Here is a 42,453-nt window from a genome sequence, read left to right on the forward strand (position 1 = left end):
GTTAAAGATGCTGAGTGCAACTGACCGCACTCACTAAGAAATACAGGCATCACTCCGATTCAGGCTGAGACAACACACTTGCATTCCCACTTGAAGTATCGGAAGGGGGCCATTTCAACGTCACCACATTCAAGGGCAGCGTCCTAGCCTTCTTAGTTTCTCCAGCTTTCATTGCGCCATTAACTTCCAGGAGTCGAATATGATCGGAATCGAAGTCAACTTCTGCCAGCGTGCTGCCAAGCATCAACAAACGAATATCGTTCTCGGACTGATTGAGAACCCTCGCCTCGAACTCTTTCGGACCCCACCACAAGATCGTCAAAATTGCAACCAGCAGGAGAGCTGCAAACATCCAAATCACAACATTGCTTCTCGCACTTCCGATGTGCTCCATGGGCATAGTCCTCACTATTTCTCTCGACCATAAACAACGCAAGTGTTCTCTTGCGGGCGCGAGCGCTCAAACTAACACCAATAATAGTCACCCGCTTTTTAGCAGTCTGGACATGCCTTCTTCCAGCACTTGGAAAAAAGATCCATGCATCGATTTGTTCGTTGTAAAAACTTCAGTTGAGCTTTCGCTACTTTTTCGGCAAAAAGCGCTGTCGCGGCAGCAGTGCCAGCCACAATACAACGCTTTGTGCAAATCGGGCGCCCCTTACACGCGGCAAAACAGCCAACAATTATTGCGAGCTCCTCGGCGACATGTTCAATCCATATGTTCTGCATGTCGGCAGAGAAAATTAGCTTTTCTCGCAACATGCAATCATCAAGGAATTCCAGGCATTTGGAACGGCACAATTTGAGTCCGAGAAGGTCTCGGAAACGCATTGGATTGTAGTTGACATAGCCATACAAATTCGGACCATCCACCATCCCCAGAGGATCGCGGATGGTCCACCGCGCCATATCCGGGCTATAATCCCGATAGGGAAAGTGAAACAACCGCGACATCTCGTCCCAAGGCTTTCCCGTGTATGCACCAGCGAGCGAGGCCAGGGTCGAACCCTTGCGAGCGTACTGGCCTCCGTAGGGGTCGAACTCATACGTTCCGATAGAATCCTTGGAGACATTCCATGCGCTTCGCGTGCTTCCAAGGTGATCCGTGACATACCATCGCGCATTACCGCTCGCTGGCGTTGTGCCCGCAAGATCACCGAGAGTCGCGGATACCTTAGCTGTGGGCGCGACAACTACATTCGTCATAGTAAGCGCCCCCGTACTCCCATCCGCGTCACCCTCGGTACTCAAGACATCGAAACCTACGGTGTAGTTATACCACGCCTCCTCCACGCCCGTTACGCGGCTTCGGCGCTTGCCATCACCACCGGTCTCGTAGGTGACATTCCCCTCGCCGGGGAAGTCACTAGCGACGCTGTAGAGCTTGCTGCCATAGCGATAGGCATACGTCGCCTCGTGCGTACCGTCATCTCGGGTTGCCAGGCGGCCCCAGTCGTCGTAGGTCATGGTCGTGGTGACACCATTCTTCGCGTGGGTAATCTGTTCGTTGGCGTTGTTGTAGGTGAAGGTTTCCGTGGTGCTGCGGGTGCCCGCGATGAGTTGAATGTTGTCAAAGCCATGCTCGGAGTTTGCCTGGGCCTTGATGTAGGCGGCACGGCCCGTAGTGGTTTCCATAGTCGTGGCGGAAATGACTTCGTTGAAGTCAGCACCTTGCGCGCCCCAATAGACCTTGACCGAGGTGCCGTCCAAGATGGCGCGGAACTGATACCAGGCATCCTCGGCCACGGTCGTATTGTAGGTGGCTAACGTGGACAAGGTGCCGCCGTCCACCTGGCGCAGCCGGAGATTGGTGGGGTTTATCTCCAGGTAGAGTTGGTCATTCCCGCCGACGGTGCGGAGCACCACATCCGCTTTGCCCGTGCTGCTGTAGCGGACATAGTCGAAGCTCAGATCGTGATCCGCATCGGTTTCGGTCAGGTAAAGCTCCCGCACCGAAGCATCCGAAGTGTTTTTTATCACACCGCCCGTCACGGAGTAGTAGGTCGTGTGCCCCGACCAGCCGGTGATGTTCCCATCCTCGAAGTCGTCGTACCAGGGCACCTGCTTCGTCAGCATGTTGTCCGCGTCGTCATAGGTGTAGGCATAGGTCGCCTCGATGGTGGGCGAGGCATGGTTGCCCCGGATGGCTTCGATCAAACGCATCGACGGGACCGTCCTGAACGCACGAGAACCCCACCAACTGAAAGAACACCCCGTGTCCAGCCCATAATTCCTGACGCGCCGAAGCCCGCCACGCGTTCGGGTCATTGATGCGCCGTGGCGGAACCGTCCCGCGTTTTCAAGAGCGGGGGACAGTCCTGTGCTCGCGTCGTTCTTTCTACACATCGAGTCGATCGCCGTCACGTCACCCTGGCAAGTCCGTGCATCAACGCCGGACAGTCCCCTCGTGGCCCCGTCGTTGGGCTGGGTGGCGTCGCGGCGAACGGAGGCGTAGGAGCAATCCCATGCCTCGGGCACGGTGAGTGTATACCAATGCTCGACGTCCTTGTTTGCGAGCCGCCGTGCTCCTGCCACCTTTTCGCCCTCCGATCAGTGCGCCCGTGTTTGGATAGGAATCTGTGAAGCAATCTGCATGGACAGTCTAACAAAGATGACAGGAATGGTCAACCGTTGTCTCGGCGCTGTGCGTAGCCGGTTGCCCGTGTTTTCCCGCGATATTCCAACGAAGGAACGATAGCCGAAAGTGGACTGCAAGTTCGCCGGAGGCGAATTAACCCTCCGGGTTAATGCAAAACATACGTTGATTGAAATGGGCCCGGCGATGGTGCGTCGCGTCTTTTGTCGGGTGCCTGAGGCCAATCTCCCGGCACGGCGAAACCTTTCGTCACCACAGCGGCCCTTGTCTCAACCTGAAAGGTTAAGCCACTTTCGGCGCGCTTCCCGGTTCAAAAGGGCGACCTTAGAACTGGTTTCCAGAGCGAACTCGTAGCGGCGGTCAGGGAGTCCTCTTTTATAGGTGGCTGTCCCCATGTTGTGTTTTTGCGATGTCAGATGCGCCTCTTATCCAAGGCTGAGGATATGGCGAATACTTACCATAACGGGAATGTGGACCTCCATACTCTATTGCTCATTATCGATATCGGGACTCACCTTGCCGTCACGCCAGAGGCGATTCAGCATCGGCCCGGCGGCTTCCACGAGTTTGTAGCCCGCGTAGGGCTCCAGGCGTGTCCAACTGATGGGCTGGCCGGAGTAGCCGCCGCCGAGGATCCCGGCGATGGTTGGGCAGTAGCCGCAATAGCCGTCGGCGAGGCCGACCACGGCGGTGAACGGCGTGGGGCTACGGCGCTTGATGTCGATTCCGAACTGGCAGTAGAGCTCGCAGGGCTGGGTCAGGAGCGCCACGTCGCCGATGCGCAGGGCGTGAACCGGCATGGTGTCGACGGGATTCGCCCCGTAGGTTTCCTGGAGGTGGACCGTGCCGAAGGCGAGGATGCCGGGCATGCCGAGGATCATCTCCCCCGCTTCCATGCGCGCGACCACCTGCTTTGCTTCCTCCAGCGTCGCCGGATCAGGCATGCGGACCGCGAGCTCGAGATCGTTCACTTCATGGCCCAAGGTGACCCGTTCATGAAACTCCGCCTGGCGATAGAGGCGCAGAGTTTCGTCGGCCAGCACTTTTCCGACACGGGCCATGCGCGCTTCGGGATCCTCCTGCTCGGCTTCGAGGAGGTTGGCCATGTTGATGTCGCCCTGGGCGCCATTGAGGTAGAGAACGGGAATGGCGCCCAACTCGTTTCTAAGCAGGGTCCGCGCTGCGCCGGGATAATCCGCGGAGAAAAGACCCGCGCCGTAGAAGTTCGTGGGGTGCGACGTGTTGTTGTAGAGGACAGCTACAGGCCGGCCTTCGAGGTCCAGGGCAAAGACCGCGAGGTGGTCGGGATCATCCGGCCCTTCCAGGCCGGCGAAGTCGGGGCGCTTCGTGTCGCCATGCATGGTGTGGGAGCCATCCTCCCAGCAAACGCGGCGGTTGTAGCCTATCTGGGCGCGGCCTTTCCCCCAGCCGAGTTTTGCGGGTTTCGCGGAGGCCACGGCCGCCTTCGAGATCTGGACAAGCTTCGGCCCGAGGGAAGCGATGTAGGCATCGTCCACGGGCATGTAGAAGTTGGTTTTCACGAGCGACGGACCGGAGTGGTTGTGGGTGCAGGTTATGATGACCTGGCGCTCGGGCACGGGGGTCTCCGCGGCGATTGCCTGGCGGATGGGCGTTACCGTGGCCAGATCGAGGCCGACCAGATCGCAACTGAGCAAGAGCAATGGGGTGACGCCATCGTTGAGGTAGAGGGCGTTTGCTTCCAACTCATCGAGGATGCGTTCGCCCTTTTTCGTAACGCCGGCGCCCTGTTGCCAGCTTCCCACGGGCGGTGTGATGATGATGGATGCGCCCCCGGCCTGGATGTCTGTCGCGGCTTCCGCCGAAGTGCCTGTTGTCAGCAGCGAGCCGACAAGCAGCAACAATGACCGAAGGAAAATTAAGCGGACAATTCCCAGCATAGTCGAATTCCCAAGGGTGACAGCCTCACAAGCGTTCGCGTGACTGGACGACACACGGCTCCCTCATGGTACGACGGTCTCCCTGGAATTCACAACGAAATTCCCCAATGGCTCTTCCATCGCCGACAAGCCTCAGGCGTCGAGATGATCCCGTACGCTGGACAGCAGTGTCGATAGACGAAACGGCTTCTGGACGAAGTTTCCGGCGTCGCTCTGGGCCGCGTCCAGGCCCAGGGAATGCCCTTCATAGCCGCTTACAAAGATAATCTTTAGCCGCGGGTCGCGTCGCAGGAGGACGACGGCAAGTTCTCTACCCCCCATCCCCGGCATCACCAGATCCGTGAGCACCAGATGAATCTGACCATCGTACTCGTCGAAAGTCTTGAGGGCCTCGGGGCCGTTGGTGGCGGAGACGACGGTGTATCCATGCATCACGAGGGCTTTGTGGGTGACCTCGCGCACGGAATCCTCGTCTTCTACGAGCAAAATCGTCTCCTTACCGCCCAAACGGCGCTCTGGAGTCGCTCCCTCTCCGGACACTGTCTCGGAGGGAAGGGCCTCCGGAAGGTATACATTGAAGCAGGTACCGCAGCCCGGGGAACTCTGGACGCCGATGGCGCCACCGCACTGCTGCACGACGCCGTAAACAGTGGCGAGGCCCAGGCCGGTGCCCTTGCCCACGGACTTGGTGGTAAAGAAGGGCTCGAAAAGACGGGCCAGATGTTCGGGTGGAATACCGCAGCCCGTGTCGCGGATGGAGAGGCAGGCATAGACGCCAGGGGGACATTCCGCATCGGTACAGGGGTTCGTTTCGTCGAACACGCATTCGCGGGAAGCGATCGTGAGGGTTCCGCCCTCTTCCATGGCATCCCGGGCGTTGAGGGCCAGATTCATGACGAGCTGCTCCAACTGGGTTCGGTCCGCGGTCGCACACAGTGCCGCGGGCGAGAGCTCGAAGGAAATGTGAATGCTTTCAGGGATCAGACGGCTCAACAGGGCTCCCGATTCCTGGGCGAGTTGATTCAAGTCTACGATCTCGGGCTTCAAGGGAGCCTTGCGGCTGAACACGAGCAACTGCTGGGTCAGCAGGGCGGCGCGCTCCCCCGCTTTGTGAATGGCCTCGATTTGTGCCCGGACCGTCGGGTCACCGCCGAGCTCATCCAGCAGGAGCACTTCACAGTATCCGTTGATTACCGTAAGAAGATTGTTGAAGTCATGAGCGACGCCGCCCGCGAGTTGTCCCACGGCTTCCATTTTCTGGGCATGGCGCAACTGCTCTTCGAGCTTTCGCTGGACGGTAACGTCGTAGCAGACACCCACCACACGCTCGGTCTCGCGGGACTCGTTGAGAATCATGCGCCCGTAGGACTTGATGTGTCGCACTTCTCCGTTGGGCCAGAGAATTCGATATTCGGACTGATAGTGACGGCCCTGCGCCGCGGCGGAAAGGCCTTCATGGTTTACCCGATCCAGATCTTCGGGATGCACGCGGGCCTGGAAATCCCCCACCACCACCGATGGCGTTGCCGGATCCAACTGGAAGATTCGGTACATGTTCTCGTCCCATTCCAGGCGGTCCTCTTGGATGACGTATCCCCAGACCCCGATGCCGGCCGATTCGGCGGCGAGGGCAAAGCGCTCGTTGAGGTGGCGCTCTTTCGCCTCGCTTTCCCGCAGGGCTGTCTCGGTCTTGTGCGCCGCGGTAATATCGATCAGCGTAACAAGGGTATGGAGAAGGCGGCCCGTGGCATCGAACCGGGGCGTGGCCGAAATCTGGAGCCAGCGGCGCTCGCCCGTGGCGATGTTGCTCGAACCCAGGATCGCATTCTTTACGGGCTGTCCGGTTCGCGCCGCGATCACGGAAGGCACATCTTCGGGCATCAGCGGTGACCCGTCGGCATTCACCAGTTGCCAGCGGGGATCGCGCGAGCTGATACCTTCCATGGCGGGATTCTCGATACCCAGAATGCGCCCCGCGGCCTCGTTGGACAGCAGGATCTGGTCGTTCGGATCCTGAAGCACGACGCCCACGTCGAGATCTTCGATCAGCGCCCGGAAGCGGCTCTCGCTCTCCTGGAGTGCATGGAGCGTCTCTTTGATGCCGGTGATATCGGTGTGTGTGCCGAGCATGCGAACGGGGCGGTCGCTCTCGGTTCCGTCAAGGGCTTTGCCCCGGGCGAGGATCCACTTGTAGTTTCCGTCTTTGCAGCGCAGCCTGTGCTCGACGGTGTAATAGGGCTCCAGTCCATCAAGATAGGCCCGTATGGTCCTTCTGACCCGTTCGAGATCCTCGGGGTGGATGCGGTCTTCCCACGTTTTGTAGTCGTTTTCGAGTTCGGAGTCGCTGTATCCAAGCATCTCCTTCCATTGCCTGCTGAAATAGACCTTGCCCGACTCTGTGTTCCAGTCCCAGAGGCCGTCGCAAGCGCCCTCCAGGGCGAACTGCCATCGAGTCTCGCTCTCGCGGAGCGATTCTTCCATAATTTTCCGCTGGGTGATGTCACGCCCGACGAGCAGAATTCTCGACACGGCGCCGTTTGAATCGAGGATGGGCGTGAGTCGATTTTCCCGTACCATGTGGGCGCCGCCCAGTAACGGCAGGCGCTCTTCGTAGTGAAGTGTCTCGCCCGAGCACACCGTTTTTTCGAAACGGGCCAGAATCCGGGTGATGGTGGCCTCGTCCAATCGACAGGAAGTGCGGAGAAAGGATTCCAGATCCAGACCAGGGATGCGTCCGGGCTCCGGAATCAGGCCGTGTTTCCGCATCGCCGAGGCCATGGCGTGATTGATGCGCGCGATGCGGAATCGGCAATTTCCGTACACTTCGAGAAGGGCTATATGATCCTGTGTCGCATTGAAGACCAGACCAAATTCGGACTCGGCCAGCGCGGGGCCGTCCGACAACTCCCGGACGATGTAGAGGATGCGCTGCCCGTCGCTCAACCGCATGCGCTGTGTGGACACCGAAAAGCCCACACCGCCGCGCATGCCGCGGGTGATTTGCTCATCCTCGGTCGGGGATTCGAGCCAGGCGCGGAGGTGAGTTCCCACCATGTCTGAAGCCGCACGCTTGAAAATCCGCTCGGCCGGGGGGTTTACCTGGATTATCGTTTCATCGCCGCTTACGAGGAGCAACGCGTCGGGAATAAGGTCAAACACCTCTTCATATGGAGACACGGGAAAGCTTCCGGATATTTTTGTTCACCCCCTAAGGATTACAGTATATCGAGAATCGTGTGTTTTTACCAGTTTCCGATTCGACACGGCGCTCGGCGGGGATTGCTAAAGCGTCCATCCTCTCTTGCCGATAGATCCGTCACGGCGCGGCATTTTTCCGCCGGGAACGGAGCAAACCTCATGGATACCAACGCTTTTCGCAGGGCCTTCTGGACTGAATTCAATGGTTCCAGGCGCAATCAGCCGGACGATTTCCTGCTGGATGTGAAAGTCCAGATGATGCATGATCTTTGCCCGGATGTGCAGGGGATGCTGTCGCTGAAGAAGCAGCGCCTGCTCAATCTGGCCTTTTCATTGCTCCCCGAGGGGGAGGCCTACCTCGAAGTGGGCACGTATATGGGCAAGAGCCTCCTTTCCGCCATGATTGGTAACCCGGAACGATCGGTCTACGCCGTGGACAACTTTTCCCAGTTTGAGGAGAACTCCTTTCCGGTGCTGAAGGCCAATCTGGAACACTATGGCCTGTATAACCGGGTCAATTTCTGTAACGGCGATTTTCGGGAGATTTTCAATCCGGGAATCATCCGGCAGCCCATCGGCCTCTATTTTTACGATGGCGGACACGACTATGAGAGCCAGTATCTGGCCATGAAGCTCGTGGAGCCTTTTCTGGCGGATGAGGCGCTGATTCTGGTGGACGACTGGCGTCTGGCGCCTGATTCGGGATCTTACGCCAAGGACGGAACCCTTCAGGCCGTGGCGGAGTCGGATAGCCGGATGCGGTTGCTGTATGAGCTTCCCGCGCGCTACAACGGCGACCGGGGACTGTGGTGGAATGGGGTTGGGGTTTTGAGTTACACGCGCGAGCCTGCGATGGAGCTGGCGGTGTAGGGACGCGGCCAGGATTTCAAGGACGAAGGACTTAAGGGACGGAAGGGACTTAAGGGACAAAGGACAAGGTACGCGGCTGCTGGTGTCCTTGGTGTCCTTGGTGTCCTTGGTGTCCTTGGTGTCCTTGGTGTCTCTGGTGTCTCTGGTCTTTTAAGTCCCTTCCGTCCTTTAAGTCCTTCGTCCCTCCTCGCGATCTCGATCTTCCCGCTGTTGCTCCGCGCGGCGCTCCAGGCGTGCCTTGCTCATCCTTTCGCGGACGCCCCCCTGCTCTACGAAGGCTTCCTGCAACTGGGCGATCTGCCGGTTGAGCAAATAGCAGGTAACGCGGATCAGTCCGATGATCACGTTCGCGCTGATCAGTGGATCTTCGTGCTCTATTCCTTTCTTGAAGGTCTCGTAGTCTCCATCGGGCTTCCGACACAGGACGCGCAGGCGTTTCGTGTAAGCGTGGTCGGTGGGCCACTCCCCACTGTTTCGCGCGCGCAGGAAGTCCTGGTAGTCTTCCAGCAGTTCCTCCAGACTCGCCCGCGCCACGTTGGTGAGTTTCAGCTCGGTCTCTTTTGAAGTGCCCGAGGCCATGCTGCCTTCGACGATGTTCTGCTTGCCGGAGCGGGCGGCCTGGATCATCTGATCGAAGGTGCGATCGCGCTTGCTCAGGTAGCGCCCGCAGAAGTAGACGGTGGCGTCGTAGACGATGACGCTTTTCTGGTAGGACCTGAGGTTGCGGTAGCCGCCGTGTTTGGGGAGGAAGCTTTGGGACATGGGGTGCTCCTTTCTTGGTTCAAGGACGAAGGACTTAAAGGACGGAAGGGACTTAAAGGACAAGGGATAGTTGATAGTTGATAGTTGATAAATAGTGTAGTATATAATGGTTTACTTGTCCTTTAAGTCCCTTCTGTCCTTTAGGTCCTTGGTCCTTGTTCGGGGTCTTCAACACGCCAATCAATCTTTTCTTTACAACTGAATTTATTTTCAGTAAAATAAAGAAAAAAGTCAAGCGTGATTTTCACCCCCGAGGAGCCCGCCATGGCCACCGCGACCATCAGTCCTTCATCTTCTAAGATCCTCAGCGCCAGCACGTTGCTGGCCCACCGAAGGCTTGCCGCCCCGCCGAAAATCTGGGGGCTCGACATGATCGCGGGCCGCTTTATTGCCCTTGATCCCGACCCGGAATCGGGCACGGCGGCCCTGAGTCTGCTGGCCGGGCTTATCCGCGAGGTGCAGGCCGCGGAGGGCTATGCCGCGTGGATCGCGGGGCCTCAGCGCATCTTTTTCCCGCCGGATTTCGCGGCGGCGGGCGTGGATCTGGCCGCCCTGCCCATTGTACGCGCGCCGGATGCCACGAAAGCCGCGCGGGCGGCCGATACCCTGCTGCGTTCGGGCAGCTTTGCCCTGATCGTGCTCGATGGCGATGGCCAGGCCCTCCCGCTGGCGCTCCAGACGCGGCTGGCGGGCCTGGCCCATCAGCACCACACGGGGCTGGTGTGCCTGCGCGCACCGGGCGAGACGGCGACGCGGGGCTCCCTGGTTTCGCTGCGCTGCACCACACAAAAACGTCGCACGGGCCACGATTGCTTCTCCTGCGAATTGCGCGCCGTGAAGGACAAACGCCAAACCCCGGGCTGGACCCATCAGGAGCTGCGTCATGGACCGGACGGCCTGTGTTAATTGCCCGGCGCTGCCGCTCCAGTTGCTGGCGGGCAGCCACCCGGACTGGCGGAAGCACCCGATGGTGGTGGTGGATCGGGACAAGCCCAATGGTGTGATCCAGTGGACCAATGCGGCCGCGCGGGAGTTCCGCATCTTCCCCGGTATGCGCTATGCCGCCGGGCTCGCCCTGGCGGCGGAGTTGCGCGGCGGGGAAGTGGACGAGATCGCGGTGAAAGAGGCGGTGGCCGATCTTACGCGGCGCCTGTGGAATTTCAGTCCGCGCATCGAGCCCGCGCCGAACGAGGCGGGTGTCTTCTGGGCCGATGTCTCGGGCATGGGCGTGGTTTATCCGTGTCTGACGGGCTGGGCCGAGGCCGTGCGCGATGATTTTCGTGAGGCGGGGTTTCGCGCGACGGTGGCGGTGGGCTTCACGCGCTTCGGAAGTTATGCGGCGGCCCGTTCGCGGGCGGACAATATCGTCTTCGCAACGCCCGCGGAGGAGCAGGCCCACGTAAACAGCGTGCCCATGAGCCGCCTGCGCCTCCACGCGGACTTGCAGGACACGCTCTACAAGCTGGGCGTCTCCACCATCGGCCAGTTTCTCACCCTGCCGGATCGGGGCCTGCGCAAGCGCTTCGGCGCGGATGCGGAGGCCCTCTATCGCCTGGCGAAGGGCACGGACTGGCGGCCGCTTCAGCCCCTGCCCCCGCGCGATCCCGCGACGTGCACCCTGATGCTGGATTATCCCGAGAGCGACGCGGGGCGGCTGCTGGCCTATCTGGCGGATCTGCTCCGGGCGCTGCTGTCGGAACTGGCGGAGTATCACGAACTGCTGGAGACGTTTTACTGGCGCTTCACGCTGGACAACAACGATGAGGAGCGCGGCGAGATCTCCCCCGCCGCGCCCACGCGCGACGCGAATCAGATTTTGAGTCTGGTGCGGCTGAACCTGGAGCAGCTCCGCCTCCCCTCGGGCGTGGTGGAGCTCTGGGCCAGCGCGGCTGGCAAGCCCATCACGGAGCACCAGGTCGATCTCTTTCAGGAAGCGCCCCGGCGCAACGCGGAGGCGGCCCGCCGGGCCTTCGCCCAGATCCGCGCGGAGCTGGGCAACGACGCCGTGATGGTGGCGCGCCTGGGTGCGGGCCATCTGCCCGAGGCGCAATATCGCTGGGAGAGCCTGAGCGATCTACCCCGTCCCCGGCCCGGCGCGCCCGCCACTTTGCCGCTGGTGCGCCGCATCTACCGGCCCGCCATGCCCCTGCCCCCGCGGGACCGCCACGAGCCCGACGGTTGGCTCATCGCGGGGGTAAGCGAAGGACCGGTGGAAGAGGTGATCGGGCCTCAGCTCATCACGGGCGGCTGGTGGCGCGCGGAGGTGGCGCGGGCCTATTACTATGTGCGGACGCGGAATGGCCGGTGGTTCTGGATCTACCACGATCTGAAACGGAGACGCTGGTTTCTGCAGGGGGAAGTGCAATGAGCGGCGGGTGGAAGCGGGGAGAGACGAAGGACTTAAAGGACTTAAAGGACTTGAAGGACTTGAAGGACTTGAAGGACACAGTGGACACCCGCTCCTCCTCCAGGCTGTCCACTGTCAACTGTCAACTGTCAACTATCCACTATCCACTATCAACTCCCTACGTACCGCTGTGGTGCAAGAGCGTCTACTCCTTCCTCGAAGGGGCGAGTCACCCCGACGAACTCGTGGAGGAGGCCCACCGCCTGGGCCTTCGCTCTCTGGCGCTCACGGATCGCGATGGGGTCTATGGCCTCGTGCGCGCCCACAAGCGCGCGCAGGAGCTGGGCGTCCACCTCATCGCGGGCGCGGAAGTTTCTATCGAGGATGGCTCCCGGATTGTTTTGCTTGCCATGGATCGCGGGGGCTATGCGAATCTCTGCGGGCTCATCTCCACGGGGCGACTCCGCTCACCCAAGGGGCAGAGCCAGGTGACGTGGAGCGAGGTCTGTGAACGTGCCGAGGGGCTCATCGCGTTGTGGGGCGGCGCGGGAAGTCGCATCGTTGCCGAGGCGCCGCCGGGCAGAGAAGCCGACCTCCTGCGGGAGGCTTTTGGCAATCGCCTCTACGCCCTCCTCACGCGCCATCGCGAGGCCGCCGATGGACGCCGGGAGCACCGTCTTCGCGAGCGGGCGAAGGCCCTCGGACTCCCCCTCGTCGCCGGGATGGAAACGCTCTACCATACGCCCACGCGAAGGCCCCTGCAGGATGTCCTCGCGTGCCTCCGGCGCGGCGTTACCCTGGCCACGGCGGGCACGGTGATCCACCCGAACGACGAACACAGCCTCCGCGCGCCGAGGGGCTTTTCCGATCTCTATGCCGACGATCCCGAGGCCGTGGAAATGACCGTCGCCATCGCCGCGCGCTGCACCTTTTCCCTCGGCGAAATCCGCTACCGTTATCCCGTGGAGCGGCTGCCGGGCGACACGGATCTCGCGCAACACCTGAACAACCTGACCTATGCGGGCGCGGCGGGGCGTTACCCCCAGGGCATTCCCGACGATGTGCGCGCGCAGGTGGACAAGGAGCTGGCGCTCATCCACGAACTCCAGTTCGAGGGCTACTTCCTCACCATGTGGGAAATCGTCCAGTTCTGTCGTCGCGAACAGATCCTCTGCCAGGGCCGGGGATCCGCCGCCAACTCCGCCGTGTGCTATTGCCTCGGCATCACGGCGGTCGATCCCGTGCGCATGGGGCTCCTCTTCGAGCGCTTCCTCTCCCGCGAGCGCAACGAACCGCCGGATATCGATCTGGACATTGAGCACAGCCGTCGCGAGGAAGCGATCCAGCACGTCTACCAGCACTATGGCCGCACGCACGCCGCGATGGTGGCCAATTTCATCCGCTACCGCGCGCGCTCCGCGGTGCGCGACGTAGGCAAGGTCCTCGGCCTGCCCGAAACGGCCCTGGAACGCCTCGCGCGGCTCCTCTCGCATCATGACTTCCCCACCGACGACACCCTGCGCACGGCGGGCCTGGATCCGGCCAATCCCGTTCATGGACACCTCCTCCGCCTCACCCAGGAGATCGAGGACGTGCCCCGCCACCTCTCCATCCACCCCGGCGGCTTTCTGCTCGGCCACGAGGCGGTGAGCACGCTGGTGCCCATCGAAAACGGCGCCATGGCGGATCGCACCGTCATCCAGTGGGACAAAGACGACATCGAGGAACTCGGCCTCTTCAAGGTGGACCTCTTGGGCCTCGGCGCGCTCAACGTGGTGCATCGCGCTTTCGATTTGATCGAGCAGCACACGGGCGAGACCTGGACCCTCGCCACGATACCCCCGGAAGACCCGGCCACCTTCGCGCAGATCCAGCAGGGCGACACCGTGGGCGTTTTCCAGATCGAGAGCCGCGCCCAGATGGCCATGCTGCCGCGCCTGCGCCCGAAGAACTACTACGACCTCGTGATCGAAGTCAGCATCGTCCGCCCCGGCCCCATCACCGGCGGCATGGTGCACCCCTACCTGCGGCGGCGCAACGGCGAAGAGCCCGTGACCTATCCCCACGCCTGCCTGGAGCCCGTACTGAAGAAGACGCTGGGCATTCCGCTCTTCCAGGAGCAGGTGATGCAACTCGCCATGGTCGCCGCCGACTATACCCCCGGCGAGGCCGACCAGCTCCGGCGCGATATGGCCGCGTGGAAGAAGAGCGGGCGCATCCTGCGCCACCGCGACCGATTGATCTCGCGCATGATGAAAAAAGGCATTGCCCGGGAGTTTGCCGAGCGCGTCTTCGAGCAGATCCAGGGCTTCGGCGAATACGGCTTTCCCGAGAGCCACGCCGCCAGCTTCGCCCTCATCGCCTACGCCACCGCGTGGCTCAAGCAGCATCACCCGGCGGCCTTCCTCACCGCGCTTCTCAATGCCCAGCCCATGGGTTTCTACAGCCCCGCCACGCTGGTGGAAGACGCCAAGCGCCACGATGTGGAGGTACGCCCGATTGATATTCGCTACAGCGACTGGGACTGCACGCTGGAGGGGGAAAGGACAAAGGACCTAAAGGACGGAAGGGACTTAAAGGACAAAGACAGCGCGGCCTCTTACTCGCTGTCAACTGTCAACTATCAACTGTCAACTCCTCATTTTCAGCTATCAACTATCAACTGTCAACTGTCCACTAGAATGGGCTTCCGCTTCGTCAAGGGCCTTCAGGAATCCGAAGCCCGCCGCATCCTCGCCGCGCGGGCCGAGGCCCCCTTCACCTCCCTCGACGATTTCGCCCGGCGCGCGCGCCTGCCCCACGGCAGCCTCGTGCGTCTCGCCGAGGCCGGGGGTCTCGCGGCCTTCCGCGACGACCGCCGCAGCGCCCTCTGGAGCGCCCTCGGCCTCGACCGCGATCTCCACGCCGACCTCGACCTGGCCACGCCCGAGCCCGAGGCGAACCTCGATCCCCTTACGCGCGCCGAAGCCATCCACTGGGACTACGCCTACACCAGCCACAGCACCCACGGCCACCCCATCGCGCCCTACCGCGAGACGCTCGCGCGACAGGGCCTCCCCGACGCCGCCCGCGTCGCCGCCATGAAAAACGGCACCCGCACCCGCTACGCCGGCCTCGTCATCTGCCGCCAGCGCCCCGGCACGGCCGCCGGCGTCGTCTTCATGACCCTTGAAGACGAGACCGGCCTCGTCAACCTCGTCGTCTGGGAGCGGGTCTACAAACAACACCGCACCCTGGTTAAGACCCAATCCTTCATCGGCGTAACAGGGAAATTACAGGTCCAGTCCGGCGTCACGCATTTGGTGGCGGAGGAATTGTGGATACCCGAGACGAGATTGACGACGGAGGAGACGAAAAGTCGGGATTTTCATTGAGGGGCAGCACAAGAAAACAAAACACTGGTCTGCATGGCAGACAGCGACAACCTGAAGATAGCGGTACGGGTGCAGCGTGAGAAGCCCCTGCAGGCGCAACCGCAGAAAGCCGGGTCAAAACCACGCAGCAAACGAGAACTGGTAGAAAGAACCCTCTGTATCCTACTTGTACTTCCCGTGTCCCGTGGCGGCCAGGAGCACCACCAGGCTCAGGCCCAGCAGAAATATACCCCCCAGATGCTCGCGGAAACCCGTCGCCATTCCGGACCTTGGCCAGGTGCAGCCGGAGGCGCCTCCAGCCACCGCCCTCAACTCAGCCCGGCTCAGTACTTGGTCGTTGCCGCTATCCCACGCGTCGAAGAGAGTTTGCGTCAGCGCCGATTGAAATCCCGATGCCTCGGCGAAACTCAAGACGCCGTCGCCATTGTCATCAGCGGTCGAGAATCCATCGAGCAACGCCTGTATGATCGCATCGGCTTCCTCGCCGCCCGTGCAATTGTCGAGCACGGCCACGGTGCGCGTGGCCGTCGATTCATTTCCGGCGGCGTCGAGCGCAGAATAGGTAATTATGTACTCGCCGGGCGTATTCGAGTCCACGGCCCCAGAAACCGCGATTTCGAGTGCGCCATTCAAGCCATCCGAGGCCGTCGCCCCGGCGTCCGAGTAGACACCGCCACAATCCACCACATTGGCGGGCCCCGTGGCGTCAACGACGGTAATCATCGGTGGCGTGTTGTCGATAAGTACGGCGTCACTGTCGACACGTTCGGACACGAGATTTCCCGCCGCGTCCTGCACATCCGCCACCTCCGAGACCGCCAATGTGAACGACCCGTCACCGGAGATTCCCGAAACAGAAACCGTGTACACGACCGGCCCCCCGGTGATCGCGATTCCCGTGCTGTCCGTACCCGCGTGGGTGACCACCACATCCTCCGGCCCATCGAACAGCAGCACCGCCTCGCTGAAGGTGACCGTAAAGTCGATTGCGCTGGCGTTCGAAGGCCCTTCAATGGCGGGAATGATCGATGCAACTCCGGGGGACGCAGTATCGGGATCAAAACGGACGACGAAAACCTCCGTCGCACTTGCGCTGGCCAGTTCCACCGTGCCAGCGCCTGGATCGAAGTCGACCGATTGCTCAAAGTATCCTGCGCTATAGACATGACCCGCACCGTCGACAGCCACGTGAGTTCCGGAGTCCGCACCCGTCCCCCCGATTGCCTTCGCCCAGACCAATTGGCCCGCCGCATCCAGACGCTGGATAAACGCATCAGTTTCCCCCTGACTCAGGGCTTCGGCTACTCCTTCACCCGGATCAAGATCCACCGTTACTTCAAACCCGCCCGCCAGATAGAGGTCGCCCGCGCCGTCCAACGCGACATCCCGCCCCTGCGCGCTGCGAACCCACACGAAGTCACCTTCGGAATCCAACTTGAGGACATATCCACCCGCACCCTGGAGAGCTTCAGTCTCCACGCCTGGGTCGAAATCGGCCACACCACTCGCAAAACCGGAGACAAATAGGTTCTCACCACTATCTACTACAATCGCCGGGCTCGACTCTGAACCCGCCGCACCCGCACTCCAAATCCATTCAAAGTGACCATCGGCGTTCAGTTTCTGTACGAACACATCGTAGTAACCCTGCGATGTCACATCCGCTCGCCCATCGCCCGGATCGAAGTCCACCGTACCAACAAATTGCCCCGTCGTGTACACGTTTCCGATGCCATCCACCGCAATGCCGCGGCCAACGTCGGGAACGACCTGGTCCCCATCGGGATCCAAAACGCCGCCTTCGCCCATCGCACGCGCCCATGCAAAGTCTCCGTCCGGCGTCAACTTCTGAATGAAAACGCCACCCGACCCGCCGTTAAGATTGAATACCCCGTCTCCAGGGTCAAAATCGGCCAGCCCGTAGAACTGGCCTGTCGTGTACACGTTGCCCAAAGTGTCCGACGCAATGGCGAAGCCGATGTCGGTAAAACAAGCCTCGCTCTTTTCCAGGACAATTTGATGGCTTCCGCCCATGGAACGCGCCCACACGAAGGCCCCGCTGGCGTCCAATTTCAGCACAAAAATATCCGCGCATCCCGCGCTGGTACGCTCGACGACGCCTTCTCCTGGGTCAAAATCGAGCGTGCCCTGAAAATGGCCCGTCGTGTACACGTTGCCATCACCGTCCAACGCAATAGCATTGCCTGATTCCGCGTCCACATCGTTGCTCGTTCCCCCTACCACCTGGCCCCACAAAAAAGCGCCTGACGGGTCCAGTTTCAAGATAAAGACGTCCCGGTAGCCCGCCGCAGTGAATTCCGCCTTCGCCGCACCCGGATCAAAATCCACGGTCCCCCCAAAAACTCCGACCATGTGTACGTTGCCGGCGACATCGACCGCAAAGTCATTCACATATGCCCCGCCTGGTCCACCGAACTTGACCGCATAGCCGAGTGCGACATCTTGCGCATTCGCTCGTAATGAAAGGCCCAGCAGGAGTGCAACGCACCCCAGCGCAATTGCACGATGTCTTTGCGGTGGAAAATTGAGAAAAGTCTGCCGCCACGTCCGACTGATCATTTTGCGTTGCCCCTTTTGTGAAGGATTCGGTTGCAAAATGAGTGTACACGACATTCGGTCTATTCTCAATCGCAAAATCGAGAAACTAACTCCAGCATCCCTCGCTACAGCGCGTCGCGCACCTTCGGAGTACATTACCAAAGTGAACCGTGCTAAAAATCGTGTGACGTACTTTCCTGCTGGATTTCCAACCGACGGCAACCTGAATCAAGTTAACTTTTCGGCAACACTTTAGCCGTATGAAGTGATTGTGTTTTTACCACTCGATTCTGCCCCTGCAATGCACTCGCTGGGTTGGGAGCGCAGGCGTCCTCGACTGCATTATGCGCCACTGGCGCATGGTTTGATTGCAGATTTGTACTGATCTCATGCTGAGCGCAAGTACTCGAAAAGCACCTCGGGCGCACCTTCGGTGCGTTGCAGGCGGGGACGCCTGCGCTCCCAGCCTTGCCGATCCTCTTCGCTGAATCAGGTCACAACGATTAAACAATTGCGTCACTTCATTCGGCTAAAGTGTTACACTTTTTGATTCTTCCTCAGCCACCCGCTTCGCGATCTCGAGTTCGTCTTTCAGGGTGTCGCGGGCCATGGGTGTTGATTCTGTCGGATTGAGGCAGGGGAGCTCGTTCCATTGTTCGCCCCGGTAGCCGGCCTGCCGCACGTACCATTGGCTTGTGCCGGCGCGTTCGACGGGGAAAAGACTGCAAACTCTGGGCTTGTATTGGTGTGGGTCGCCGTCGGTCGCGCCGAGGGTGTGGAGGGCGCAGCCCTGGGAGAAGAAGACGCACCATCCTCCCGTGACGCGGAGCATGGGCGCGCCATCTTTGACGCGATTGGACAGGTAGCCTTCGCGCTCGACCAGGGCCCTGGCCTCGGGCCGCAGGAGCGGCAGGACGCGATCGAGCACGCGGTCGATGCGCTCGGCTTCGTCCGCCCGAACGGGCGGTCGCCCGTTGCGGCAGCAGATGCCTTCGCAGCCGCGGCCGAAGGTGCATTCGAAGCGGGCTTGGTCGAGGTTGAGGAATTTTGTGGGCTCGGTCATGGTGGATGGGTCTTATGGGTCTTATGGGGCGTATGGGGCGTATGGGGCGTATGGGGATTGTGGGGCGAGGGATATTGTCATAGCCGCCGCCAGTAGATTACGCCGTCGTCGCCCGGTTTGTAGAAATCGGGGATTCTGCCTACTTCTTTGTAGTTGTTGCGTTCGTAGAAAGCGCGCTGTCCGGAGTAGTCGGGGCGGCCGCCGGTCTCGATGACGAGCGTTTCGCCGCCTTTGTTTCGGACGAAATCTTCCGCGTGGTTCAGGAGGGCGCGACCGCATCCGTGGCGCTGGGCGCTGGGGTGGACGCAGATCCAGTAGAGGTGCCAGGTGGCGGCGGTCAGGGGGGTGCTGCCAACACATACATAGCCGCAGAGCGCGCCGTCGCGGACGAGACCGAAGTGGGGATAGGGTCCGTCGAGGCCCCCGGCCACACCGTCGTCGAAGACTTCGAGGCCTACCTCCACCTCTTCCTCGCTGAAAGCACCACAGTCGGCGAGCATGCCGCGAATAGCGTCGCGATCTTCCGGGGTGAGTTCGCGTATCATCGGGCCCACTCCAACTGCTTGCGCACGAACTGTTCCCAGGTCCAGCCCGCTTCGGTGACGCCGCGATAGATGCCTACGTCTTCCCCCAGCTCGGGGTTCGGGTTGACGTCCAGCACGCGGGGAACGCCGTCCCCATCCAGGCGGAGGTCGATTCGCATGTAGCCCCGTGCGCCCACGGCCCGCCAGGCCGCCCGGGCGGTGTTTTCCAGAAGGCCGCGAAATTCCGGCGTAAGCTTCAGGTCATAGATCAGACGGGTGCAACCGAAGTCGGGGCTTTCGATGTCCCATTTCGACGCGTAGGTGTTCACGCGAAGGCCGTTTGAAAACTCCATATGGGCGGGCGAGAAGTACTCCGGTTCGTCCTTCCCCCACAGGGAGATGGTGTACTCCGCGCCGGCAAGGTATTCCTCGATCACCACGGGGCCGTTGATCCGCGCGCGGGCGCGGACCAGTTCTTCTTCGTTCTCGCAGATGGACTGTTCGTCGATACCGGCGGAGCCGTCTTCATCCGCGGGCTTTACGATGCAGGGGAACACACCGGTGCGCGGCACCGGGACGCCGGCGGCGGCGAGCACGGCGCTGGTCCGGTCTTTCCGGCGGCATAGGGCGAGGGCGGCGCTGCCCGATCCGGTAAAGGGGATATGTAGCCATTCCAGCAGCGCGGCGACGTGGGCCTCCAGGTCAGGCCGGCCCAGGGGCGCTTCGCAGGCGTTGAACACCACATCAGGCTGGTGCGTGTCGAGCACTTCCATCACTTCGCGAAGTTCGCCGCGCACGCCCGCCACGGCCGCCTCGGGAAGGGCCGCCCTGAGCCCGTTCACAGCGCTGCTCAGATCAAACTCATCGGTCATCCGCCCCGGCTCCGCGCCTTCGGGCGCGAGCGAATGAAGAATCAACACCTTCACGCGAAATTTACTCCTTGTCTCCGCGCTGCATCCACAAGAATGCCCTGGACCAGCGAATCATAGGGCACCGTGTCGCGCGATAGAAAAACGATATCGCTCGACTCGGGGTTCAATCCCGGCAGGGCGTTGCACTCCAGAAAGTGGGGTCGGCCGGAGGCGTCCAAGCGAAAATCCATGCGCGCGAAGTCCAGGCAACCCAGCAGGCGGTAGGCCGTCAGGGCCAGGCGATGCAGTTCGCCCAGCACTTCAGCGTCCAGCCGGGGCGGCACGAAATAACGAACTTCCTCGCGCCAGTTGCGCTTCACCTCGAGGGAATAGACAAAGGGCGCGGTGGCATTTACCGGCGCAATCTCCATGGCGCCCAGACATCGTGCCTCGGGGCCGTTCCCGGTGATGCCGACGGTGACTTCCACGCCGCTGACGAACTCTTCCACGAGAGCGGCGCAGCCATACTGCTCCCGAAGCCATTGGCACCGGGCGATGGCTTCGGCGGCATCATTCGCGATGGGATTGCTTCGAATACCCTTGCTGCTGCCCTCGTCGTTGGGCTTTACCAGCACGGGATAGCGCAGGGCGTCCAAGCGCGCGAAATCTTCATCCCGCTCCACCAGCGCACCTGCCGCCACGGGCACCTCGGGCGAGACCACGCGCCGTGCGGTGGCTTTGTCCAAGGTCACGGCGAGGGTCAGCGCGTCGGAGCCCGTATAGGGAATGCCGAGCAATTCGCACACGGCGGCTGGCACCGCCTCGCGGCAGCGCCGTCCGCTGCCCTCGGCTATATTGAAGACGAATCCAAATCCGCCCTCTTCGAGACGCCGGACCATGGTTTTATCCGCGATGACGGGCTCCGATTCGAGCCCCAATCTCTTCAATGCGCCGGCGATGGCTTGGACTGTTACCTGGCCGTCGTATTCTTCATAGGTATCGTCGGGAACCCCGGCCGGAATCACCTCCGGCCGCGGGTTGTGCAGGATCGCAACCTTCATGAATGATCCGACCGCCCGTTTCCGTTGTGACCGTTGTGGCCATTATTTCCGTTCTTGCCGTTCTTTCCAATCCGACGCTCGTAGTGCTTATTGCCCGCCGGGGAAATCTTGCTGCTGGCGCCGGAGAGGAGATCCGCGACGGACTGAGCGGGTTTGGCGGGGGCCATGTCGTCCGCCACCTCTGGATAGCTGAAGAGGGCCCCTTCAAAATTCCGCAGCACGATCCGGCCGGGCGCGGCGCTGACGACGTAATTGGGCATGACGGGGATCTTGCCGCCGCCATCGGGCGCGTCCATGACAAAACGAGGCACGGCGAGTCCGGTGATGTGGCCGATCATGGATTCCATGATCTCCATGCCCTTCCAGAGACTGGTGCGGAGGTGTCCCGCGCCCACGACGGGATCGGCGTGGTAGAGGTAGTAGGGACGCACGCGGATCCGGAGCAGTCCCTTTACCAGGGCGCGCATGGTCTCCACGCTGTCGTTTACGCCCGCGAGCAGCACGGACTGGTTGTTCACGGGAACGCCCGCGCGCACGAGGCGCTCGCAGGCCGCCGCCGACTCTTCGGTAATTTCACGGGGATGGTTGAAGTGGGTATTGAGCCAGATGGGGCCGTTGCGATCAAGCACCCGCAGGAGGTCGTCGCCGATGCGCATGGGCATCATGACCGGTTCGCGGGAGCCGATGCGAACGAACTGCACGTGCTGGATTTCTCGCAGGGACTGGAGGATATACTCCAGCCGCTCCAGGGGCAGGGTCAGGGGGTCGCCTCCGCTGATGAGCACGTCCTCAATTTCTTCATGATCGCGGATATAGGCGAGGGCCTGATCGATCTCCTCCCGGCTGGAGGCTTCCCCGCTTTCTTTCCAGTTGCGCTTGCGAATGCAGAAGCGGCAATAGCTGGAGCAAAAGGACGTCACGACAAAAAGCACCCGGTCCGGATAGCGGTGGGTAAGGCCCGGCGCGGCTTTGTCTTTTTTCTCCGCGAGGGGGTCCAGCACGCCCAGGGGCGCATGCTCCAGCGAACTGGGGACAATCATGCGGCGGATGGGATCGAGGGGATCCTCGGGATCGATCAGAGAGAAATAGTATGGCGAAACCGCAAAGCGAAACCTGGCCTGGAGGGCGCGGATGGATTCGGTCTCCTCCGCCGGCAGATTCAGCAACTCGGAAAGCTGCTCGGGGGTCCGCACCAGATTGCGAAGCTGCCACCGGCAATCGCGCCACTGCTCGTCCGGCACCTCGCTCCAAGGACTGGCCGCCTTCCCCCAGCGCTGTGTGCGCAGGCATTGATCATTCATGGGCCCTACCCTTATCCCTTCCATACCACGAGTGGCACCGACTTTTCCGCGAGAAGCGGGGCAAAGGAGGCCCTCGGCAAAACGATCCACAGGACACATTCAAACCGGCCATGCAATATGCTGTCGAGTCACCCCGGGGTCGCGGATGCAGCGGGCCGCTGTGCGCGGGATGGGTACCGAAGCGCATGATGCTAACACCGAAAGGCGGTATCCCGCAATAGGTTTTTATGGCCTGAAAATTTTCCGCCAGCGCCCCGCGCTTGACTCCCCCGTCCGGGCGTGAAATCATTAGCCAGGCGTCCGGCAATTGCCCGGACAGGACCCTTGGCCAGGCCTCTCCGGGAGCTTCGATGCGATACCTGAAATTGATTCTGCTGACCCTGTCTGGTGCCTGTTCGGGCCTGGCAGCCGTGGCCGACGCGCCGCCCGCTGCGCAGCCCAACATCCTCTTCATCATCGCGGACGACCAGGCCCCCGGCACCCTCCGGGCCTATGGCAACACTATCTGCCAGACCCCCAACCTGGACCGGCTCTCGGCGGAGGGCATGACCTTCGACGGGGCGCACCACATGGGATCCTGGGTCGGGGCCGTATGTCGGCCTTCCCGCACCATGATCATGACGGGTCGCTCCCTCTGGCATATACCGGGAAAGGGCAACCCTTATGAGGGAGATGCATCGCGGATTCCCGCCGATATTGCCGAGCAGACCCTCCCCGCGGTGTTCAACCGGGCGGGCTACGACACTTTTCGCTCCTGCAAGCTGGGCAACAGCTACGACGAGGCGAACAAGCGCTTCAAGACGGTCAAGGACCAGACCTGCCGCGAGGGCAACACCGCAGAGGGCAGCGCGTGGCATGCGGACCAGGTGCTCAACTACCTGGCGGGGCGGGAAGCCGCGAAGCCGAAAGCGCCTTTCCTCATCTACCTTGGTTTTTCTCACCCCCACGACCCGCGCAACGGCACACCGGAACTTCTGGCGAAGTATGGCGCGCGAAACGACTGGGACCCGGCGCAGCCCGGCGAGGCGAATCCCGCCGCGCCGCCCCTGCCGGATTCCTGGCTGCCCGCCCATCCCTTTCCCCACGGTCACCCGGAGCTCCGCGATGAAGTGGCGGTGCAGGGCGTGATGACGGCGCGGGACCCCGCCACGGTGCGCAATGAAACCGGCCGGGAATACGCCTGCATCGAGAACATCGACCAGCAGGTGGGCCGCGTGCTGGCGAAGCTGGAGGCCATGGGCGAGCTGGACAACACGTATATCTTCTACACCTCGGATCACGGCATGTCCGTCGGCCGCCATGGACTCATGGGCAAGCAGAACCTCTACGAACACACCTGGCGCGTGCCTTTCGTCGTGCGCGGACCGGGCATCGAATCGGGAAGCCGCGCCCTGGGCAATATTTATCTCATGGACGTCCTCCCCACGCTCTGCGACCTCGCGGGCGTCGCCGCGCCGCCCACCGTTGAGGGCCAGAGCTTCCGCCCGGTGCTGGAAGGCAAGGCGGGCGCCATCCGAGAGGTTCTCTACGGCGTATACTCGGGCGGCACCCAGCCCGGGATGCGCGCAGTGAAGCAGGGCGACTGGAAGCTCATCAAGTACGACACGATGGAAGGTCAGGTCCGCGAGACGCAGCTTTTCAATCTCAGCGAGAATCCAGAAGAATATTTGCTGGAGCACCACGCCCCCGAGGTCATCGCCGCTACCGGGCACACGCCAAACATGACCCAGGTGGACCTGGCGGAAGATCCGCGCTACGCTGACGACCGCGTACGCATGGAGGCGCTGCTCCAAGCCGAGATGAAACGCTGGGATGATCCCGCGACGCTGTGGAATCAGAAGTAAGCAGGAAGCTTGAGAATGAAAACGTACATCGCACTTCTTCGCGGCATCAATGTGGGCGGTCACAACAAGATGCCCATGAAGGAACTGGCCGCCCTGCTGGAGGGCCTGGGCCCTTCGGGGGTGCGCACCTATATCCAGAGTGGCAATGTGGTATTTCGGGCGACCAAAGGAACGGCGACCCACTGGTCGGCGACGATCCGCACGGCGGTGGAGGGGCGATTTGGCTTTTCTCCGTGGGTGCTGGTGATGGAGGCGGCCGCCCTGGCCAGGGCGGCGGCCGCCAATCCTTATCCGGAGGCGGAAGCGGATCACAAGACGCTCCACCTCTTCTTCCTCGCGGCGAAACCGAAATCGCCCGATCTGGAGGCGATTGAGCGCATCAAATCTCCGACGGAATCCTACGCGCTCCTCGGCACGGTGTTTTACCTTCACGCGCCCGACGGCATCGGGAAATCCAAGCTGGCCGAGCGGGCCGAGCGTCTGCTGGGGGTGGACGCTACCGCCCGCAACTGGCGCACCGTCCGCGAGGTGCTGGCGCTGGCGTCCGGCGCAAATCCGTGACTTAAAGTTTGGGAATATCGGGCAGGCTCTTGGGCTCGTCCGCAAGCGTGGCCGCCTTGTCCGCGGCGGTATCGAGGGTTTTGCAGAGCGTCTTGATCGTGTCCGCCCATGCCTTGATATCCTTCATGTCGCCCCCCGTGCGCTTGAGCTCCTTTTCCATCTCCTGAAGCGCCTTGTATTCCTCCTGCATGGAGCGTCTGAGATTGCCGGCCGTGGTGCCCATTTCGCCCAGCTCCTTCACGATGGGCTTGAGCTTGGCCGCGATCTTTTCGAAGGACTTCTCCTGCTCCTCCATTTCGGTCGCAAGCGCCGAAATCTTCTTGGGGTCCTTCTCTTTCTTAATGGCTTTCTGGTTCTCGGCGATTACGTCCTTGCCCTCCATCAGCGCCCCCCGCAGCGTCTCGAATTCGGCATACTTCTTGTTCTGCATCGTCGCCAGCTTCTTGAGGCCCTTGTCAAGGTCGTCAACACGCTTCTCGGCTTTGGGCAGATCTTTCTCGAAATCGACTTTTGCGGGCATGCCTTAATCTCTCCGTTGGTGCATGGGCGCACATGGTCTCGCGCCCGACAATTCGTGACGTGGCTGCAGGTGACCGTTCCCACCACTCGAGGGGGCGTCCTGCCGCATTTACAGCGATCTGAGACGCTAACACATCGCCGCCGCGAGTTCAATCGCAATCATACGGCGGTGCGGCAACGAAACCCGGTTCCGAAGCGGCGAGCGTCTCCGAGCTGGAACGTTGGCCCAGGCATCTTGCCCGGAGTCCGTTTCTCGACATCCCCTGGGACAGGCCCGCGCGCGGACGTGCACCTCGCCCCGCTGAAGGCACGTAGGGTGGCCACAACCGCCGCAACCCGCCCAAGGGTCCCTGCGCGGGTCCGTCCCCGACGTCCGCCGCTGGAAGTCTGTCCGTATGGGGAGTCCAAGCAGATAGAGCCCTCCTCAATATACTTGCACGACTTCCAAGGGGCTGTTCAGCAAACTCGCGTAAATTAAAAAGTCTACTACTCATTCTGTGCGACTTGACCGGTCGATTCGGATGGCACATAATCAGAAATCCCTGTCGAGACCGGGCGAGAGGCTGTCCGTTTTGGTCGAGCGTTGTGTGACCTTACTGCTGCGCTATCCGCGCCTCCATGCTGGAGAAAACTGAATGTTTCTGTCGAACTGTCTTCGTTCCTCTTGTGGCTTCGCCTCCCGTGCGGTGCTCGCGCTGGTTCTTTTGTGCGGCCTGGCGGGCCCGGCCGTGGCGGCCGACGTATCCTGGGTGGGGCCGGCTACAGGCGCGTGGTTCAGCGAGAGCAACTGGAGCAGTGGCACCCTCCCCCAGTCCGGCGACAATGTTACGATTTCCGGCGCGACGGTCACGGTGTCCGGCAGCGTGGCCCTGAGCGGATCGTTCACGATGGGCGGCAACTCGCGCCTGATCGTGACGGGGCCCGGCTCGGTATTTGTGGCGAATGGCGTTACGAACCTCGATGACGCCCGTGTTGCGGTGAACGGAGAGGGCGTTGCGAGCTTCCCCAACCTGAGCAGCCATGCCTGGAGCATCTGCAGCAGCCAGCCCCTTTTTTCGGTGGACGGCGGCGGTTCCGCGCTCAGCCTGCCGGCCCTGAGCACCATCTCCATTACGGCGGCGAGTTGCGGCGCGGTCCCCTCTGTGGAGGTCAATAACGGCGGCAATCTGGACCTTTCCGCGCTGGAGACGGTCGCCACGGACAGCGTGAACAAGTTTTCGTTCAAGGTGGCGGGCGGCGGAAGTATGGACCTCTCCAACTTTCTATCGGCCACGGACGTGAACGTGTCGGTCGATGGGAATTCGTCGCTGGCCCTGCCCGCACTCGCATCCATGTCAAACGGCACCCTGGCCGTGGCCGATGGCGGCCTGCTGAGCGCGGACAGCCTGACCACGGCAACCCAGGTTAATTTTCAGATCAACCACGTGGGCAGCAACGTCACCCTGAATGGCCTGGCATCGATTGATCGCAGCGCGTTCACGCTGGGAATCGCCGCGGGCTGGTCTCTGCCGGCCCTGACGAGTCTGGCCGACACGCCCCTCACGCTGCCCGATGGCGCGACGTTCGACGCGCCCCTTCTGGCGAGCTACACCGCGACCACATCCACAACGCTCCTCAGCCTGAGCGGGGCGGCCACTTTCACCGCGCCGCTGCTGGCCGACATTACCAATCTCCGGATCGACGTGCAGTCCGGCGGGCAACTTTCCCTGCCTTCCGTGACGGCTTATGCGTGGAATATCTGCTCGAGTTCGACCCTGTTCAACGTCGCGGGCTCGGGCTCTTCGCTGGCCATGGCCGGCATGCTGACGCTGGATATCGGCGCGGCCAGTTGTGGCGCTTCGCCCATGATTGTGGCGGCGGACGGCGGCGCGCTGGGACTGGCTGGTCTGGAAACAATCACGACCCAGAGCGTTAATTCGCTGCAACTCCAGGTGCTCACCGGGGCCACCATGGATCTTTCCAGCCTGCAGACAGCGATTGATACGCGGCTCACGGTGGACGAGACTTCCGCCCTGGACCTGCCCGCGCTGCTGACACTCACCGATTCCACCGTCACGGTGGGGACGGGTGGCTCCCTTTCCGCAGCGAATCTGACCAGCGCCACGGGAATGACCTTTTCCATCGCCAGCATTGGCGGCAACGTGGCCTTCAACGGGCTCCAGAGCATTTCGAGTTCCACCATCACCCTGAGCGCGGGGGGCTCGTGGAGTCTTCCCGCCCTGACCACGCTGCTCGATACTTCCGTGACGGTTCCGGACGCCGCGAGCTTCAGCGCGCCCCAGTTGACCAGCTTCACGTCGAGCGCTTCAAGCCAGATCATGTTGCGGGTTTCGGAAACGGGCTCCTTCCAGGCGCCGCTGCTGGCGGAAGCGACCAATCTCCGAATCAACGTGAGCGCTGGTGCGGAAGTTTCACTTCCGTCCATCGTGGACTACACCTGGAACTATTGCACCGGCACCGACTTTTTCAATGTGGATGGGGCGGGCTCGATACTTACCCTGGGCGGTTTGCAGACCCTCACGCTCGGTGCGCCAAGCTGCGGGGCCAACCCCTATTTTGTGGTCACCAACGGCGGCCACCTTGCCCTCCCCGCGCTGCAACAGATTCTGACGGAGAGCGTCAATCGCCTGAGCATTTTCCTGGCAAGCGGCGGGACCATGGACCTCTCCGGGCTGGAAAGCGCGGTGGACACCACCTTCGATGTGGACGCTACCACTGCCCTCAGTCTTCCCTCGCTGTCCTCCAGCACCGACGGCGCCTTTAATGTTGCAAGCGGGGGCGGACTTACCGCGTCGAGTCTACTCAATGTCGCGCGGATGACCTTTTCCCTCACGGACGTGGGATCGCTCGTCGCCTTCGACGCGCTGGAGAGTATTGACGAATCCACCATCCTCGTTCCGGAGGGCGGCACATGGCAACTGCCGTCGCTGACCTCTATCACGAACTCCGGGGTCACCATATCCAACGCCGCCACGCTGGACGCGCCCGCGCTGCTGACTTTTTCAACCTCCGCCGCCGTGCCCCCGCTGCGTATCTCCGGAACGGGAACCATGACCGCACCCCTGCTGGCGGACATCACCAACCTCCAGTTCGATATTCGCGGCGGTGCGCAAGTGACCTTTCCGGGCGTCACCGGATACGCGTGGAATCTTTGCGCAAGCAGCACCCTGTTCCTGGTCGACGGCGCCGGCTCGGCCCTGCGTCTGCCCGGGCTTCAGCACTTCAATCTGGGCGCGCCCAGTTGTGGGGCGACCCCCACCGTGAACGTCACCAACGGCGGCCATCTGGATTTGGGCGGGTTGACTTCCATCACTACGGAAAGCGTGAATTCGCTCAGCATCGGATTGTCCACCGGCGGCACGATGGATCTCGACTCGCTCTTGACCGCGATGAAGACGACTATCGCGATTGATGACACGTCATCTCTGGATCTCCCGTTGCTCGAGTCCCTGTCTCAGTGCACCATCCAGGTCGCACCCGGCGGCAATCTCTCGGCGAACAACCTCGCCAGCGTAACCGGCATGAACTTCTCTATCGGGAGCGTGGGCGGCGCGGTAACTTTTGACGGGCTGACTTCGATGAGCGATTCCGATATCACCCTCGCCGGGGACGGAAGCTGGAGCTTGCCCGCACTCGTGAACCTGTCCAATACCCAGATTGTGGTTCCCGACGGCACGCGATTCGAGGCCTCTTCCCTGGAGAGTTTCACGGCCTCCAGCCCTTCCGAATTCTCCCTCCAGGTTTTCGGTACCGGAGCGTTCGTGGCCCCGTTGCTCGCGGATATTGCGAACCTGCGCATTCGCGTCGACGCCGGTGCGCAGGTGGTGCTTCCGTCCGTGGCCTCGTACACCTGGGGGCTCTGCGCGAGCAGCGAATTGTTCCTTTCCACGGGCGCGGGATCGAGCTTGAGTCTTCCCGGTCTGACATCGATTACCCTGAACGCGCCGAGTTGCGGCGCTCAACCGGTTATACGCGCGAACACCGGCGGGATGCTCGACCTTACGGGTGTCGAGTCCATCGCGACGGCAAGTGTCAATTCCTTTCTGGTGGATGTGGCCTCGGGCGGCGCCATTGATCTATCGGGACTCGCGAACGCCACCAAGACCACGTTCAACATCAGTGCGGACGCCGGCATGTCCCTGCCGTCGCTGGCTTCGCTGACGAGCAGCCGGATCAGCGTGACCGAGGGTGGTGAGTTCCACGCGGACGGGTTGATCGAGGTCGATGGCGTTACCTTCGCGCTGCCGGATTTCAGCGCACTGATTTCCTTCGACGCCCTCCAGACGGTCACCAATTCAACCATGCAATTGCTTGAAGGTGACACCTGGCGCTTCCCATCACTGGCGACCCTTTCCACCACCACCGTCAGAATTCCCTCCGGCGCCGCGTTGGATGTTCCCCAGCTTCTCACCTTCGACACCACCAATTCCGGTCTGGGCATCCTTTCGGTCGCGGGCGCGGGCCGCTTCGACGCCCCGCTCCTGGCCGATATCTCCAACTTGCAGATGGTAATCACCGCCGGAGCCCAGGTTTCCCTCCCTTCCGTTACGGAACTCGTCCACGAGAGCACCTGCGCGAGCACCGTCTTCCTGGCAGTCGATGGCGCGGACTCCCGGCTCGAGCTTCCGGCCCTGGAGACCATCGCCCTGAACATCCCGAGCTGTGGTGCGACCCTGAGAATCGCCGTTACAAATGGCGGGAAAATCGACCTTTCCGCGCTTCAGAGCGTGTCGCTCGCCAGCGTCTTGAGCTTGACCCTGTCCGCCGACGGACCGTCAAGCACGATTGATGTCAGCAATCTTTCCATATTCGATAGTTTGCGTGTGGTCTTCGTCGCGGCGAATGGAGGAACCATACTCCAGTTCGGTGGCGGTGAAGGCGAGGGCGAGGGCGAGGGCGAGGGCGAGGGCGAGGGTGAAGGTGAAGGTGAAGGCGAGGGTGAAGGTGAAGGTGAAGGTGAAGGTGAAGGCGAAGGTGAAGGCGAGGGCGAAGGTGAAGGCGAAGGTGAAGGCGAAGGCGAAGGCGAAGGTGAGTGCGACAACCCGGAACTCGATACGGATGGTGATGGACTGCACGACTGTGATGAGATCGCTATCGGCACCGATATCACACAGAATGATACGGACGAAGATGGCATGCCGGATGGATTTGAAGTGCTGTACGAGCTGGATCCCCTCGACACCGCCGATGGGGCCCTCGATTTGGATCTCGACGGCTTCAACAATCTAAGGGAATTCCTGGATGGCAGCAGTCCCGTCAATCCCACCGATCCCCTCGCGGTACTTTTTGTCGCCAATGACGGCGCGGATATCGAAGGCGGCGGGAGCATGGAGAATCCCCTGCAGACCATCGAATTCGCGCTGTCGGTCTTTGAGAGCACCAATCTTGAGGCGGTTGCTCTCTTTCTTCAAGAAGGTAACTACCCCGAGGATGTGGCGCTCCTTCCCGGTGTGTCTCTGATCGGAATGGACGGTGCGGAAGCCCGAATCACCGGCACGGTCAGCGGAGCCGGAGGCGCGACACTGGAGAACCTCGAAATTGTCGCACCGGAGGGGAGCGCAACCTTGCTCGATCTCGATGATGCCGCGATGCGCCTGCACAAGGTGCGCTTCGTCGGCTCCGCAGACGACCGCGGCGCAACGGGCATCCTCGCCACCGGCGCAGGTCCCGCGGCCGCTGTGATCAGCGAATGCAGCTTTATTGATCTGGGGGTGGGCATAGATATCGCGGGGGGCATCCCCCTGATACGGCGCTGCGAATTTATCGATCCGGCCATCGCCGGTATTCGCATCCAGGCGGGCGCGCAAGTCGACGAAGACGGCGCTCTGGGGCTGGCGGGCGACGCCGGCAGCGGCTTTAACCGCTTTGTCTTCAACACGGACATCCCCAATCCCATCGAGAATCCGGTCGCAATAATCAACCTGTCCGACACGGAAATCGTCATGGAGAACAACGATTGGGGAACCGACAACGACGACGCCGTGGACGCCCTCATCAGTGGCCCCGGGGATTTCTCCCCGAAACTTGGCGCAGGTTCCGCCATACTCGCGGCAAGCGTCTTTTGTACCATCTGGGACGGCACCGATTTGAAACGCGTTCGCCATGCCTCCGTTACCCTTGAGGGTAGTTCTTTCGACCCGGTGACCAACAATGTGGACGGCGTGTATGCCTTCCCGTCTGTGCTCGAAGGTGAATATAATCTGCTGGCTGTCGCCTCGCCCTATGAAGACGCCCTGACGGGCATTGATGTCGCGGCCGGCGAGATCAAGTCGGTGATTCTCCCCTTGACGCCCGAGCCCGATGGTGGTGAGGGTGAGGGCGAGGGTGAAGGTGGAGTCGATTGCAGCGGCAGGACATCTGGGAGCTTTTCCGGCCTCGCCGGAGACCTGGCCTTGTGCGCCCTGCTTCTTGCGGTACTGCTGCGCCGTTACCGCCGGAGCAACCGTCCACAAGCATAAAGCGCCTCGGAGCCCGTTTCGAGGCCGCGGGTGTTCCTTGAAGCCGAGGGGTGCCGTCTCGGCACGGCACCTTCGGTCTCCTTCCACGGTATTTTCCCCACTTTTCCCGAATTGCCTTCCCGTGCCCACGATTACATTTTTACGGCAATACAAATTTGACTTTTTCCGTATTGCCGTGTACAATTCCTGTGGATAGGCAAGAAATCACCGCCCCTCATGAATCCGGTGGACCGGAGTCGCGGGGCGCGGCACAAACAAAGAAGGGGTCCTGAGATGTTGGACATAAACCTCGGCAACAAGACTTTGATCGTGGGCGTCTTAATCGCCCTGATACTCTCCTACGGCATGGTGAACTTCGACACGGGCTCCCGTGATTCACAGGTGATGCCGGCGCTGAAAGCCGCTATCCAATCCGCTGATCCCGCCGAGGCCGAGAGCGTCGTCGCGGAGGACGAAGCGACGGCCTCGGGCGCGGTTGCCGCGCCGGTGGACGGTGGACGGATGACAGTCGAACAAATGCTTGATGCCCGCGAGAAACGCCACAGCTAAGTTGCGGGTTGTAGCACTGCTTGCGGCCCATACGCGCGGGATTTGCAGGAAGGGCGGTCTGATCTTACAAGGATCAGACCGCTTTTTTGATTTCCAAGGAGGTTCCAAATCCGGCTCCATGTTCTGCGCGGAGGCGTGCTTACCGCCGCCCGTTGGTGCGCTAAGTTCCTTCGTGGCATGGCTTTCTGAAGCCGCTGCCCCGGCGTATGGGCAAAGCGATGGCTGGAAGGACCCTGGAAGGCTCCTTAAGCCATATTGACAATTAACTCCTTCCGTGGTAGCCTCTGGTGGGAGGATTTCCATGAAGTTTCCGCCAATAGCCATTTGGGTTGTACTCTTTGCTTTGCTCGCATGTGCGGCAGAGGGGCGTGGCTTTGGCTGGTTTTCTTCCCCCTGCACCCCGGTCGATGTTTGTGAGGCGCAGGCAAGAATCGCCTCATTTACTTCCCAATCGCCCCAGGCAACGCCGCTGGTATGTGATTTTCAGCGTGCACTGGGCGACATGGAGTCCGGTGGCTCGACCCCTTCCGCCCCGAACGCGCCCGCACTGCTGGTAACGCTGAATCCCGACCGAGTCTTTCTTCCGAGCCCCACCCCGGCGTCTTGGTCCTGCTGGGCACATGAATCCACCGGAATCGGTCTGGAATCGGCGGAAGAAAGTATAACGATCACTCCCGTCCTCACGGGCCCGCCTCCAGGGCTGCGATTTTCCTATCGCCTGGCCCCCCACGCACCGCCCCGGTACGCCTGAGCCCCTTCGCCTCGTGGACTCATGCCTGATCTGAGGTCTTGACCAAGTCCATCTACCTGCGCCATCGGGCTTTTCCCAACAACGTCCCGATTCAGATGACTTATTTTCGCTCCGGCACGGCACCAAACCTCGGTGTCCTGTGTTTCAGGAAGTATGATACTCATGGCGTCTCCATCCACAGGAACACGGCAGCCGCTTCGCGCCCCAGCGCGGCGCGGGCGCAATCTCGCCTTACTGGCGGGAAGTTTCCTGATTTCCTGGATGGCGATGGCCGCCGTGGTCAGCATGCACCCTCCTTCCGGCGGCGGGGAGCTCCGAATTCCCGTGATGCTCTATGGGGACACGGACGAGTCCGTATCTGGGTTGCAGTTTGATCTGGCCTATGACCCCGCGCAGTTTGAACTGGTCGGGATCACCGCGGGCGACGCCGCCACCGGCGCGGGCAAGGAGGTGATCCTTTCAGAGACGACACCCGGCCAGGGACGTGTCCTGATAACGGGGTTCAACAACAACGGGATGGCGGATGGCCAGGTCGCCACGCTGACCCTTCGGCCCCTCAATGGCAGCGCGCCGCAACACGACATTTCTCTGGGGCAGGTCCTCGCGTCGGATCCGGATGGCAACAGTGTGCCAATAGACTACGCGGACCTGTTTCAGTATCCCCCCGCCCCCCCGATGGAGGAGGAAGCGGAGGTGGTGCAGGAGGAGACGGAGGGGGGAGTGATCGACGACTCCCCCGAAGAATCCGAAGATGGAGAAAGTCCCGGCGAATCGGGTTCGCCCGAAGGCGGCGAGGCGACGCCGGAGGCCGTTGACGGCGGAACCACCACGAACTCGGGGTTCTTGGGGAATGGCTTTGTCGGTTCCGGCGATAGCCGACTCGATTCTTCCGCGGGCAAGAAGGACGGGAAATCGAAGGCTTCTGCAACGCGGTCGACGCAATCGGTTCCGACATCCGGCGTATCCGGACGAATGCGGGGTGGGACTTCCCAGTTTGGCGGCGGCGAAGACGGGCGGATCTCCATTGGCGGCGGCGGCCCAACCGGTGGCGGTCCGACCACGGGAAGTGGGACCAGGCCCTCCGCACGGATGGGTGGTGCTACCGCGGGCACCGGTGCGCCGACTGATCGCGGCGACTCTGTCGTCAGGCAGGGCGACTCCACCGAACCCACGGCGTTGGCGCTGTTGCGCCCCGCGAGCGGGCTGGTTGATCCACCCGCCATGGATCCGGCGGCCTATACACTGGCATTGGAGCCCGCGGCGGAAATTGACAAGGTAAGCGGCACGCGCGCGCTCATTGCGGCACTGACCCTCGCGCTCACCCTGGCGCTCCTGGCGATAGCCAACCTGCTCTTCGGTCGCGTGAGTCGTCCACAATGGAGGAAAACCCGATGAACCCATCGCACCTGTTGGCCGCGCTATTTCTGGCCATCGCACCCGTCGCCTTGGCGGAGGAAGTGCGCTTTGGTCTAGGCGGTCAGCCCGAATTCGGTGTGGACGGCGCCTTTCGTCTACCGCTGGAGATTGGGCCGCTCGGTTCGGAAAGCGTCGCCGCGCTTCAATTCGATCTGCATTTTGAAACCAGCCAGTTGCGGTTCGATGCGGTGGAGCCGGGCCAGTCCGCCCTGGACGCCGCCAAATCTTCTCACGCCAACGCTATCCGGCCGGGTGTCACCCGCGTGATCGTCGCCGGTCTGAACCGGAACGCGCTGGCGGATGGTGTGGTGGCCTGGGTCCGCTTTACATCAACGCCGGGCGCCCAGCCCCCCTTCAGTGTACGACTGTCGGATGTCGTATTGAGTGACCCCTTCGGCACGGCCGTTGACGCCCACGCCACGCCGGATACGCTATCGGTCAATCCCGCCACCTCCGCGGCGTCGGCCTCTGAATCCGGAAGCGACTCCGTCGGCGCTTCCGCCGGTGAAGTTCTGGTTCGTTACCGCGCCTTGCTCCTCGCCACCTTGTTTATCGTCGGTGCCGCATTCGTCGCGCGCCGCCCGCCCCGGAAAGGTCGTGCTCGTTGAATCGTTCTGCCTGTTTATTCTGCGCCTGCCTGCTGGCCCTTTTCGCCGCCACCGCTCCCGCGATCACGTTGAGTGTCGGCGACTTCACGGGTGCCCCGGCGGATACGTTTACGTTGCCTGTCGCAATTACCGTAGACGTTGACGAAAACGTGTCGGCGGTCCAGTTCGACCTGCTCTTCGACACCGCCGCGCTGAGCGGAGCTTCGATTGTTGTTGGGCCGGCATCGGTAGCCGCGGCAAAGACCGCGACCGTCACGACCCAGCCCGACGGAAGTATTCGTGTGCTTCTCATTGGGTTCAATCAGAACGTGTTTGCCACGGGAACGATTGCCCTGGCCGATCTGGAGGTGAATAGCGGCGCGGCTGACGGAACCTATGTGGTGACACTGGCGAATGTGCAGTTGTCCGATCCCTTCGGATTTGCCCTTACCGCTCAGGTAACTCCGGGCACGGTGACAGTGGATGCTGGTGCCGGTGAAGGAGAAGGAGAAGGAGAAGGAGAAGGTGAAGGCGAAGGCGAAGGTGAAGGCGAAGGTGAAGGTGAAGGCGAAGGCGAAGGCGAGGGTGAGGGTGAGGGCGAGGGCGAGGGCGAGGGCGAGGGCGAGGGCGAGGGCGAGGGCGAGGGTGAAGGCGAAGGCGAAGGAGAAGGTGAAGGCGAAGGCGAAGGCGAAGGTGAAGGTGAAGGTGAAGGTGAAGGCGAAGGCGAAGGCGAAGAGCCGTTCAACGCCAGCTTCGATTCAAGCGTCACCTCGGGTATCACACCGCTCGTGGTCCAATTTACCGACACCTCGTCTGGAGGAACCGCGGGTATTCGCTCGTGGTTCTGGTCCTTTGGTGATGGGACCTTTGGTAATGTTCCCTCCCCCCAGCACACGTACGGAACACCCGGTGTTTATACGGTAACCCTGAGTATCGTTTCCAACGACAATAAGGGCGACACGGAAACGCACATTGACTTGATTCAAGTGCTGGACGCTGGTGAAGGCGAGGGCGAGGGTGAAGGTGAAGGTGAGGGTGAGGGTGAGGGTGAGGGTGAGGGCGAGGGCGAAGGTGAAGGTGAAGGTGAAGGTGAAGGTGAGGGTGAGGGTGAGGGTGAGGGTGAGGGTGAGGGTGAGGGTGAAGGCGAAGGCGAAGGTGAAGGTGAAGGCGAAGGCGAAGGCGAAGGCGAAGGTGAAGGTGAAGGTGAGCCGAAGCCTGGAGCCGCATACGGCTGCGCCGGACCCGGGACCGAGTTGACGATATACAGTTCCAGGGGCCCGGAGTGGATCATGATGATCGGCATCGCCCTGCTCCTGGGCATTTTCACGCGCCGGACCGCCACGCAATGAGACCATCGTTCCCGATATATAGGATGCTGCGCCCGCTGGACCGGACCGCGCAATTCACGGCCATGTGTATTGCCGCTTCGCTCGTGGTCGCATCCACAGATATCTCTGCCGGGCCCAACCCCGTCAGCACCGCGAATGTCCTTGCCATTCAGTCACTCGTCGCCGAGTTCCTGGAGCCGACGTCCTCGCCGGCATCCTCGGCGTCGACGGCCCCCCTCAATGTGCTCGTAGTTCAGCGTCTATTAAGCGGTGTTTCCGCGCCGGACGAGAGCGAACCGTCGGAAGCGACGCCGACCTCGTGGGCCCTGATCCCCGCTCCTCCGCGGGGACTCTCGATGGAGGCCATCCCCGTCGCACGGCTGCTCGATGTCCCGGGGAGGGCGGATGAGGGCCGCCGAAAGCAAGTACAACCCTTCCCCCCGCCTCCCCTGAGTCGTGTGGTGGAGCGCTATCGGATGATGTTGACGCCCCACGCACCGCCCCGCATCGACATTGCTTCGGAACTCAGATTCGTTTAACAAGAACACTATTTCAACATGGAGAACCAACCATGAAATCGATAAAGCAACTCAAGTACCTCGCGCTCGCCCTGGTGGCCGCGCTTGCCTTTGCACCGGGCGCGATGGCCCAGGAAGACCAGTGGGATATCAACGGCGACGTTGACAACGATGGACAGGTCGGTCCTACGGACATCCAGCACGTGATCAACGACGCCCTCGGCCTCAACGATCAAGGCCCGGATGCGGTGAACCGCCCCCTGCGTCACTACATTGTAGCGAGCCCCCGAATTTCGCTCGCGCCCCGTCCCGGCGTGGAGCCCGGCTCCGAAGAACCCTGCAACATCATCGGTTCCGCCACCAACTTCCAGCGGGACAACGGACGCCTCGTGGTGCGCAAGAACACGGCGATAGCCTTCCGTTTCGACCGCAACATGGAAGGCGTTTGGCATGAAGGCGCCTGTGGATTGCTGCGCACCAGCCTGAAAGTCGAGATTCGACCGGTTGAACCGGAGCCCGCCGGTGGCGCCGTTGAAGGTGAAGGCGAGGGCGAGGGTGAAGGCGAGGGCGAGGGCGAGGGTGTGGAACCGGAATGGCGCCTGGTGGGTATTGACGATGCCGCCGGACGGGTCTGTGGACCCGCCATCGGCACGGCAGACATTGCCGTTCGTACCCATTTCGAGCATCCCGGTCTCTTCCTGGTGCGCTGCACCATCCGGTCGGCCGCGATTCCCGAGGGTGAAATCGCAGAACCCGGCCAGGAGCCGGTGCTTTGCGGCGGCAAGCGCGATATGGACGTCGTGACCACCCTGGTGCGGGTCGTCGATCGGGAAGCCATCGACGAGGACATCGAGTGGCAGATCGAGAACGATCCGCCCTCCGTCGGCAGCCGCTTCGGCAATCCGCTGGACGACGAAGTAGACGAGACCCTTCCGCTCCCGTAGGGGATTGCGTGTGGGATGCCTCCCTCGGATGGAGGAGACCCGGCGGGCAGCCTGTGGACGGCTGCCCGCCTTCCTTTCGTCAATTACTTGTTGACAACAGGCAATTTTCGTGGTACCGTTGCGCCATGCCAAAGTCACTTCAAGAGGAACTCAAGCAGTCCAAGCCCTTCGCCAGCGTGGAGGTTGAGGCGTATGTGAGCCTCATGCGAACCTACGCGGTCCTCTCCCAGCCCGTGAACGATCTTTTCAAATCCTTCGGCATCACCCAGACCATTTACAACCTGATGCGCATAATCCGTGGAGGGCCACCGGAAGGCGTGCCTTGTTCGATTATTGCCGATCGCCTGGTGACCCGTGTTCCCGATGTGACCCGACTGGTGGATCGCGCCGTGGAAGCCGGGCTTGTGGCGCGCAATCGCCCCGAGTCCGACCGGCGCGTGGTCTTGCTCAGCCTGACACCGAAGGGAGCGCAACTATTGAGCGAACTGCAGGAACCGCTGCTGCGGGCTCACAACGCCCAGATGCAGGGCCTGAGCAAGACCGAACTGGCAACGCTGGTGGACCTTCTGGCCCGCCTTCGTTCAGGCGAGCATGCCGGGTAGATTTTTTTGCGGAATTAATTGTTCCCAACAAACAAATGGGCCGATGTGTCGGCCCGGAATACCTGTCCATGATCCGGCTCGACAAAAACGTGGTAATGCTCTGGCTGATGGCCCTCGCGCTGGCCATCGTCATCCTGATCTCACGCCATCTCATGGCCCACGGTCTGCATCCGCTCCACCTGGCGCTGATTCAGGCCCTCGGGAGCTTCCTGTCCATCCTCGCGGTTCGCCGCGGGACTCTGCCAGCCCTTCCCCTGCTCCGAGAAAGCACACGCTACTTCGCGTGGGCCTCGCTACTTGGCTTTACAATCCCGAATCTCATCGTTTTCGCCGCCGTGCCTCACACCGGGGTGGGTTTGGCCACGTTGGCGCACACGATGCCGCTGGTGGTCGCTTATATCATCGCCCTCGGCCTTCGGGTCGAATCCTTTCATCTTCGCAAGATGGTCTTTCTTGCCGTCACCGTCGCGGGTGCGGCCCTCTTCGCCGCCACGCGTCTGGGTGCGGGGAGCGGCGGCGTAACGCCCTGGCACGCCCTGCTCTTCCTGGCCCCGATATCCATCGGTATCGCCAACATCTACCGCTCTGTGTCGTGGCCCTCCGGGTTACGGCCCACCGAGGTTGCCCTGGTTACAACACTCGCGGCGACCGTCACCTTCAGCGCGCTGGCCCTGAAGCTCCCGGTTCATACGCCATTGAGTTTCTTTCTGGACGCGAAGCACGTGACGCTCCTGGCCTTCTTCATGGCGTTGGCGGGGCTGGGCCAGTTGCTGCTATTCCATCTCCAGGATGCGGCGGGGCCGGTGTTTATCGGCCAGACGGGAGCGCTGGTGGCACTTTTCGGCGGCGTGCTGGGTTTCGTATTTTTTGGGGAGACCTATACGGCGGTGACGCTGCTGGGCAGCCTGCTCATTATTCTGGGGGTGTACAAGTACTGTCAGATCTCGGCTGAGCCGGTGAAGACGCGGTAGTTCGCGAGGCGCGTCGCCCGGCCCGAAGCCGCTTCGGCCCGACCCACAGCCAGAAGCCGGTAACCGAAAACATCAGTAGCGCGCTTCCACCGACTGTTGTGCAGGCGACTTTGATCTGCTCGTTGCTGGTTCCCAGGTAGTGATCGAAGATTGAACCATCGTGAATGTTCTCGATGAAGTCGGACCGGCGCCGTTCGATGTGCAGGAGTTCCCCGGTGGTGCAGTCGAGCTGGACACCCCAGTAAGCGTCCAGGAACACGTATTTCACCATGCCCTTTTCGGGGCGAATGTCGATCCGCTCCAGCGCGAGGGACATATCGGGATCGATCTTTTCCCGGGCGATACGGAAGGCGCGCCGAGTCAGCTCATCAATGGATAGCCATTTCGTCATGTCCGTGGAGACGCCCGTGTGGCTCCTGGGGAGAATCAGCCCGCCCGAATGCTTTTTCCAGCCGAGCAGCAACCCGGTGACGGCGACGACGATAAACAGAGCGAAGAGGACGATTCCCATGGTGCGGTGTATCTTGCGCGCAATACGGATTGACCGCGCGAAGTGCCTGCGTTCAAGCATCTGGAAACTTCCTTACGGCAAACAATAATAAGAACGCGGCTGCGTGGCGCATCAATGCGAAACGCAGCCGCGATGTCCGTCTTCGGACCGGTATTATCTCAGATGGGGTTCGTTACAAAGACCCAGTCATAGCGGCCCATGTGGCGACCGCCGTCCACCGTCACGGGGAAGCGCGTGTCGGGGTACTTGTGCCAGGTCACATGGCCGTCGAGATACAGCACATTGCCGCCGCCGGGCAGGTGCGCCCAGGCATCGGCTTTCGCGCTGATGTGATCCCACATGAGGGGCACGGTGCTCGATGCGACGGAAGACGCGCCGGGATTGTTGATATCCGTTATGGCGAACCGTTCGATGCCCTGGCGGAGGCGATAGAGCGTGTTGCCGCCACCGACCTGGGTGCCCGCGTGGGTCGCGGAGAAGGTGAAGTCATTCTTGCTTGCTTCGCCGTTGGTGGCGATATTGGCGGCGCCAAGTTCACCGAAGGGCGTGGTGCGCATTTCTCCGGTGGTAAAGCGGTGACCGTTCCGGGCGTCCGAGCCGAGGGTGCCGGCGCGCGCGCCGAGCACGTTCACGTCGTCCATGATCATCCAGCCGGTGTAGTTGTAGGGACCGCGGGAAAGCTCCGCGCCCTCGATGATGCCGTTGCCGTTGCCCCAGGTGCCGTCGTAGCGCTCCATGGCCGTGCCCCGTGGCTCCGACGGACACCAGACGGTTTCCAGATCGGTCAGGTACTCCGGATAGACCGAGGGGCCGTCGAAGATGTGCTGCTGGCTCAGTTCGCCGAAGACATTGAAGATCAGGCGGGTGGGGTACTTGTTGCCCTTGCTCTCGTTGGCGAACATGGTGAGGGCCAGTCCCATCTGCTTCAGATTGTTCTGGCACGATGCGCGTCGCGCCGCTTCCCGGGCGCGTGACAGCGCCGGCAGCAGCAGGGCTGCGAGGATGCCGATGATCGCGATAACGACCAGCAATTCGATGAGTGTAAATCCCTTGCGTGACATGATGCTCTATGGACTCCTGTGTTATCCTGAGACGTCCGGGGCCGCCACTCCCCTTGCGTTTTGTCAAGTGTTAACCGACATTAACACGACAATGGCCAGGCTGTCAACTATGAATTGAATGTATTTTCATATTTGAGTGTCCCCAACACCGGCGCCAGAGGAACATCATGACCGAATCGATCCAATTTTCTGTTTTTATCGCCACCAGCCTCGATGGATTCATCGCGCGGACCGACGGGAGCCTGGACTGGCTGCCTGTGCCTGATGCCGACGGCCCCGAGGACTATGGCTATCACGCCTTCATGGATTCCGTCGACTGCCTGGTCATGGGGCGCAAGTCCTTTGAAACGGTGCAGGGTTTTACGCCGTGGCCTTACGAGGGGAAACGGGTAATCGTACTGAGCAGGACGATGGATGGGATTCCGACGGGATTCGAGGACCGGGCGGAACTGTTTAAGGGCACTACGGAGTCGCTCGTGGCTCAACTAGAATCGGAGGGTGTGCGCCGGGTGTATCTGGATGGGGGCGAGACGATTCAGAGCTTTCTGCGGGCGGGACTGGTGAGCGACATTCTGATTACCACGATTCCCGTTCTGATCGGGCAGGGGCGGCCGCTCTTTGGGCCGCTTGCGAACGATATTGCCCTCGAACACCTGCGCACAACCTCGTACCCAAACGGATTTGTGCAGTCGGTATACAGTGTCGAGCGTTGAGACGAGGGCGACCGTGGCCTGGTCCAGGTGCGCCGATGGGGGTGAATTCGCTACAGTGTCCACTATGACCATCCGCCCCTGCACCCCCGCCGACATCGACGCGCTGGCCGCCATCTACCGCGATGCGGTTCTGGAGATCGGCATCACGGCCTACACCGCCGAGCAGGCCGCTATCTGGGCGTCCTTCCCCGATGATCGCCATGCCTTCGGGACCTTGCTGGGCCAGGGCATTGCGCTCATCGCGGACGTGGACGGTGCGCCCGCGGCCTTCTGCCATTTGCATCCGGGGGATCACATATCGCTGCTTTACACGGCCCCACGATTTGCGCGCATGGGGCTGGCGACGGCGGTTTACCTCGGTGTGGAAGCGCATGCGCGCAGTCAGGGCCAGGCGGTGCTCACGACGGACGCGAGCAAGATCTCCCGGCGTTTCTTCGAGCACCATGGCTTCGTGGTGCGCCGGACCGAGCAGACGATACGCCTGGGTGTGGCTTTTGAGCGCTATCAAATGGAGAAGCGGCTGGAAGGATGAAGGATGAAAGTTGAAGGATGAAGGATGAAGGATGAAGGATGAAGGATGAAGGATGAAGGATGAAGGATGAAATCTGAAATCTGAAATCTGGAGTCTGGAGTCTGGAGTCTGGAGTCTGGAGTCTGGAGTCTGGAGTCTGGAGTCTGGAGTCTGGAGTCTGGAG

Annotated in this window: 31 protein-coding genes; 17 read left to right on the forward strand and 14 right to left on the reverse strand. The window is 61.6% G+C overall.

Annotation, left to right across the window (positions count from 1 at the left end):
* Positions 1-49: 49 nt before the first annotated feature.
* The 4 genes from JNK74_23575 to JNK74_23590 all read right to left on the reverse strand — a co-directional run bounded on the left by JNK74_23575 (position 50) and on the right by JNK74_23590 (position 7,692).
* Positions 50-394, reverse strand: a complete 345-nt coding sequence (locus tag JNK74_23575) for a hypothetical protein (protein MBL7649169.1) — start codon at positions 392-394, stop codon at positions 50-52.
* 98 nt (positions 395-492) lie between these two features.
* Positions 493-2,163 (reverse strand): hypothetical protein, encoded by a 1,671-nt coding sequence (locus tag JNK74_23580; GenBank protein MBL7649170.1) that lies wholly within the window; start codon positions 2,161-2,163, stop codon positions 493-495.
* 918 nt (positions 2,164-3,081) lie between these two features.
* Entirely contained in the window at positions 3,082-4,515 is a 1,434-nt protein-coding gene (locus JNK74_23585) for a hypothetical protein (GenBank protein ID MBL7649171.1), read from the reverse strand.
* A gap of 132 nt (positions 4,516-4,647) precedes the next feature.
* A complete protein-coding gene (locus JNK74_23590) occupies positions 4,648-7,692 on the reverse strand; it encodes a PAS domain-containing protein (protein MBL7649172.1) in 3,045 nt (1,014 codons plus the stop codon).
* Positions 7,693-7,872: 180 nt separating this feature from the next.
* On the opposite strand from JNK74_23590, the gene JNK74_23595 reads away from it, so the two are divergent.
* Positions 7,873-8,583, forward strand: coding sequence for a class I SAM-dependent methyltransferase (locus tag JNK74_23595; protein ID MBL7649173.1), 711 nt, complete (start codon positions 7,873-7,875; stop codon positions 8,581-8,583).
* A 168-nt stretch (positions 8,584-8,751) separates the two neighbouring features.
* Here the strand turns inward: JNK74_23595 and JNK74_23600 are convergent, their stop codons facing one another.
* Entirely contained in the window at positions 8,752-9,345 is a 594-nt protein-coding gene (locus tag JNK74_23600) for a four helix bundle protein (GenBank protein ID MBL7649174.1), read from the reverse strand.
* 237 nt (positions 9,346-9,582) lie between these two features.
* On the opposite strand from JNK74_23600, the gene JNK74_23605 reads away from it, so the two are divergent.
* The 3 genes from JNK74_23605 to JNK74_23615 are packed head-to-tail and all read left to right on the forward strand — an operon-like array spanning position 9,583 to position 15,066.
* On the forward strand, positions 9,583-10,251 hold the full coding sequence (locus JNK74_23605; GenBank protein ID MBL7649175.1) for a recombinase A: 669 nt from the start codon (positions 9,583-9,585) through the stop codon (positions 10,249-10,251).
* Positions 10,229-11,713: a DNA polymerase Y family protein gene (locus JNK74_23610; GenBank protein MBL7649176.1), complete on the forward strand. Its 1,485-nt coding sequence runs from the start codon at positions 10,229-10,231 to the stop codon at positions 11,711-11,713. Before JNK74_23605 ends, JNK74_23610 begins: the two co-directional genes overlap by 23 nt.
* Positions 11,710-15,066 (forward strand): error-prone DNA polymerase, encoded by a 3,357-nt coding sequence (locus JNK74_23615; protein ID MBL7649177.1) that lies wholly within the window; start codon positions 11,710-11,712, stop codon positions 15,064-15,066. Before JNK74_23610 ends, JNK74_23615 begins: the two co-directional genes overlap by 4 nt.
* 162 nt (positions 15,067-15,228) lie before the next feature.
* Here the strand turns inward: JNK74_23615 and JNK74_23620 are convergent, their stop codons facing one another.
* The 6 genes from JNK74_23620 to JNK74_23645 all read right to left on the reverse strand — a co-directional run bounded on the left by JNK74_23620 (position 15,229) and on the right by JNK74_23645 (position 22,425).
* Positions 15,229-17,478, reverse strand: coding sequence for a DUF5011 domain-containing protein (locus JNK74_23620; GenBank protein MBL7649178.1), 2,250 nt, complete (start codon positions 17,476-17,478; stop codon positions 15,229-15,231).
* Positions 17,479-18,154: 676 nt separating this feature from the next.
* Complete coding sequence (locus JNK74_23625; protein ID MBL7649179.1) at positions 18,155-18,688, reverse strand: DUF3109 family protein; 534 nt, start codon at positions 18,686-18,688, stop codon at positions 18,155-18,157.
* A 77-nt stretch (positions 18,689-18,765) separates the two neighbouring features.
* Positions 18,766-19,233: a GNAT family N-acetyltransferase gene (locus JNK74_23630; GenBank protein MBL7649180.1), complete on the reverse strand. Its 468-nt coding sequence runs from the start codon at positions 19,231-19,233 to the stop codon at positions 18,766-18,768.
* Complete coding sequence (locus JNK74_23635; protein ID MBL7649181.1) at positions 19,230-20,138, reverse strand: hypothetical protein; 909 nt, start codon at positions 20,136-20,138, stop codon at positions 19,230-19,232. The genes JNK74_23630 and JNK74_23635 overlap by 4 nt, the downstream gene beginning before the upstream one ends.
* Entirely contained in the window at positions 20,135-21,124 is a 990-nt protein-coding gene (locus JNK74_23640; protein ID MBL7649182.1) for a D-alanine--D-alanine ligase, read from the reverse strand. Before JNK74_23640 ends, JNK74_23635 begins: the two co-directional genes overlap by 4 nt.
* Entirely contained in the window at positions 21,121-22,425 is a 1,305-nt protein-coding gene (locus JNK74_23645; GenBank protein ID MBL7649183.1) for a KamA family radical SAM protein, read from the reverse strand. The genes JNK74_23640 and JNK74_23645 overlap by 4 nt, the downstream gene beginning before the upstream one ends.
* 350 nt (positions 22,426-22,775) lie before the next feature.
* Here JNK74_23645 and JNK74_23650 point away from each other — a divergent pair, with 350 nt between their 5' ends.
* On the forward strand, positions 22,776-24,269 hold the full coding sequence (locus JNK74_23650; protein ID MBL7649184.1) for a sulfatase-like hydrolase/transferase: 1,494 nt from the start codon (positions 22,776-22,778) through the stop codon (positions 24,267-24,269).
* A 15-nt stretch (positions 24,270-24,284) separates the two neighbouring features.
* Positions 24,285-24,830 (forward strand): DUF1697 domain-containing protein, encoded by a 546-nt coding sequence (locus JNK74_23655; protein ID MBL7649185.1) that lies wholly within the window; start codon positions 24,285-24,287, stop codon positions 24,828-24,830.
* A 1-nt stretch (position 24,831) separates the two neighbouring features.
* Here the strand turns inward: JNK74_23655 and JNK74_23660 are convergent, their stop codons facing one another.
* Positions 24,832-25,350: a hypothetical protein gene (locus tag JNK74_23660; protein ID MBL7649186.1), complete on the reverse strand. Its 519-nt coding sequence runs from the start codon at positions 25,348-25,350 to the stop codon at positions 24,832-24,834.
* A 634-nt stretch (positions 25,351-25,984) separates the two neighbouring features.
* Here JNK74_23660 and JNK74_23665 point away from each other — a divergent pair.
* The 9 genes from JNK74_23665 (at position 25,985) to JNK74_23705 (ending at position 39,473) form a co-directional block, all read left to right on the forward strand.
* The gene (locus JNK74_23665; protein MBL7649187.1) at positions 25,985-31,807 is read left to right on the forward strand and encodes a hypothetical protein; all 5,823 of its coding nucleotides are present in this window, start codon (positions 25,985-25,987) and stop codon (positions 31,805-31,807) included.
* 273 nt (positions 31,808-32,080) lie between these two features.
* Complete coding sequence (locus JNK74_23670) at positions 32,081-32,356, forward strand: hypothetical protein (GenBank protein MBL7649188.1); 276 nt, start codon at positions 32,081-32,083, stop codon at positions 32,354-32,356.
* A gap of 913 nt (positions 32,357-33,269) precedes the next feature.
* On the forward strand, positions 33,270-34,502 hold the full coding sequence (locus tag JNK74_23675; GenBank protein ID MBL7649189.1) for a hypothetical protein: 1,233 nt from the start codon (positions 33,270-33,272) through the stop codon (positions 34,500-34,502).
* Positions 34,499-35,131 carry a hypothetical protein gene (locus JNK74_23680; GenBank protein MBL7649190.1) on the forward strand — a complete coding sequence of 211 codons (633 nt, stop codon included), beginning with the start codon at positions 34,499-34,501 and terminating at the stop codon, positions 35,129-35,131. Before JNK74_23675 ends, JNK74_23680 begins: the two co-directional genes overlap by 4 nt.
* Positions 35,128-36,459, forward strand: coding sequence for a PKD domain-containing protein (locus tag JNK74_23685; protein MBL7649191.1), 1,332 nt, complete (start codon positions 35,128-35,130; stop codon positions 36,457-36,459). Before JNK74_23680 ends, JNK74_23685 begins: the two co-directional genes overlap by 4 nt.
* Before the next feature lie 23 nt (positions 36,460-36,482).
* Positions 36,483-36,977 (forward strand): hypothetical protein, encoded by a 495-nt coding sequence (locus tag JNK74_23690; protein MBL7649192.1) that lies wholly within the window; start codon positions 36,483-36,485, stop codon positions 36,975-36,977.
* 32 nt (positions 36,978-37,009) lie between these two features.
* Complete coding sequence (locus JNK74_23695; protein MBL7649193.1) at positions 37,010-37,900, forward strand: hypothetical protein; 891 nt, start codon at positions 37,010-37,012, stop codon at positions 37,898-37,900.
* Between the two features lie 125 nt (positions 37,901-38,025).
* A complete protein-coding gene (locus JNK74_23700) occupies positions 38,026-38,502 on the forward strand; it encodes a MarR family transcriptional regulator (protein MBL7649194.1) in 477 nt (158 codons plus the stop codon).
* 68 nt (positions 38,503-38,570) lie between these two features.
* Positions 38,571-39,473, forward strand: coding sequence for a DMT family transporter (locus JNK74_23705; protein ID MBL7649195.1), 903 nt, complete (start codon positions 38,571-38,573; stop codon positions 39,471-39,473).
* Here the strand turns inward: JNK74_23705 and JNK74_23710 are convergent.
* Together JNK74_23710 and JNK74_23715 are read right to left on the reverse strand one after the other, a co-directional pair.
* Positions 39,415-40,044, reverse strand: coding sequence for a PepSY domain-containing protein (locus JNK74_23710; protein MBL7649196.1), 630 nt, complete (start codon positions 40,042-40,044; stop codon positions 39,415-39,417). The genes JNK74_23705 and JNK74_23710 overlap by 59 nt on opposite strands.
* A 98-nt stretch (positions 40,045-40,142) precedes the next feature.
* Positions 40,143-41,045, reverse strand: a complete 903-nt coding sequence (locus tag JNK74_23715; protein MBL7649197.1) for a DUF1559 domain-containing protein — start codon at positions 41,043-41,045, stop codon at positions 40,143-40,145.
* A gap of 167 nt (positions 41,046-41,212) precedes the next feature.
* Between JNK74_23715 and JNK74_23720 the strand changes: the two genes are divergently transcribed.
* A complete protein-coding gene (locus tag JNK74_23720; protein ID MBL7649198.1) occupies positions 41,213-41,758 on the forward strand; it encodes a dihydrofolate reductase in 546 nt (181 codons plus the stop codon).
* 64 nt (positions 41,759-41,822) lie between these two features.
* Entirely contained in the window at positions 41,823-42,290 is a 468-nt protein-coding gene (locus tag JNK74_23725) for a GNAT family N-acetyltransferase (GenBank protein ID MBL7649199.1), read from the forward strand.
* Positions 42,291-42,453 lie beyond the last annotated feature (163 nt).

The sequence above is a fragment of the Candidatus Hydrogenedentota bacterium genome, from assembly GCA_016791475.1.
GTDB lineage: Bacteria > Hydrogenedentota > Hydrogenedentia > Hydrogenedentales > JAEUWI01 > JAEUWI01.

Excerpts from the sequence above, each read along its gene's own strand:
- JNK74_23625 (MBL7649179.1), bottom strand. The coding sequence starts at position 18,688 with ATGACCGAGCCCACAAAATTCCTCAACCTCGACCAAGCCCGCTTCGAA.
- JNK74_23720 (MBL7649198.1), top strand. The coding sequence starts at position 41,213 with ATGACCGAATCGATCCAATTTTCTGTTTTTATCGCCACCAGCCTCGAT.
- JNK74_23600 (MBL7649174.1), bottom strand. The coding sequence starts at position 9,345 with ATGTCCCAAAGCTTCCTCCCCAAACACGGCGGCTACCGCAACCTCAGG.
- JNK74_23665 (MBL7649187.1), top strand. The coding sequence starts at position 25,985 with ATGTTTCTGTCGAACTGTCTTCGTTCCTCTTGTGGCTTCGCCTCCCGT.
- JNK74_23705 (MBL7649195.1), top strand. The coding sequence starts at position 38,571 with ATGATCCGGCTCGACAAAAACGTGGTAATGCTCTGGCTGATGGCCCTC.
- JNK74_23695 (MBL7649193.1), top strand. The coding sequence starts at position 37,010 with ATGAAATCGATAAAGCAACTCAAGTACCTCGCGCTCGCCCTGGTGGCC.
- JNK74_23645 (MBL7649183.1), bottom strand. The coding sequence starts at position 22,425 with ATGAATGATCAATGCCTGCGCACACAGCGCTGGGGGAAGGCGGCCAGT.
- JNK74_23690 (MBL7649192.1), top strand. The coding sequence starts at position 36,483 with ATGCTGCGCCCGCTGGACCGGACCGCGCAATTCACGGCCATGTGTATT.
- JNK74_23575 (MBL7649169.1), bottom strand. The coding sequence starts at position 394 with ATGGAGCACATCGGAAGTGCGAGAAGCAATGTTGTGATTTGGATGTTT.
- JNK74_23650 (MBL7649184.1), top strand. The coding sequence starts at position 22,776 with ATGCGATACCTGAAATTGATTCTGCTGACCCTGTCTGGTGCCTGTTCG.
- JNK74_23655 (MBL7649185.1), top strand. The coding sequence starts at position 24,285 with ATGAAAACGTACATCGCACTTCTTCGCGGCATCAATGTGGGCGGTCAC.
- JNK74_23675 (MBL7649189.1), top strand. The coding sequence starts at position 33,270 with ATGGCGTCTCCATCCACAGGAACACGGCAGCCGCTTCGCGCCCCAGCG.
- JNK74_23680 (MBL7649190.1), top strand. The coding sequence starts at position 34,499 with ATGAACCCATCGCACCTGTTGGCCGCGCTATTTCTGGCCATCGCACCC.
- JNK74_23725 (MBL7649199.1), top strand. The coding sequence starts at position 41,823 with ATGACCATCCGCCCCTGCACCCCCGCCGACATCGACGCGCTGGCCGCC.
- JNK74_23660 (MBL7649186.1), bottom strand. The coding sequence starts at position 25,350 with ATGCCCGCAAAAGTCGATTTCGAGAAAGATCTGCCCAAAGCCGAGAAG.
- JNK74_23640 (MBL7649182.1), bottom strand. The coding sequence starts at position 21,124 with ATGAAGGTTGCGATCCTGCACAACCCGCGGCCGGAGGTGATTCCGGCC.
- JNK74_23670 (MBL7649188.1), top strand. The coding sequence starts at position 32,081 with ATGTTGGACATAAACCTCGGCAACAAGACTTTGATCGTGGGCGTCTTA.
- JNK74_23700 (MBL7649194.1), top strand. The coding sequence starts at position 38,026 with ATGCCAAAGTCACTTCAAGAGGAACTCAAGCAGTCCAAGCCCTTCGCC.
- JNK74_23615 (MBL7649177.1), top strand. The coding sequence starts at position 11,710 with ATGAGCGGCGGGTGGAAGCGGGGAGAGACGAAGGACTTAAAGGACTTA.
- JNK74_23710 (MBL7649196.1), bottom strand. The coding sequence starts at position 40,044 with ATGCTTGAACGCAGGCACTTCGCGCGGTCAATCCGTATTGCGCGCAAG.
- JNK74_23715 (MBL7649197.1), bottom strand. The coding sequence starts at position 41,045 with ATGTCACGCAAGGGATTTACACTCATCGAATTGCTGGTCGTTATCGCG.
- JNK74_23610 (MBL7649176.1), top strand. The coding sequence starts at position 10,229 with ATGGACCGGACGGCCTGTGTTAATTGCCCGGCGCTGCCGCTCCAGTTG.
- JNK74_23580 (MBL7649170.1), bottom strand. The coding sequence starts at position 2,163 with ATGCGTTTGATCGAAGCCATCCGGGGCAACCATGCCTCGCCCACCATC.
- JNK74_23630 (MBL7649180.1), bottom strand. The coding sequence starts at position 19,233 with ATGATACGCGAACTCACCCCGGAAGATCGCGACGCTATTCGCGGCATG.
- JNK74_23585 (MBL7649171.1), bottom strand. The coding sequence starts at position 4,515 with ATGCTGGGAATTGTCCGCTTAATTTTCCTTCGGTCATTGTTGCTGCTT.
- JNK74_23595 (MBL7649173.1), top strand. The coding sequence starts at position 7,873 with ATGGATACCAACGCTTTTCGCAGGGCCTTCTGGACTGAATTCAATGGT.